The sequence below is a fragment of the Oceanobacillus luteolus genome, from assembly GCF_042678205.1.
In the GTDB taxonomy this organism is placed as follows: Bacteria; Bacillota; Bacilli; order Bacillales; family Amphibacillaceae; genus Oceanobacillus; species Oceanobacillus luteolus.
Map to the genome: position 1 here is coordinate 1 of NZ_JBHUDE010000044.1, position 41,522 is coordinate 41,522.

Here is a 41,522-nt window from a genome sequence, read left to right on the forward strand (position 1 = left end):
TAACTTTACTGGGTTAGTTTAGTGTTGCCTTTTTTAAGGATAATGCACCTTGATAACTGAACAATTATTTATTTACCTCTTGACATATCACCGCAGGTCTTTAATACACTTCCTATACTATTTCTAGATATTCATAGGAAATCCTTTATATTCATCCATGTTGATTAGAAAATAATGCCAAAGCGGCTAAACATTTTCAGGTATATTTAGTATACCGAATCAATGGGCTTTCATGCTTGATTAATGATTATTATTTTTAAAAAGTGTATCAATAAGTAGGGAATCTGTTTGAATTGCCGTTTCCAATTCCGTATGTAGCTGGATTTCTGAAATCTTCTTGAAGGTAGTTTCCGAGGTTCGCTCGAGGATACCTGCTTCGCATAGGAGAAGCAAATATTCAAGAATAGGGTCCATTGGGGATGTAATTAAAGAAAAGTCTTCTGGAGATAGCAGATCATCTTTTGTGACCTTGATGCATTGAGACAAGCTGACAATCCCACCTATTCGTACTCTAGCAAGAACTTGAAATACAATTTGGCTTTGCCATATCCAGCCAGGTACTTTCAGCAAATAAGCACTTAAAATGGGGAGATGGACAATGGACGGCAGCTGTTCCTTATAAACCCCTTTTTCATATAACCAGTTCAACCATCCTTTCTCTCTCCCATAAACTCTGTACTTTCTTGATAGTCGGAACCGCTTCTTTTCCCGTTTCCAAATTGAATTTAAAACTCCTTTTGACACATACGCTTTGGATAACAGTTCACGAAGATTAGTTTGTCTCAAAGGGGAAATGGTAAGTTTGCCAACTGCGTGGTGTGTGTTGATGAAGGTTAAGTCTTGAAATTTAATGAATTTACTTGTAAGTGGACAAAAGTAGAAAATACTTAATGGATATTCCGGGGAATATTGATGGATGAGTGCTTTCTTAAATGAATCTAGCCTAAGCATCTGACTGCCTCTGCGTTTCATTAGCTTATCTCCAAGAATCCAAAGGACGTGGATTCCCGCTTGCTGATAACCAGTTGTACGACTAATGATCTCTTCCGTTGCAATTTTAACGCATTGATACTCGATGGCAATTCTCTTATCTTGGACGTGCACTAATAAATCTGGACGTTGTCTAATTTCAGGTACATAGCTTTCCAGTTTAACTTTCAAGCCTTGATTGCGGAGCCACTGGTAAAGCCGGAGTTTACCTTGTTCATGATACGCCCCTTCCCCTCCACCAATAGTAGGACAATCCGCATCCTTAGCATGAGCAAAATGGGCAATCACCTTCTCACCTGCCCGTAAGATTACTCTTTCTCCGCAGACTGGACAAAAATAAACATGCTTTCCAGATTTTAATTCTAAAACCTTTTGTCTCGGAAACATAGCTGGAGTAATCAGTTTGCCATTATTTAGTTTTGCCTGAAGCATCGAATCACCTCCGTATTAGTTTATTCGACAGAGTGATTCGAAATCCTGCAATAAAACACAAAAAATAGACATCTCATCAAGATGTCTATTTTTCTGCTGGGAAATGCTTACTGATTTCTCCAAATGTATTATTTTCGATAATTTTCTTTCCATATTCTTCAAGCACGTGCAATGAAACATTCGAAGCTGTTGCAAATTCAAGAATCTTACTCTCCAGATTTTCTTGTATAGCCTCATCGTCCAATACTTCAATACCAAACTGAACATAGAGGTAATACTTACCCTCGTAATGATATAACGTCTGCTCTTGAATTTCATAGTCATGCTTCATGACATGGCTAAGCTGAATGACGTCTTCAAAATCATTGAATTGTACAGCAATCCATAACTTTTCTTCGTGGAAACCTAGATCATCCTCTTCTTTGTCGTCGATACTTTTACCAAACGTATCCTCAAGAATTCCCTCAATATCTTCTTCCCCATGCAAATCCATTGACTCATCATCTTCATCATCAAATTCGTACTCATCTTGTTTGGAAATCTTAGCTTTCGTTACGATGATCTCCAAACCTTTTTCCATCGCTTGAACTTGGATCCAGAGAGGCCCCTCCGGATTGAAGTCTTCTTTTTGATTGACTTCATCCATCATATGCCAAAATAACTGCTCACTGCGCTCCCGGTTATACCAAATCTCTTCCCTCTCATAACCGAGATTTTCAATATCTAAATATGAAATATAAAACTTGATTGTATTTTCATTGATTCTTTCTATTTCCATCGTTCTTCTCTCCCTTCAAACGAAAGATTATATATATAAATCAGTTTACAACTTCTTCCCAGGTTGCTCACTTTATTCTCTAACTACAGCATATGGTCACCTTTCATTGCTTATAGCCATTGTATGATAAAATATGGTGTTTTGGAAATGAATATGCCTATAATTAAATAGTTATTTTAAACCAGATTGAAGGATTTGTCACGTCTTTTTTTGAGCAGCAAGAAGTTGTGGGGTCATTATCGGGGTAGTAAATAAATAAAAGCACAAGACCCTGCGCAAACCGTCCTGTGCTTTATAATGTTAAGTACTTCGACTAGTTGACCATCCGCTGTGCTTCACGTAATTGGAATGTCCGAACTGTTCTAGGTAGGAAACGTCTGATTTCGTCTTCGTTATAACCAACTTGAAGTCGTTTCTCATCAAGGATAATCGGTCTTCTTAGTAAGCCTGGATTTTTTTGAATAAGATCAAATAAATCTTGCATCGGCAACTGCTCAATATTTACATCCAATTTCTGAAATACTTTTGAGCGCGTGGAAATGATTTCGTCAGTTCCATCCTCCGTCATCCGTAAAATCTCTTTAATTTCTTCAATTGATAGCGGTTCCGAAAAAATGTTACGTTCTTTATACGGAATCTCATTGTTTTCCAACCAAGCTTTAGCTTTTCTGCAGGATGTGCAACTTGGTGAGGTATAAAGTGTTACCATGTACTTCACTCCTCAATATTTATTTCTAATGCTATGCAAGCTATCATTAAACCCATTTCATTCTTATATTAAAATAAGTTTAAATAATCCCTTCATCAGTATACTACATTCATCTATAAAAAAGTAGGGGGTAAACGACGATTATTAGCTTATTTTTCAAATAGCCTGCTTAAAATATTATCTACTCGGTATTGTACCCTATCCATTTTCAATTAAACCCCTTAATTGAAAAAAATGACTATCAATTTTCAATAGAGAACATCCATAGAAAAGGGACTTGGGGCAAAAACCCCTTGTCCCATATTTATTTCCCTATCAAATAATCCACATTTTCAGTATAGACATTTCCAGCATTCCACAGTAAAAACTCGTTGATGCCATTTTCATAGAGCGCTTGGATTTGTGCTTCCACCTCAGCTTTTCCGTACTGTTTCGTCTTTCCATCATAAAGCCAAGGAGCTTCGAAATCTTGCAGCCAAGGGCGGGAAACTGGAGGATCTTCAAGTGCACCCAATACTTCATTCTCTACTTTCGCGTACTCGCTCACCAGACGATACGGTTCAGTATCTGGTTTCTCAATTCCGAAATAGCTTGACCAGTGGCTCGGATAAATCATCGAAGAGATAACATCTACGTTATCTGAAATCCGTGAGAAGTTTTGACCGATACCAGGCGTCTCTTCCAATGTCGCTGCATAGCCAAAAATGTCGACCGAGACATCGACCCCGTATTGCGACAACTCTTCACGTGCATAGGCAACAAAATCCGTTACAGCTTCTACACGCTTTTTAACATTATTCATCTCAAAATCTTCATAATCTCCTAATGTGTAAGACAATGATTCATCTTTTTTCTCAAATCCTTCTGGAAAACGCACATAATCAAATTGGATTTCCTGGAATCCAAGTTCTACAGCCATTTTCGCGATTTCTACATTATATTCCCAGACCTCTTTTTCAAACGGATTAACAAATGCTTCTCCGCGGTTATTTACCCAAACCTCACCATTCTCAGTAAATGATAAATCTGGTCGTTTTTTCGCCAATACAGAATCTTTGAAAACGACAATTCTTGCGATCGGGTAAATCTCTTTTTCTTCCAACATTTTCATCATACCCTCAGGATCGGAAATATAGTTTTTCGCAATATCTGCATAGGGAGAATCTTCATCTGGCACAAAAGTCAAATTACCGTGGTCTTCTTTAATATCTATAACCATAGCATTTAACGCGGTGGAATCTACTAGATTAAGGAGATCATTGAAACGGCTGCCACCAGCGGAATTACCGGTTACATAAATCCCTCTTACAGCATCCGGATATTCAAAGTTAAGCCCCGAATCAAAGGAAAATCGCTTCATTTTTTGACTCGGATCGAATAACTCAATGTTCGTTTCTCTTTCAGCATGCTTCGAAATCGTTATCGCCTCTTCCCCATGAACGACCCAAGGAAAGACTAGGCTTAACAGGAGAATTCCCATGACTGTCCTCACCCAAAGTTGTGCTCTACCCATTACCTATCAATCTCCTAATTTCAAGTTAAATCTAGTATAAAGGAAACTTTAGGTTAAATGAATGGTAAAAACCTATTATTTTCTGTCATATTATCGAAACATGTCTATTTTCGTCGATTAGGGTGTTTCTCTGAGAACCGAGCGAATAATGTGGATGGAGTCCCATTCTCCGAAAGAAATATATGAAATGGAATACCTTCCATCGAACAATTGTTTTTGAATTTCTTTCTCACTATAGCCCTTTCTACTCAGTTCACGTATTTTCTCCTGAAGCTCCAGAAGATAATCCAATTTACTTTGCAAAACACTTCGGCCGCTTTTCACATGTCCAGCATGGCAGCAATACAACTCCCCAAAATCATACCCTAACACCCGACGGATCGAAGAGATGATTGTAGGAATGCTTTCATCCTTCAATATGATCTTCGTTTGCGGCTGGACAAAGAGATCTCCAGTAAATAGCTGCCCAGTCTTTCGATTGAGGAGAGAGACATGATCTGGCGCATGACCTGGTGTCTGAATGACATCCCAAGTTGCATTTCTTGATTCAATTGTTTTTTCAAGAGGAAGCGCTTGAAAAGGTTCTCTTTTCCCCCAGAAGACTTTACGATAAAATGGGTAGTTCGCTTTTTTCATAGAATCCTCTATACCGATTTTATCCATATAAATTGGTAGATTATATTTACGCTTTATGTATGCCACTCCACCAACATGATCTTCATGAGAATGGGTCAACACTACTTTATCTGCACGAACTTTATCAAAAAATGATTTGAATTCGCTCAGTAATCTAGGAGCACCAGTATCGATTAACATACCATCTACTTCATAACAATACACATTTAATTTCACTCTATTTAAGGCAACAACACCTTCCATATATCTAACGTTACCTATCGTCCCCTCATTGGCCTCGGTTTTAATCAACATGATAATCGCTCCTCGCATCTTATTATCATTAATTTACCACAAATTGAATGGTTATTCATTTTTAAATTGAGTATTAAATAACGGAATAGTGCAACTTATGATATTATTGATGTGATATCTAAATTATAGGAGAGGAAGTGAATGATGGAAGTAATCACAAAACTGCAGCCATCGCCAAAACTATTGCTTTTTGAATCGTTAAGTAGACGCATGCATCTTTCCAACAAGGACAAGCTCACCTATCTCAATCTAAAAAAAGGTTATGAAGGAGAGCTGTTGTTTTCCAAGTTAACGGAAAATATCACCGGTGAAGGCTTGATCTTAAATGATTTGCTTTTCGAATATAATCAAACTGCCTTCCAGATAGATTGTTTGATTATTAACCAAGCGAAAATCTTTTTATATGAAGTGAAAAATTTTGAAGGTGATTTTTATCTTGAAAATGAAAAGCTTTTTAAAAAACCACGGCAAGAAATCCTTAACCCCCTGCACCAATTAAGTAGAGCAGAATCTCTTCTGCGCCAAGTTCTCCTCAGTCTCGGATATAACACTCCAATTGATGCTTCTGTAATTTTTGTAAATCCCGCATTCACTCTCTATCAGGCACCACTTGATATTCCCGTTATTTTTCCAAATCAGATCCACCGACACCTGGAATTTGTAAGCAACCAGTCTACGAGCATAACATCAAATATGAGAAGGCTTGCTGCTAAGTTATTGGACCTAAGAAAAACAGAATACCCATTTGATAAACCACATTATGCATACGAAGAATTAAAAAAGGGAATCGTCTGTCCAACTTGTGGAAGGGGCGCAGTTAATTCAGTTAAAAGAAGCTGTATCTGCGAATCCTGTGGCCATAAGGAGTCTCCTACAAATGCCGTGCTGCGCTCCGTGAAGGAATTCCGGTTGCTGTTTCCGGAGAGGAGAGTGACTACAGGGGAGATTTATGATTGGTGTGGAGGAGTTTTTTCAAAAAGAACAGTACACCGAATTTTGTCAAAGCACTTTAAAGCTGTTGGAGTAAATAGGTGGACGTACTTTGAGTAAATACTAGATATCCAGCATTTATTCATTAGCCCTAGCGCGCATTACGCAGGGCTATTTTTAAATGTAATGGTTTATGACGAGAGAAGTGACTTACTATAAGTTTTCTTATCAAGACACATAGCATTCCGTACAAGAGAATGGCTATATCGTCAGTCCTTCTTAAAAACTGAACTCTTTCATGACATGAGAGCGGCTCTATTGTCGGTTCTTCATGAAAACTGAATTCATTCCTGACAATAGAGCGGCTCTATTGTCTATTCTTCACGAAAACTAACCCCATTCGTGACATGAGAGCGGCTCTATTGTCGGTTCTTCACATTAACAGACGCCCTTCATGACAAGAGAGCAGCTCTATTGTCGGTTCTTCACATTAACAGACGCCCTTCATGACAAGAGAGCAGCTCTATTGTCGGTTCTTCACATTAACAGACGCCCTTCATGACAAGAGAGCAGCTCTATTGTCGGTTCTTCACATTAACAGACGTCCTTCATGACAAGAGAACAGGTCTATTGTCGGTTCTACACATAAATAGATCTTCTTCGTGACAAGAGAGACCTATTCTCTTGTCAATTCAATACAGGCCCCCATCCCCTTGCATTCCCCCCAAAAACTCTATATAATAAACTCAACAAAATAACTCGAGCAATGACGAAGATAGAGTACAATTGCCCGCTGATTTGGTAGAGAGCTTGTGGTTGGTGGAAACAAGCATCAAGGTGGATTGGAATTGGGCTTCTGAGCTTATTGGAGATTAAAGTGATTCTGTGTGCAAACACAGAGTAATAAGGGTGGCACCGCGGTTCATTCGTCCCTTCAGATTAGGGAATGAGTGGGCTTTTTTTAATGGGAAAAATTAAAGGAGTGTACAGTATGCAAACAATCTTTTCAGGGATTCAACCTAGTGGTACGTTGACACTAGGAAATTATCTAGGCGCGATCAGACAATTCGTGGAGCTGCAAGAGGAATATCAATGTTATTTTTGTATCGTTGATGAGCATGCGATCACCGTTCCTCAAGATCGACTGGAATTAAGAAAAAATATCCGTTCTTTGGCAGCTCTCTATCTAGCTTCCGGCCTTGACCCAAATAAAGCGACATTGTTTATTCAATCGGAGGTTCCTGCTCACACGCAATTAGGATGGATGCTTCAATCACTCAGTTATGTTGGGGAATTGGAGCGCATGACCCAATATAAAGATAAATCAGAAGGTAAAGAAGCGGTATCATCTGCATTGTTCACTTACCCTGCTTTAATGGCGGCGGATATTCTGCTTTATCAAGCGAATCTTGTACCAGTAGGTGATGATCAGAAACAGCATTTGGAACTTACCCGTGATTTGGCACAACGCTTCAATAATCGCTTCAACGATATTTTTACGGTTCCTGATATTCGGATACCTGAAGTTGGAGCACGTATCATGTCACTTCAAGAACCAACGAAAAAAATGAGTAAATCCGATAAAAATGAAAAAGGGTTCATCTCTATGCTTGATGAACCGAAAAAAATCATTAAAAAAATCAAGAGTGCAGTGACTGACTCTGAAGGTATTGTTAAGTACGATAAAGAAAACAAACCTGGAATTTCAAACTTATTAACGATTTACTCCAGCTGTACTGGGGAGTCTATTGAAGAGTTGGAGAAAAAATACGAAGGTAAAGGCTATGGCGACTTTAAACAGGGCGTAGCGGATGCAGTAGTTAATCTGCTACAGCCAATTCAAGAAAGATATAATGAATTAATCGATTCACCAGAGCTGGATACGATTCTCGATGAAGGTGCTGAGAATGCATCCAAAGTCGCTAATAAAACTGTTGCAAAAGCGAAAAAAGCAATGGGATTAGGCCGGGTCAGAAAATAATATAAAAACCAGTTCATCCCTTGAACTGCCCCCTGTCAAGTAGACAGGTAAATAAACAAAGTATTTTGTGCCATGTATGATTTTCATGCATGGCTTTTCTTATGATGGAATATGTAAACCCATCTTTAACGTTATACGTTTTGTGTTATAGAATTCAATAAACGTCTTAATATCTTTCTCTAATTCTTCAAATGTGTTATACGTAGTTAATCGATACATTTCTTCTTTGATGATTCCCCAAAAATTCTCCATTGGACCGTTATCAATACATTTACCAACACGTGACATACTTTGATTAATTTTGTGCTCTTTCACAAAGTTTCTAAATCCATGTGACGTGTATTGAAAACCACGATCACTATGGAATAATGTATTTGTTGGAATAATAGTATTTTTAATCTGAGTGACTGTATCACGAACTAATGCATTGTTATTATGTCGGGATAATTTGTAGGCTACAATTTTATTTTCACCGTAATCTAAGACGGCACTTAAATAAGCCTTTGAATGACCTCCGAACTTAAATTCAGTGATATCTGATAATAGGACTTCCATTGCGTTATAGTCTGCTTGGAATTCTCTATTTAGGACATTTTCAGCTACATGTTGCGGTTTATGTGATTTATAGTTATAACGTTTCCGGCGGATAACGGCTTTTAACTCTAATAATCTCATCAAACGGTAAACACATTAATGGTTCACTTGTGCGTGAAGATAATGATTGAGATAAATCGTGATGCGACGATAACCATAAATTCCTTTATGTTCGTCATATACTTTTTGAATGCAGCTAATCAAGTATTTTAAGCGCTTCTCTGTTTTCGTTGGTTTTCGTTTGACCCATTTATAATAACCCGAGCGACTCACACCTAATGCTTTGCATAGTATGGTTATTTTGAATCCCTTTTTTTCGAGCTTTTTGATCGTTTGGTACTCGGCCTCATACCGCGTTTGCGTAATATCAACTCTCTTTCCACTTCTTCTAATTTTTTTAACGCAGCATTCTCTGTTTCAAGGTACTCATTTCGAGCTTTTAATGCCGCAATTTCTGTTCGTAACTTTTCTTCATCGGTTTGGATCTCGTTTGGCTTTCCGCGACCTCGTCCATCTACCAGTCCGTCAGGACCATGCGTTTTGTACTTTTGAACCCATGAGTAAACATTGTTATAAGAAACTTGATATTTTTCAGCTGTGTCTTTATACGATAAGTTATTGGCTAAACAGGCTTTGACAATCTCAACTTTTTCCTCAAGCGTTGTTTTTCTACTTTCCATCATATACACCTCGGGTTTTGGAGAATAAGTTTTTAATCCTTCCCCCTTAGTATACTTGATGATCCATTTCTTCACAGTTTGATGAGCTGGTATGTTATATTTACGAGCTAATTGAACGAAGGGAGTACCTTCTTCCATGTACTCTCTAACGACTGAGTTCTTAAACTCTTTACTATAATGATTATTTCTCCTCTTCGTTTGAATACCTGTCAGACCATGTTCTTGGTATCTTAGTACTTTGTCATGAAAGGTCGATTCGCTTAACAAAAGGCCTTTCACTTCACTTAACACCCGATAACTCAGACCTTCATCAAGATACATTTGAATATATCTTTCAAGTTCATCTACAGTATGCTTACTATTAGAACGCATAGAAAAACCCCCTAAAGTAGTTTTGTTTTTTTAAGTGTCTACTTTAGGGGGGAGCATATCACCTCTGATGAACTGGTTTTTTTATTTCATTTACGATTGAGTTGTATCTTTTGCATAATCCTTTTCAGCATCCCATAACTTTTCTAAAAAGGGTTGTCCACGGACTATTTTTGCACAAAATTCTTCGTGATTTTCATTGAAGCCTAATCGGATGCCTTCATATAATTTTTCCCACACTTGGTCTGCATCCAAATACTTGATAGCCGGATAAAGTTTCGGGTCCCATTCAGTCAACCAGTACCGCAATTCTTCCAAGTTACCGGAAGTCTTCAGTTGATCCAAAGCAATCATAAGAATATGTTTGATTTCTCGCTCGCGCCTTGTAAGCCCAAATACTTGCTCCGGAGACATTGATAAAATATGATACTCCTTCTTGTAATGCTTCGCTTTAAATCCAAAGTTTTGCGGTTTCGCAGATTTGATCATGTCATAAATCAGCTGCTCCTGCCTTGGGATCAGGCGGCTTTTTCGTACTGGTATTGTGTAACCGATTGTATCAAATGCCAACGCTTCAATACCGTTTGTCACCACACAAGCATATTCAATGACATTGCGATTTTGTCCTTTTCGACTATAAGAACGTTTGTAGATCGTATCTAACAAGCTCTCTGGTATTTCCTGCAAATCATTCTCAATGTACTCAAATAGACCTTCATTTATGTATAACAACGGTGTTTGATCTAATAGTTCAATATGGTCTTCTTTGCGCCATTCGTGGTAGCGGGCGACTTGATAGCCATTCTCTTCACTTTCAAACCAATTTACCCAAACATCATGTAAATATAGCATTCCACCCTCACCTCTTTGGAAAATTAATCTAGAATCATTATGACCAATAAAGAATGAAATTATTCTTATTCGATGTGAATGGCTTACGAGTTATTTGGGTAGCAGTATAATACAACCAACATAATCAATATTCCGATGAAGAAAAAATAACATTCTATCCTGGTGGATATGAAACTGAAATATTCAACCCAAGTAATACCGGCAGGAAGAAAATTCATATATGCGATTATCGTTACTCCACCTGTTACGGTCAAACCGAACCCTATCAAAAACCAGAATATATAAAACATCACTCACACCTGCCACTACTCTAGTAATTGTCTACTTATTGTTACATCCTATGCTTGTCCAAGTAGTTTCATGCAGGTACAAAGATGGAAGCAGTCATTCATGCCTATTTATCTTATACGGAAATTTTTATTGAATTCCTTATATCAAAAAAAGAAGCCAACTCATTACGAGTCAGCTTCTAATACTTTTAACCATTATATTTTTTAAATACAAGTGACACATTATGACCACCAAAACCTAATGAATTACTTACCACAACATTCACATCTTGTTGGCGTGCTTCGTTAGGAATATAATCAAGATCACAATCTTCGTCTGGTGTTTCATAGTTGATGGTCGGTGGAACAATGCCTTCCTCAATTGCTTTCAATGAAATGACGGATTCCACTCCACCTGCAGCTCCAAGCAAATGACCTGTCATTGATTTCGTGGAAGATACAGATAGTTTATATGCATGGTCACCAAATACCGATTTAATTGCTGCCGTTTCATATTTATCATTTAAATCAGTGCTTGTTCCATGGGCATTAATATAATCGACATCATTTGGTGAAATTCCAGCATCATCAAGCGCAGCTTTCATTGCTCGCGCTGCACCTTCTCCATTTTCAGCTGGAGCGGTAATATGATACGCATCTCCAGTTGCACCATAACCAACAATTTCTCCATAGATTTTAGCACCACGTTCCAGTGCTGATTCAAGTGTTTCCATAATGATGATACCTGAACCTTCACCCATGACGAATCCATCACGGTTTTTATCAAATGGGCGACTAGCGGTTTTCGGATCAGGATTAGTGGATAATGCTTTAGCGGAAGAGAAACCAGCAAACGCCATATTGGAAATAGGTGCTTCTGTTCCACCTGCAATAATATAATCCACGTCCCCGCGCTGAACGGACTTGAACGCATCACCAATTGAACTTGCTCCTGAAGCACAGGCTGTAACTGTACATGAATTGATTCCTTTAGCGCCTAATTGAATCGAAACTTGTCCAGCAGCCATATCCGGAATCATCATCGGAACAAAAAATGGACTGACACGACGAGGACCTTTTTCTAGTAACTTACGATGCTGATCCTCCCAAGTTTGCATGCCGCCGATTCCTGAACCGATCCAAACTCCAACACGGGTCGCATTGCTATCATCAATGACAAGCTTCGCGTCCTCCACAGCCATTTTCGCCGCAGCTACCGCATATTGGGTAAATAAATCCATGCGACGGATATCTTTTTTATCAATATACTTTTCAGCTTCAAAACCTTTAACTTCTGCTGCAACTTTTGCAGGATATTGTTCTACATCTACTCTAGTAGCGATGTCGATACCAGATTTTCCATTTAATATATTTTCCCACATTGATGCTACATCATTTCCGACTGGCGTCACCGTACCTAAGCCGGTTATAACAACTCTTCTTTCAGCCATCATTCTGACTCCTTTCTGAAATATGTCAGACTCCCCAACGGATAGCCGTAGATCCCCAAGCTAACCCGCCGCCAAATCCAACTAATACGACTAAATCATTATCTTTGATTTTACCATTCTTAACTGACTCGGATAAAGCCATAGGTATAGATGCAGAGGAATTATTACCATATTTCGTAATTGTTGTCGCCATTTTCTCTGGAGAAATGCCGAGACGTTCTCTCGCTGCATCCATAATCCGAATATTTGCTTGGTGTGGTACAAGATAATCCACATCTTGTTTATCCAAACCGATTTTTTCTACTACATTCACAGTGGATTCAGGCATTTGTCGAACCGCGAATTTAAATACTTCACGTCCGTTCATTTCCATGTATCCTTCTTTATTTTGGAAAAGGTCTTTTCCGCCAGCTCCTTTGGAACCTAATTCAAAGGAGAGCATCCCTTTGCCTTCTCCTACTTCACCTACGACTACTGCACCGGCACCATCACCTAAAAGAACACAAGTAGAACGGTCTTCCCAATTAATGATTTTTGAAAGTTTATCCGCTCCTACTACAAGAACTTTTTTGTATGCGCCAGCTTTTACGAATTGTTCCGCAGTCACTAACCCATAAATAAATCCAGCACAAGCAGCACCCACGTCTAATGCAGCTGCATTAGTCGCACCTAATCGATCTTGGATTTTACATGCAACCGATGGAAAAGGTGTATCAGGTGTGACAGTCGCTACAAGAATTAAGTCAATCTCTTCCGGAGAAACATTTGCTTCTTCAAGAGCGCCTAATGCTGCATGGTAGGACATATCGGAAGTATCAATATCATCCTCGGCAAATCTGCGTTCCTCGATCCCTGTACGCGTGCGGATCCATTCATCTGTCGTATCAACCAATTTTTCCATATCTTTGTTTGTGACTAATTTTGTTGGTACGTAATGGCCGGTGCCTAAGATACCCACATTCATCTTAACATCTCCTTCATCTTTCCTTCGAGGTTTAACTCTGCTTTTATATTAAACTAGAATCAAAGTATATGACTAATCATTATGACTTGGTACTAATTTTATAGCAAAAATCTCCTTCTGACAAGAGGAGAATATTTTCCCCTCACTTTTCATTCGGAAGAAGATTCGATTCTTTATATATTTCAACACCTTTAAGTAGTTCGTCTACAAAGCTCTCGGGAATAGCTTCATTGAGATCACCTAACGTAATATAATCATTATGGAAATCATAGTAGCGGATACCGCCAACTAATTCCTCATCATTAAAATCTCGGGCTGCTTTTACATATACCTTATCTACGTGCTGAATCAGACTAGTCAACACAAAATCAGGAGCAATGTCATTCTGGTCGTTAATGTATCCTAAAGAATATATACCATCTTCAGCAGCAGCTTGAATCACTGCCTCATTATACGCATTACCTATCGGAAAGATAATATCGATGCCTGCTTGTTCAAACTCTTCGTAAATGGATAAAGCCCGCTCTTTATCATCCCAATCATTAACAAAATCAATATAAATATCTGCATTTGGATTTTCATACTTCACACCTTCATAAAAACCTTCCAGTTCCGGTTGCCAAGAGTAGACAGCTATTACACCTATCTGATCTGTCTCGGACATTTCACCAGCAATCATACCACCGAAGAAGCCCATCGCATGGGAATTAAAATTTAAACTCGTAACATTCGAATTATAAATCTCGCCATTCATATAAATAAAATGGATTTCTGGATATGTTTTTGTCAGCTCGACAAAATGACTGCCATAGATATTTCCATGGCCAATGACAAGATTGACACCCTTTTTTACGAATTCGTCTACTGTCCGGGCGACTTCGTTTTCACTGCGGATATTTTCCTTATAGAAGACATCTGTCTTAAACTCTTTTTCTATTTCCAGCAGCCCTTGATAACCCTTTTCGTTCCAAGAATTGTCGTCAATTGAGGATTCAAAGATCATACCGACATTTTGCAGATTGCTCCCCTCAAAGTAGCTGCAGCCAGGCAGTATTATAAGAATCATAATTAATGAATATATTCCATACTTTTTCAATACTGCCCCTCCTATCCAACGTTTATTATGATGATTGATATAAATCTTTAAACTGTTGATAATGTGAAATGACTTGCTTCAAATTTTCTTCTATAGGAACATTTTCATCGACGAGGAAAGTTTTTTCAAGTTTTTTACCTGTATTTTCTCCATTTCTTTTAGATTTCACATAAATTTCTGAGTTAGGAGGCCCTTTTTCTACCCATTCCATAAAAACTTCGAGAAAATCAGCAATATACAGGCCTTCTTTCTCATATTCAGAAGCAGAAAATGTAATTTGATTTTCATTCTGGAGTAAATCATCATCTGACAGCGGCATCCATTCTCCAAATAAGTAAGGAGCCTGAATAGAAATTGCGTGATCTAAATTTATAGAATCACTATTGATCAGAAAAATCCTTTTACATTCCAGCTTTTTTGCAAACTGTGGTAGAGGGCCGACACAAATAACTAAAGGATAAGATGTTTGCAACGGCTCTTCCACTAATTCAAAATTACTGTTACGGGGAAAAAAGTCAACAAGATGTTCATTATTATTATTACTTTTCACTGCATTCACTTCATAACCTTCACTTAATAACCGATCGGCAATATGGTAGCTGATCCAATCTGTAATATTCAACACTAGGGCTTGCATAGTCATCTCCTCCCTACTTTAATATATGTTCAAATTAAAGCTTTTATTTTTATTCCTTATTTGTTAAACTGTATAAGGACATAATTTTTATAAAGATAACTAATACATATGAAATTCATAGAAATGTGAGGTGCCAAATATGCGATACATTATGACAATCATTTGGTCACTGCTTATTAGCGCAGCGGTTTCGTACGTACTGACTAGTATGGCTGGAGAACCATTCGTAATTTCAGAGGTAGTTATTTTAGCGGCATTCTTTATGGTAATCGTATTTTTACTAGGTGAAGTCGCTCTCAAACAAAAAGAAAACTAACCATTTAACAAACCCTTGCCTTCAAGGAATTGGCAAGGGTTTGTTATTTCGTGTTAATACCAGGGTAATAAAGTCAGGGCCGTTAAGGCAGCAAGAGGTAGAATCAGTCTGCGGAACCTAGGTACCCCGAATGGTCCGTACCCATAGAAGCCTGGCCCATAGCCAAAAGGACCGTAGAATGGGCAACCGAACTGTCTATCATAATGGCTCATGCCTTGCATCGAATTCATATCACCCGGGTAAGCATCATTTGGGACGGCCATGTATACATATTCATCGTCTAAACCGGTTAATATCCCGTCTACACTCAGCCCATCTACCGTTTCAACAAGAACATAAGAATGCATATGTTTTTTACATTGTTCATACATTTTCATAGTATCACTATTCATCGTCACACAAATCACCCCTCCTCATCAACTAGACTATTCACCTAGTTGAAAATTGGAACTTGTCTAGAGGGGGTTGACTGCGTGAAAAAAGGAGCGAAAAACAATGGATTATATTCAAGATCTTATCTTAATCATTCAATATTTTATCCTTGGACTAGTTCAAGGAGTCACTGAACCTATTCCGATATCTTCTAGTGGACATCTGGTCATATTCAGAGAATTATTCGGGATTAAAGCAAAAGGACTTTCCTTTGAAATTTTTGTGAACTTTGCATCACTATTGGCTGTACTTTTAATCTATAAGGAAGATATTATACGTTTAATTAAAAATACATTGCTTTTTCTCTTCAAAAAGGATGAAGCGGCACGAAGCGACTTTCAATTTGTCATTTATCTAATTATCGCAACGATTCCAGTAGGGGTCGTTGGAGTTCTGTTTGGTGACTATCTTGGGGATTTACTAAGCCGAACGGAAGTCATCGGTATTACGCTCTTAATAACAGCTGCAGCCATTTGGATGATTCGTAACTTGCGGGGGAGAAAGCAAGACGGTGATTTAACAATGAAAGACGCCGTTATTGTTGGACTAGCACAAGCTGTCGCAGTCACTCCTGGTATCAGCCGTTCTGGAGCTAGTATTGTCGCCGCCATGATGGTTGGAATGAAACAGGATACCGCATTACGTTTTGCATTTCTATTATATATTCCTGTCAGTCTAGGTACGACAATTCTCGAGGTACCAGATCTCGTAACAAGTCCAGATTTCCAAGCACTATGGATTCCAAACACCATTGCATTTATTACCGCATTTGTTGCGACCTACTTCGCACTAAAATGGTTTATGGGCATCATGGCACGCGGAAACTTGAAGTATTTCTCTTATTATTGTGTCGTTGTCGGTTTACTGGTTATCATTTTCTTATAAAAAATAAAAAGCAGCAGCTGCGAATTTCTCGTTAGCTGTTGCTTTTATTTTATGACTATATGTGTTTGAATCAATCAGGAATTCCCAATGCAATTTTCGCATAGCGGGACATTTTGTCTTTATCCCAAGGTGGGTTCCATACGATATTTGTTACGGTTTCCTTTACTTCTGGAAGGTCACCAAGTGCATATTTAATATCTTGTTCAATATGCCCTGCCAATGGACAACCCATTGCAGTCAATGTCATTGTAACCGTACATACACCATTCTCATCAAGATCTACATCATATACTAAGCCGAGGTTGACGATATCTATGCCTAATTCAGGGTCAATTACGTTCTCGAGTGCACCCATCAGATACTCTTTTGTTGCTTCATCCATGTTTCCTACCTCCTTTATCCTTCTTGTATTAATTAAACCATATTTGCATGAAAAATTTAAGTAATTAAATTGTCCACTCTGTTACAAATATTTTTCGAACCATTTTACAAGTTCCAAAACAGCATTTCTGCTTACTTTATGTCCGGCATTTTGTTCTTTGATAAACTGGATAGCTTCCGGATTCGAATAATCCTGCTTCACTTCATCATAAAACGTATAAGAGTGGTCGAATGGAACGACGGCATCTTGTTGTCCATGCCAGAATAAAAGCGGCCTCTCGTTCAATTTTTCCGGCTGTAACGATAAATCACAGGTCTCCAGCTGGTTATACAGAGCGGCGATTTGCTCATCCGTAATCGGCAAGTCCCCTTCTTTCTTAAAGCTTTCAACAAGTGTCTTGGCAAAAGTTGTAATTCTTGGTGAACCCATTAAAATAACAGCCGATTTGATCCACTCATATTGTGAGAGTGCCGCGGAGGTAGTGATTCCGCCCATACTCGTCCCCGCTACACCAATTCTTCCATCTAAGATTAAATTTTCATCATCTAAGATTTGTTTTATTATCTCGAGTTCCTTTACATTATTCAGCACAATATCCCAGAAGGAAATTTGCCTCTTAAGTTCCGTTGTTTCCTGCTCCCTATCTCCATGAAGCTCACTATCTGGAAGCACAACACGATATCCTTTTTCCGCTAATAAAAAGGCTATAGTTAGATTATGCTCTTTCGCACTTGTAAATCCATGGAAAAAGATGACGGTTGGCAGTGCTTCTCTCTGTTTATTGCTATCTACTACAACTAAACTCGGTATATTTTCAAACTTCTCTTTAATAATTCCAATCATCCACTTCACCTCTCATTCTAATGTTACCTGTATTTCTAACCACCTTCCAGTATAAACGTCAATGCTCATTTTAATTTTAATTTACTTTACATTCGCCTCAATCCCTTATAGACTAGTTATTACAAATGAGGTGAATGAAAAAAGATGAAAAAACATATGATTGCATTAGACCTAGATGGGACATTACTTACAGATGATAAAAAGATCAGTGAGCACACGAAACAAGTACTTTTTCGGGCAAAAGAAGAAGGACATCTTTTGGTTATTTCAACCGGAAGACCACACCGGGCCAGCATCAATTACTACAATGAGCTCGAATTGGATACTCCGATGGTCAACTTCAATGGAGCATTGATCCACCATCCTCAAGACAGCAAATGGGATGCATTACATAGTCCAATGCCAATTCGAACTGCCCATAAAATTATTGATGCATGTTATGACCTCGGTGTTAATAATATTCTCGCTGAAGTGATGGATGACGTCTATCTCGATTCCTATGACAGTAAACTCCTGAGTTTCTTCGATGAATTGGAAAATGAGCCTGCTTATGTGATCGGGAACCTAAAGCAGAAGCTTGAAGTAGACCCGACCTCGGTCCTCGTCTATCCAGAAGAGAATCAAGTCGATAAACTCCGTAACCACCTCGATGAGTATCATGCTGAAGTAATTGAGCATCGTAAATGGGGTGCTCCTTGGAACGTGATTGAGATCATCAAAAAAGGAATGAACAAAGCAGTAGGACTTCAAAAAATCGCCCACTACTTCGACATTCCACAAGACCGCATCATCGCATTCGGAGATGAAGATAATGATCTGGAAATGATCGAGTACGCTGGAGTCGGCGTAGCGATGGGCAACGCTATTGAGGAACTGAAATCCGTCGCCAAACATGTGACAAAAACAAATGAACAAGACGGTATCGGCGTCTTTTTAGAAGAATACCTGAAAATAAAAACGAACACACCAAGCTGATATATTCATGCATAGCAAGGTTAGAAGTGTTCATACTAAAAGGGAGCGTGTGGAACGTTCCCTTTTTGTGTTTTCAATATTTGATGATAAGGAGGCTGACTTACCTGAACAAAAAGAAGAAAAAGGGAAACAGTGAATTAGTAAAAGAAAATGCTGTAGCATCCAACAAAGCCTTTACTGATAAGGCTCGTAAGAAAGCAGAAGTTGATGAACATACTCGAGGAGGATTTTAAATGGACCAACAACAATCACTTTTTCAACAAGCAAGACAACGTGTAATGGAAATGATGAACATGGGACAGCAAGCATCAGATACAGACCGTGAAGCTGTACAGCATGCCATTCAAGCAGCTTATCAAGAAGCGACGCCAGAGGAAAAACAAGAACTTGAACAACTTGAGAGTAAATTAAAAAATAATCAGCAGCTTTAATACGTAACGGATTCACTCGATAAAGGTGAATCCGTTTGTTTTTACTGCTGAATCAATAGTTTCATTGCTTACATTTTCAAGCGTTTCATCCCCCTTAAGCAGGCCCGACTTGACTTCATTCGCTTTACTTTTTAATTTCCTATATATCTGCTACTATATTAGTAAGTATGATTCAAAAAGGAGTGTGTGAAATGGCAATTCGTATGGAAGGGACCCCAAACCCAAACGCAATGAAATTTACATCGGATAAGCTGATTTTTGAAGGTACGAAAAGCTTCTCCCTTATGCCAGGAGATACGAGTGAACATGAAATTTTAAATGAATTGATGAAACTTGAAGGAGTCGATAACGTTTTCGGCTATCAAAATTTTGTAACAGTAAATAAAAAGTTCGACGTCGAGTGGGAGCAACTATCACCTAACGTAATTGAACTATTGGAAAAGAAAGGCTACTAATACATATCCACAAGAACTGCTTCACGAGTTCGGAGTGGGAATAAAAAAAGAATCATCCTGATTTGTGGATGATTCTTTTTGTTTTCTAATTTTCCATATCAATTGGAATATAATTCGGATGAATCGTCTCCCCATCCTCTGCCTTGCCATAAAGAGTCAAAATTGGACTAGCTTCTGCTTCAGATGCGGAAGCTGGAATTTCTCCAGTTATTTCAAAACTTTCCCACGTTCCTGCTGCTTCAGCTTCGAGTTCGTAAACAGCCTCTTCCTGAAGCTCCTCTTCACCTTGCTCTAAACGATAATAAAACACTTGCTCGTCTGAAGTGACCTCACCAGATAACACAAACGTGTTTTCCTCCTGTTGTAAATCTAAATTACGGAACAACAATGAGCTTGTTTCTTCTGTGTCCGATTCTTCCGCAGGCTCGGGATCACTCCCGCATCCTGCGAGGAAAATAATGAGTAAAATAGCTAATAAATAACTCTTCTTCATTCCATCTAATCCTTTCTAAATTGTCCATATACCGCAGTCGTTTCAACGACATTTGTGAACGCTTGTTCGTCTACTTCATGGATAATTTTCTCAAGATCGTATAGTTCATAACGGGTAAGTACAAGATATAACATTTTCTTCTCTGTTTTCGTATATGCACCCTGGGCTGGAAGAATCGTGATGCCGCGAATAAATTTACTGTGGATCGCTTGCTGCATCTCTTCAGCTTTCTGGGTTATGATCATCGCTGTCAGTTTCACATGACGAGTATGGATTGCATCAATGATTCTTGTCGTGACATAGAGAGCAACAAGTGTATAAAGAGAGTTTTCAGGTTCGTAAAGAACACCTGCCAATACAATGATCACCGCATTAAGAGATAAGAAATATCTGCCAACCGGTTTATCATTCAAACGGGAAAGGACCATAGCAACAATGTCCATTCCCCCTGTTGAAGCACCGATTTTCAGAGAAATACCGACACCGATTCCTCCAATTACCCCACCGAATACCGCATTCAGGATAATATCATTCGATAAAGCAATTACTGGCATAATCTCAAGAAAAATCGTAGCACAAACAACAGAAATAGCACTGTAAATGGTAAATCCCTTGCCAACTTTAAACCATCCCAGAATAAATACAGGTATATTCAGTAAGAGTAGAAACAGACCTGTTCCGATATTGACTCCAATAAAATCTTGGAAAACACTTGCTAATAACTGAGCCGCACCTGCAAAACCACTAGCATAAACGTTAGCAGCAATGAGGAAGAAGTTTAGCGATACTGCAGTTAAGAAAGCACCGATGATTACTATAATAATCCTTTTTGCTTCCATCATAAACATATTTGGTCCTCCTGATAACAAATTCATAACTTTTCAAATACTTTTTGACTAAATGACAATCAAGCTTTAAACTATAATAAGTAAGCAAATTAGAATGGAAGTGAAATCATGAACGTAAAAATCCTAGCAGATTCAGCATCTGACTTGTCAAAAGACCATTATAACGAATATGGCATTGAAATGATACCATTAAATGTTCATCTAGATGATCGTGCTTATGCAGATGTAAATGAAATTGATCCAAAAACGATTTACGATGCGATGCGTAATGGGAAAGCACCAAAAACATCCCAACCTGCTCCAGAGGCTTTTAAAAAGCATTTCATGGCTTGTGCAGAAAAAAACGAACCACTCGTTTATGTATCTTTTTCCTCGGAACTTTCTGGAACCTACCAAAGCGCTAAAATTATGGAGGATATGGTAAAGTCAGACTATCCAGATGCCCCTCTTTATATTGTCGATTCCAAATGTGCTTCCATCGGTTATGGTCTCGTTGTCTTGCATGTTGCTAAAATGGCAAAAGCAGGTGCTAGCGTAGAACAAATTATAGAAGCTGCCGAGTATCAAGCAAAACATATGGAGCATCTCTTCACTGTAGATGATTTAGAATACTTATACCGCGGTGGCCGAGTCAGTAAAACATCAGCCTTCGTCGGTGGCTTGCTGAAGATCAAACCACTACTTAACGTGGAAGATGGACGACTCGTTCCAATCGAAAAAATTCGCGGTTCTAAGAAAGTGCTTGGTCGTATGATTGAACTGATGGAAGAACGCGGAAAAGACTTCCAACACCAAGTCATCGGAATCAGCCACGGAGATGACTTAGAGAGAGCAGAACAATTATCAAGCATGATTCAAGATAAATTTGGCGTAGCTAAAGAAAATATTGTCATTGAAATGGTCGGAGCCGTAATCGGTGCACACGTTGGTCCAGGCACCCTTTCCCTATTCTTCTCCAACCAACCAAATAAATAATAAATTTGAAGACGTTTTGTTCTAAAATCAGACAAGACGTCTTTTTAATTGTTTTATAACACTTTTACACAAGAATGGCCATTTCAAACATACGAAGCCCTCACTTCGAGAAAATTTACAAGTTTATTCTCCCAAACTACAACTACCCACGTGCTTCGGGATGATAAACAATAGATATTTTCTTGAATAAGAGTTGCTTGCCAACATTCGAGAAAACAAACGCATTATATCTTCCCGAACAGAATTGCCTTCTCAACATTCGGGAAAACAAACACATCATATCTTCCCGAATTTGATTCCCTTCTCGACATTCAGGAAAATTAACCACTGCTATCCCTAACTAAGTGCCATTCAACCAACACGTCTTACTGGACATAAAAACGCTTGGCGGATTTCGCACCAAGCGCTTTAAATTATTTGGTTTGTTCGCTTGCTTCTCGTCTCTTCTGCTTCAAGGTCAGATAGATGATTCCAGTAACAAAAACAATCATCACTCCACCGACGAGTGAAATCAGAAGCCAGTTGAAGCCCTCATAGTCGACTACTTCATAAACTTCTACGGATTCACGAGGTATTCCGATCCGGTGGTTTCCTTCTTCATTTTCACGGGCGATATTATCTCCAAGATAACCTCTTAACATCTTATCAGAATCCACATCCGTTATATCTATATAGCTCGATTCACTGCCGTTATTGATAGCAACATACAATGTTTCATCCTCATATGTCCTCTTAAATACAGCAAACGAATCTCTTGAATCTACTAACTCAAAATCACCGTGGCGTAATGCAGGGAATTCATCGTGCAAAGAAGAGATTCGATCATGGAATTCTTTCAACTCTGGTTCTCCACTATGGTGTGGGACGAGCCGCTGAGAATCCTCGGCAGTTTCACCGTACATACTTACCTCAGAACCTTGTATTATCATCGGAGTTCCAGGTGTGGTGTACATATAAGTTAAGGCCAGCGTCCATGTCGTTACCGAATTTCTGCCGTTCTCGGAAAACTTCTGTGTAAAACGCTCAGAATAGAAATCATCTACAAACAGTATACTTCCCGCTTCAGCATATTCTTTATGGAGCTCTAAAATCTCCTCAGGCGACTGGTCGACCTCGCTGAACACTTCCGCTATTCCTCTACTTAACGCATAATTATCAACAGCATCCAGTTCTGTATTCTCCATAATTTCACTAACATCTGATTCGGGATTTAGAACATCGCCTATCAAATAGTGATCGGGATAACTATTTTTAAGTTCTGATGTAATATTCGATAAAAAATCAACAGAAGATTGGTCAACTGCGTGAAGCACTAATCCATCTACATTCGTTTCTTTTAGCCAAAACGAAGCAGCATCAATCAAGAATTTCTGTACCTCTGGATTATCTTGGTTTAATTGAACCACATTCTCTGTCCAATCCGGACCGTTCACTTCATCAGTCAAGATCCAATCGGCAAACTCTGGCTCCAGTGCTATTTCATGATCGCGCGAAACATAATTCGTGACGAATTCAATGACGACTTTCATACCAAGTTTATGCGCTTCTGCTACAAGCTCATCAAGATCCTCTATTGTACCAAACTGTTCTTCCATTTCCGTAAAATCTTCTACCCAATATCCATGAAAACCATTTTCCGAATTAGCCATTATCGGGGAAAGGGCAATCGTCGTTACTCCAAGGTCTGCTTTTTCATTGAGGCGTTTTTTAATTCCTTCGATATCTCCACCATGATAGGCTTGCGGATCATCCACATCCACTCCTTCATCGATAGAGAAATCACCATTATTATAGCGGTCGATCATGACTTTATAGATGATTTCATCTTCAATCTGTCTGTCCGCAGCTTCTATTGGTAGACCATATATTAATAGTGAAAATAATACCGCAATACTCATTATCATGTTCTTCTTCATCACTGTTCCCCCATCATTTCTATTACGTGTCCTGTACTATTATTAACGAAATTATTTATTAGTCAATTGAAATACAAAAATTGTTAAAAAACCTTCATAACTTCATGGTGATACTGAAAATGATAGCTGCTTGCGGGACTTTTTAAGTGGCAGCCGAACTTGCTGGGCTCTTACGTTTGATTCACCAATGAATTCAATGCGACAATCACACGTGAGGGACCCTTGCGTGCGATTCGACCACGATTTCTATGCAACAATCGCACGTGAGGGACCCTTGCGTTCGATTCACCCACGATTTCTATGCAACAATCGCACGTGAGGGACCCTTGCGTTCGATTCACCCACGATTTCTATGCAACAATCACACGTGAGAGAACCTTGCGTTCGATTCACCCACGATTCTAATGCGACAATCGCACGTGAGAGAACCTTGCGTTCGATTCACCCACGATTCCAAAGCAACAATTGCACGCGAGGGACTCTTGCGTGCGATGCAATCTCGATTTTCCGGAGACAGTCCATCGTGAGCATTCCAATACTTAAACTCATATGTAAACCAATAAAAAAGCCGCCCCACAATAAAGAGACAGCTTTTTCAAACTTAGAATGATAAAGGTAAACGAATATATCCAAGTACAAGTACGAGAATAAAAGCAATTGCAAATTGAACCCATGCGGACGTTGCTGGTTTGCCTTTTTTCGTTTTTGTAAGTACCATTTCCATCGCACCAATGAGCCAGATTCCAGCTAATCCTTTTGTAATCGCTTCTGCTCCTAATGGCATTTGGAAGTTCGCAAGATAAACATCGAACAGCAGATAACCACCAGTGAAGATGATAAATAAGTACATTAAACGTAAAATCATATGGACGATTTTTGCGCCTTTTTCATTTCCTTGTTTATAAAGGAAAAACGCCACTAATAGTAAAATTATTCCTAAAATCCAGGATGTAACATGCATGTGCAGCATAATGTAGGTTTCCTCCTTAATTTCATTAAAGATTGTCAACACCAATCATACCATGTTCCAAAAAAGAATTCATTTTATAACTAAGACTAGGAGCTGGATTTCACATTACCTATGTCAAACTACAGACACAATTTCCGAGCCTATAATTCTGCCACTTCCGTTATAGCTTTTTGTCCCCAAGGAGCGACCTTTAAAGTGATGAGCCATCTTCTATGCTTATCTTTGCCAGGATCGACTTGAGAAATCTTTTCTATCCCGTAGTCTACCCGATATTCATCCTTTATAGAATCAACATAAGAATAGGTTGCTGGCAGTGATACTTCTTCCGCACGAAGCTCTGGTCTCTCTTTTGTCACTCGGACAGCCCGATGAACTCCTGTATCATCGGGAGCCAATACAACAAAGACTTTCTCCTGATAATCGAGTTCCTCATCGATTTCCCAAATTTCTGCTGGAAGATAATTGATTTCATATTCTACGTAAACATCATTGTTAGCATGATACGTAGTTATTGGAGTTTTAGTTTCTAAAAAAATAGGTTTACCGTTATCTTTTATCCATTCATACTGGAAAGCAACGAGTAGAATAATAGCAGCTTGAACGATTAGCAGGAAAATAAAAATCAATCGTTTCATTTCAAGTCACTTCCCTCTTTTTTCAGCCTTCTCCGTTGTCTTTCAAAGATAAAACTAATCAGGAACAAAAGCACTCCGCCGATAAAGAAAAACAACGACTTATTGAGTGCATCCCAGGCATACTGGATATAGACATTGAAAGTGCTGAATAGGAAAGCAACCGTCCCAAGCATTATTCGCTGTGGGAGCTGTATTCTGTAGCCGATAAATATCCAACCAACGAGAAAACAAATAACACGATGATACTGAATAAATGAGCTTGCGGTAATAAAACGATCGGTAAAAACAGCACAAAATCAACCATTTCCTCCTTGCGCTCAGTACGCCATTTAACATAAAGCGCGAAAATAAAGACAAACAGCCAAACAATAAAAAAGCTAGTATCGAAACTTGGGATTTGTGGAGAGTACCAATCATCTTGCAACAGCAACGTCTGATACATGCCGTAGAGAAAGATGGAAATGAGGGCGACATAAGATATCACAACAGCATTTTCTTCCTTCCTTAATGCATCCCCCACTAGATAAAGTATAAGAATCGGAATCAGATACCAATAATAATGTTCAGAAACAGTCATGGTAAGTACGATACTCTGCAAAGCAAAGCTCGCAGCAAGTAAATAATAATACAAACCCAACTCTTCACGGAAAGCAAAATATCCAGCTCCAAGAAACATCACTACAAATAAAATCCAATTAAAGTCAGAAAATGACAATCCATTATACAATTGACCAATTGTTCCGATGACAACCAGAACGAAATATAGGAGTGGGTGTTGATAAAGATAGAAAAGCACGAGACCAACAGCAGTCCAAATGATGAACGGCCAAGCGGAAAAGAGCGTCACTTGATATATATCAATAACGAGCAATAATCCGGAACCGAAAACAATATATCCTAGCACGATAAAACTTATCCCGTAGAGTGTGTTGTTCTTCCGGTGAAGGATATCGCCAAGTATATAGAAGAACAACGTGACAAGAAGTAAAATAACGACACGAGATAGATGGGCTTGCCGTGCCCATTCCGACATAATGAAAGTTAAAAATCCTAGACCTGTCAGTAATACTGCGAAAAGGATAATAATATAATTCGGTCCAGTTTCCTTCTTGCGTGCTAAAATGCGATTCAATTGTTCCTCGGAAATAATCCCTTCTTTTACCCACTCTTTTCCTTCCCGTTCAAGTTCCTGCCTTTTCATATACGCCTCTCCTTTCCATCACTTCCGTAATGCTTGACGTTGCTTATAATTCAGACTGCGCCATACCCATTCCAATGGACCGAACCGAAAACGAAGCAGCCACCATTTACTTAATATGATTTGCAGTCCAAAGATAATCAGTGCAATTAATACAGAAACAGCTGGAGTAACCGAATGATATAACCCTAAACCTACACCATAAAAAAGCAGAAAACAAACAACGGATTGCAATATATAATTGCTCAACGCCATTCTCCCTACATATTGAAGCGGACGGAAAATTTTCATTCCGATATCAGTCTGTGCTCCCAATGTAATGAGAGTCATGTAGAAAAGGGCTGAAGCTGCGCCACCGAAGTTATCCTGCACATACGTAAGCCATAAAGGATTACCAAATAGATAAGGTCCGAATTTCAAAATGACACTTAATATGAATGTAATCACCAACAAACGTGATAAAACCTTCTGAAATTCTTCTGGTTTATGAAACCAGCGCTTTCTTGCCAAATACATTCCGAATAGGAATAAAGGCAATAGAATAAAGCAAAGTAAAATAAAAGTAATCCCTGAATTCGCCATCAACCAATCTTGTAAATTCTGTTGCCAGATCAACGGAAATGAACCACTGGAATAGTTATGAATTGCCACACGAATTCCTTCTTGATCGGTCCAATTCATCAAATGCCTTACAGGATATAGAAGTAACGTGATGATTCCAACACTGCCTCCAAAGAGGATTGCAGCCCAAATTAAAAGTGTCCGGTCCTTAACTTCAAGGAAAAGCAATAACAATAATCCAATCAAGCCATAAGAAAATAAAATATCTCCATGCCAAATGAGGATAGCGTGCACGAGACCAAATCCAATTAATACAACCTGTCTGCGAAACAGAAAACTGGAATATTTCATCCCTTTGAGCTGCAGTCTGTCTTTCATCAGCTGCCAACTAAAACCAAATAAAATGGAAAACAACGTATAAAAGCTGCCTTGGAAGAAGATATCAATAAATGCTAATGTAAATTGGTCTAATGGTGAATTCCAAGCCTCCTCCGCACCTCCACGAAGAAAATAAGGTGCAGAGAAAGCACCGATATTCACCATAAAGATGCCTAGAATTGCAAAACCTCTGATCATATCAATATGGTTTATACGATTTTGATCAGACGTTGGTTTGAGTTGACCGTGCATACTTAATAATCACCCTTTTTAAATTTACTTTCAAAAAAGGTGGCTCTTCACAATCGTTATATGAATGAGCCACCTTCTATTATGAAGAATTAATATTATTTGTCTTTATTGTACACCTCAGGTACTTCAATGAAAAGTTGTTTGTCAAAGAAATATAAATAAGCTTCTTTAACTGGCTGTTTCCATATCCGCTCGACAGCAGAACGATACAACGTAAGCTGCGTTTCATATCTTTTTCTCAGCTTTTCAATCAAAGCATCACTGACCGGTTCGTTGATCATATCCGTCTTATAGTCCAAAATGATCCAGCCATCATCTTTAGGAATCAGACAGTCAATTACCCCTTGAATCAACACCTTTTCATTTTTCTCCGGATCAAACGACGGATAAACTTCTGTTGCATCCAACATCAGACTGAAAGGAGCTTCCCGGTAGACTTCTTTGACTGTCATGATATATTCAGCAAGAGGTGTTTGATAGAAATGCTGTATTGCTTCGATATTGATTTCTTCTGCTTCTTCAGCAATAAGAATTTCCCTTGCTACAAGCCGGTCGATCTGCTCGACGATTTCATCAGCGTAGAGCGGACGATCGAGCGGCAAATGCTGCATAACCGTGTGCATTGCTGTCCCTTTTTCTGCAGCACTCAATTTTTTCTCTTTTTGCAGGAAGTTCGGCCGCTTCACGATTGGGGGTTTGTAATCTTTTATTAATTGGTCCCCGCTATATTCATCAAACATTTCCCGCTGACGTTTAATTTCCGTTACCGTCTGTTTTGCCCTAGTAACCGTCGCCTCTTCATCCGGGTAGCGGTAATTCAATCTGGCATCGACAACCTCCCGTTGACCCTCTTTTTCATGGGGAACCGGCTCCCAGCTTTCGATATGTTTTTTTAATAGTTCTTTTTCTTCCTCGTCCGTCGATTCCAAATTAGTCAATTCACTAGCATGCAGAATCGTCACTTTCCATTTAGAAGCGTCTTTCCTTATTTCCGTCAATAAATGATCAGAAGGTTCACGGCTTCTTAATGCTTCACTATGCTCATGTCGAATGAGTGCTGGGCCGACCCAGTCGAGATATGACTTTTTATCGATTCGATAATGTTCCGGCAACACCCAATCATGATGGTCAAGCATTTGATCCCAGCTTTCCAGTTTCTTTTCCAGGGAATTGACATAACCGACCATGACGAGCTTCTCCCTCGCACGGGTGAGTGCTACATAGAGCACTCGCATTTCTTCGGCTAACTGTTCACGTAGTTTTTTTCTTTTAACTGCTTCGTAGTAAAGCGTCGTATAAGATAAACGTTTCACTGGATCAATGTATTTCGTCGCAAATCCATAATCTTTATGGAGCAAGTATTTTTGGCTCAAATCCCGCAAATTGAATTGCTTGTCCATGGAACCGACAATGACAATTGGGAACTCCAGCCCTTTACTTTTATGGATGGTCATAATACGGACAACATCTTCCTGCTCACTAAGGGCACGGGCGACACCTAAATCATCCCCACGTTCCTCCATCCGTTCGATAAATCGTAAGAAACGGAATAGGCCTCGGAAACTGGTCGATTCATAACCGCGTGCCCGATCATACAATGCCCGCAAGTTCGCTTGTCGCTGTCTGCCACCAGGCATTCCGCCGACGAAGTCATAATACCCTGTTTCACGGTAGATATCCCAGATCAGTTCCGATAACGCTCCTTCCCTCGAAGCCCGGCGGAATTGCTCCAAGTGGGAAAGGAAGAAATTGATTTTTTCTGTCGTTTCATTGTTATTCGCCTTTTCATATTCTTGGAGTGCTTCATAATACGAAGCTTGGCGATTGGCCATCCGAATATTCGCAAGCTCGTCTTCATTCAACCCGACAATTGGAGAACGTAGGACAGATGCCAATGGAATATCCTGACGTGGATTATCGATCACTTTTAATAAGCTCATCATTATTTTTATTTCAATCGCTTCAAAGTATCCTTGTGATACTTCTGCATATACAGGGATTCCTTGTTTTTTCAACTCGTCGACAATAACAGGTGCCTGTGTCATCGAACGGAGTAAAATAACGATATCACGATATTGTGCAGGTCGTTGTGAACCTGTTTCTTTATCAAACACTAAGAACGGCTTTCCTTCTTTTCCAATCCAGTTCTTAATTTGATCTGCATAAGAGCGGGCTTCGATCTGAGCTTTTTCCAAGTCACGAAAATCTTCTGACTCCCCGTTCTCATCATTAGTCACAAATCCAGACACTTCTTCCTTCTCTCCATCGATTAAATAAAGTTCTGCTTCAGGCTGATCGATTGGAGCATCATCATAACTTTTATTACCATAGATCAATTCAGCTGCTTGATCATAATTTATTTCACCTAATGCTTCATCAAGAACTTGTCGGAATATATAGTTCGTCCCTGCCAAAACTTCTTCCCGACTGCGGAAATTACTTGCAAGATCAATACGGATTCCGCTATCTTCCTCTGTAGCAAACCGTTTATATTTCTCCAAGAACAATCCTGGTTCCGCATGTCGAAAACGGTACACACTCTGTTTCACGTCACCCACCATAAAGATATTTCCTGGCTCTTCTTGTTTACTGACAAGACGGATGATCGTTTCCTGAACGAGGTTTGTATCCTGATATTCATCAACCAAAACTTCTACAAATTTTTCTTGGAAATGTTTAGCCACACTAGAAGGTTTTATAGCATCTGCTTCCTCGTTATCCGATAACAACTCCAGACAATAATGCTCTAAGTCGGAAAAATCAACGAGCGCCTTCTCCCTTTTAATACTTGTGAATCTATCTTTAAACTCTTTTACGAGTTCTGTAAGCTTCTTCACGACAGGGTAGAGTTCCCGCATATCCGCTATATGTCGATCCAGGGTTCTGCTGAGCCAATTTTCCTTGATTTTATTAAAGTTGTTTTTATAAACTTCACGTAATTTTTTTACCGCATCTTTCTTATCTTCATTACAATCCATTTTCTTCGATGAAAGACGAGCAAATTTATAAGCGCTCATATAAGCTGTCAGGTTATCCCATGAGTCCATATGTTCCTCAGCCTCGGATAATCCTTTCAAGTCAGCCTCAATCGTTTCAATATAAGCGTATGGGCCATCAGTTTCCCTAGCGATTTCCATTGCTTGCTCCATCTGTTCACGGAGAGCAGTGAATTGATTTCTCACTTCATATTTGAGGATATCCAGGAATTCTAAATCCTCTTCCTGCCAATCTTCCGGAATTTGATATGCCTCGGCTAACGAATCGAGCCACTGTTCCGGCTGAGGGTTTTGAACGGAAAAATGATAAAGATCGAGGATAAGCTGTTCCACATCCACATCACTGCGGTCACTTGAGAAACGATCGACGACCGCAAAAAATTCTTCTACTTTTCCTGTTTCGTCGCCATACCATTCTTCAAATAAATCATCAAGGACATCTTGTTTGATTAAATCCATCTCCATACCATCACCGATACGAAAACCTGGATCGATGTCCAATAAATAAGCGTATTGTTTTACTACATCTAGACAGAAGGAGTGCAGTGTCGAAATCGACGCGCGCTGCAGTAAGGAAAGCTGCTTTTTCAAATGAATCGAATGCGGTTCGGATTCCAATGCTTTTTCCAATGCAAGTCCGACCCGATTGCGCATTTCCTGTGCAGCAGCATTCGTGAAAGTTACGACCAATAAAGCATCGATATCTACTGGATTTTCCTTGTTTAATAGCTTTTGGATGATCCGTTCCACAAGGACTGCCGTCTTTCCCGAACCAGCTGCAGCAGCTACGAGGATATTCGTTCCTGATGTATAGATTGCTTGCTCTTGTTCTTTTGTCCACTGTACCATTATTGCTCCTCCTCTCCACTGATTCTCTTCAGCACTTCTTCTTCCCTCATCTGCTTCAACCGGTGGAAGTTGTTTTCTTCCAATCCTGTATCAAACTGACAGACTGATAGGAAAGGACAATACGTACAGGCTGTTTCTTGTTTATATTGGTAAGGGTTGAGCTTGACTTTTCCGGTCGTGATTTCAATACCTGCTTCTTCAATCAACCCATGGATATACTCTTGCAATTGCTGAAATGTGTCCTCAGATGCAACTTTCGATGTTTTGTAGAAACTACCATTCTTTGAAATCGCCAACGGCAGCATATCACTATAACCTGAGGATAGCGCAGTATCCATATTTCGGACGACGGATTCATCAGCCAGCACTAGACCTTGCATTTTATATTTCTTGAATAGTTCCTTTTCCAATTTAGTTTCTTCCATATCAGGTTCTTCACTGATCATTGGATTGTGTACATGGAAATACAGCACACCTGCTGGGGTTGCTTTCATGCCAAGCCACGACTCAGCTTGAGACAGGACAACATCAAGATACGTCAACATCTGCAAAGCAAGACCATAGTATACCTCGACTAAATTCAAGCCCTTTGAACTAGATTTATAATCTATAATTCTCAAATACAATTGCGAATCGTCCACCGCCTGATCGACACGGTCAATCCGACCGCGCAGAATAAGCTCAAAACCATTCGGCAACTGCATCGACAATGGTTTCAATGGTGCATTTTCACCAAAAGCAACTTCAAGACCTACAGGTGAAAAATTACTTTTCCTTGCTTGTTCACTTAAGATAAATGTCGCCCTCGCAATAACCTGCTGTAACTTCTCCTGAATATATTTATAACGGTTCGAACTATGCAGGATTTGATGCTGTAAAATCGGTGCCAGCTTTCCGACTGCTCGATTTGCAAAGTAATTGGAGTCTTCTTCGGTAAGTTCTTTATAATCTCTGCCTTCAAGCCGGATCCAATCCGTAATCACTTTTAAAGCTTCATGGAATAACTGTCCGATATTCGGTGCATCCAGTTTATACGTCTGCCGCTCCTCCAAGTTCAAACTGTATCTTGCAAAGTGTTGGTAGGAACAACGATAATAGGTTTCCAACCTGCTGACACTCGCTTTAATTTGTTTCGGATACAATTCGTTGATTGTATCTTCCGAAAGGTCCGTTGGTCTGTTTTGGTAATAGAGGCTTTGTAGAATGGTATAAGTCGTTTGATGTTTCGGTTCATTTTCTATATACCAATTAAGTACAGACCACCAAATATCCTCTACCGGATAACCTCTACGGTAACGAGCAAGTTGGGCAGTCAGCGCCGCTCTTGTTTTCACCGGATTCGTAATGAAGCGGTCTGCAGATACGAGCTCATCTGGATCCTGAAGTAACAAACGTTCACTAGTTTCCGGGAAAAGAGCCTCCATCCGCTTAATAAGCTGTGATGGCATCTTCCCCTTCCCTTCCTCATCACTTAGTGTATAGCTGATATGCAACCTGTCCCTCGCCACGGTAAAGGCCAAATACATGTAAAAGTGGTCATCAAGCAACTGGCGGACACTGCTTTCAGCCAGACGAATCCCATGCTGCTCCAGGAGACCCCTTTCCGTTTCATTAATAAGACCATCACCTCCAGGTTTCATTGGCCATGTACCTTCATTCACACCAAGTAGAAACGCGACTTTCACTCCACCAACCCGCGAGCGGTCAATCGTCCCCACAATGACATGATCCAAGCTGGGTGGTACATGAGCAAATTCAAGTGTTTCCAATCCAGCTTCCAACGTATTTCGGAAGACATCGACACTTAAATGTTCGTCACCGGCTATTTCCACCAGTTCGTCCAGTATTTGGATTACACCTTCCCACACTTGCTCCTGTTCACGTGCCTTTTCAATTTCTCCAGCCGCATCATCGCTATCCCGTAATTTTTCCAGCTTTTCCGGTGCTCTCACTTTTTCAAACAATGCATACAAAATTTCACAGCGTTCCCGGACAGTGGTTGCCGCTCTTACTGCTTCATCAAATTCTTGCAAAGCAGCGACAATTTGTCTGCGGTAGCGATTGATCCGCTTTTGTTTTTCTAGTTCTTTATCCGTTTGCCGAGCTTCATCAAATCCACGGAAACGCTGGAAGATCCACTCTTCCTCTGAAAACCACCGTTCTCGCGTACGGATTCCATATTCGAGGATATAATTTTCCAGCTCATCTATCGCATCCGCTGTCAGTGGGTATTCCTCGTCAGACGCTGGAACGAATCCTGTCTTCAATACGCGAAACAGCGCATCATAACGCCAATTCCCTTCTACCACGTCGAAAATGGAACGGATAAATTCAATAAATGGATGATTCAACATTGACCTTTTCTCATCAAGGAAGACGGGGATGCCGTGATCCTCAAAAATTGTGGCGATCAAATCATGGTACACAGGTGCTTCCCGCATAAATAGAGCAAAATCACGGAAACGATAATTTTCCTCGCGCACTAAACGAAGTATTTCTTGAGCAGCTCCCTCCACTTCCGCACGTGGATGCACTGCTTCAGCAATTGTTATTGGAACACTACCTTCATAAGCAGGTGCTGGTCTCGTATCGAAATATTTTTCCATATGGACAAAATAAGGCCTGTCTCTAAATCTCCCATGTTCCGGACTAAACTCAATACGTTCCTCTAATGGGATATCATTTGCCTCCGCTGTTTGTAACAGTTGATGGTAAGTTTCCTTCGTTTGATAGAACAAATCAAGCTCCGTAGTCTCTTCATAAGGGTCGTCCAACGTCAGGACAACCGTCACCATCTTACATTTTTTAAGTAACGCTTCAACGACTGCCATTTCATTTGGCGTAAATTGATGAAAACCATCCAAGTAAATCTCTGCCCCTTCCAACAGACGGGACGCATTGATTTTCTCAGCAAGCAACTGAAGCTGGTCTTCACTATCAATATAATGAGGTGCCAGTTTTTCAGTAAGACGTTCGTAAATGTACAAAAGATCTCGAAGTTTCTTTTCTAAAGTCACCTCAGTCGGTTCTTTATGTACAAACTTCTCCATTTGAGCAATCTCCTGATGCAGCAATTCGGGAGTCACTTGATACCTCTTAAATTCAGTGATCATCCGTTCCATATCCTGCAGGAAGCCTTGTTTTTCGACCGCTTTCTGGAAGGTGTGCCACTCCCCATCCTTTTCCTCTATGATTTTCCTCAGCATCATTTGAATACCGATGGAGCTGATAAATTGTCTTTTTCCGCCACCAACTTCCTGCAAAATCCGCCAAGCAAGTCGTGAAAAACTGGACACTTGAGCACGGATGCTTCCCTCAATTCCTCCCGCTGTAAATAAAGCACGCTCCTGCTGAAACGTCATTTGGTCAGGAACAATATAATAGATCGGTGCACCATGCGGGTTGGACAACAATTTTTCTCTTATTTCTTCAATTACGACATCACTTTTATCCGTACCGGAACGACCAGTGATAAAACGAATCCCCATATGGTTACCTCCTCTGCTGTATAGTTTTTAATGTCTCAATTGACATGATTATAGATGACTTTTGTTTGTTCGTGTCGTTAGAACCTTTCTATGTGCACGAACAAAAATCCTTTCTGCGCTTTCGTGTCGTTAGAACACTTCTAAGTGCATGAACGAAGGTGCTTTCCACGCTTTCGTGTCATTAGATCACTTCTAAGTGCATGAACGATGGTGCTTTTCACGCTTTCGTGTCATTAGAACACTTCTAAGTGCATGAACGAGGATGCTTTCTATGCTTTCGTGTCCTTAGAACACTTCTATGCACTCGAACGAAGGCGCTTTCTACGCTTTCGTGTCCTTAGAACCTTTCTATGTGCACGAACGAAGATGATTTTTTCGCTTTCGTGTCGTTAAAAACCTCACCAGTAACCAATAAAAAGGCTTATATCTCTATTTTACCAGAGATATAAGCCTCATCCTACCGTTTTTAATTGTCTGTTTTTGGAGATGCTTTCTTTATATCTTTCTGTTGCAATCTTCCTTCGACATATTTCCCTAAAAACCAAAATAAACACATTCCTATTAAAACGACAATCGTTTTCATTGGGTTTTGGGCAAATTCCATTATGCTTGATCCCACATACGCTATGGAAAAAATCATCACTGTCTTTCCTAATAGTACAGCCAATATGAATTGTTGCGTACTTACCTTGGAAAAACCTGCAACAACGTTGATGATGGCAGATGGCGAAAACGGAAAACATAATAGCAAGAACAATGGACCGAAACCATGTCGTTCGACCCATTTCGTCACTCGGGAAACTTGCTTGTTTTTCATTATTTTACGTTCTACCCATCCTACACTTGATAGCCTTCTCATTAGAAAAAATACAAGGATGGCGCCAATACATGCACCAATCCACGAATAGAAGAATCCTTTCAACAACCCATAAGCGGCAGCATTACCCAACACAAATACCATCAAAGGCAGAAACGGTAAAAATGCTTCTATAAATGGCAATAAAATTCCAGGTAAGGGGCCGAGCCCTTCATATTGATTTAAAAGCTGCTGAATAAAATCATCTAGTTCTTCGTTCTTTAATACGGTTCTCCAATTATGAAATGTTATAGTGTCAAGTACATACATTTATTTATATTCTCCTCAGTCAGATCAAACACGTTTCCTTTATTTTAAATTATCACAGAAATAATTCCTAGTTATATACCGAAAATTTGCCACTTTCTTTTCCATAATATTATTTTGTAGTATTTTTTTCAGTTATAGCGTATAATAAAAACACAAACATATGTTCTAAAAGGAGAATGACTCATGCGTTTTCTAACTGAGGAAGAATATTCCATTGCCTCTCGTTTTCTTTTCCTTTCTATGGCAATTGCTGTAATTAGGTTAGACATCCGAAATGTTGAGCAAGGGGCGTTTAAAATAAAGGCACCTTATCTGGAAATGTTAAAAAAAATGGAGTCTCTTGCGTTGGAAGAGCGGAGGGAGTTAAGAATCAGAATGAAAAAACAATCGATAGAGGTTGTTACATTAAATAAGAACGATTCCTTCTCCTCCTTCCTTTTTCTATGCCAAGGCAGGGAAGAAAAACGTAATTTTTTTAATCCAACAATACGTAAAAAAGTGGAAACAATCATCCAGGAACTTCTCGTTCATGCTCTTTCAGCACTCGAGCAAAACGTTCAGCTTTCCACCTCATCTAACTCATAATTTTTAGATGGGGAGCGTTCAGCTACAAATCCCTTTTTAATATTCCTCATCCGATTATCAAGAAGGAATCTGAACTGTGCCGTACGACGGATTTGATTAAGCATGGAACCATAAGAAACATCTAAAACAATGGTCTTACCATTTCTGAAAATGATTTCCGTCCGTCCTTCTGGCAATTCTTGTACTCGATCAACATGTGAATGGGCGATCCATGAGCATTTTGGACTCATTGGGGAGTATGTAGGGAAGAAATACATCCCACTTGCAGGATCAATGGAAATCGGAACCTTATGGGTAAGCCCACTAATATTCTTGGTACCTTCTTGCCTTCCTTTCAGACTGCTTCCAAAAAACATACAAGCGGCATCGATGAGTTTACTCGGGGGTTTCGTGCTGACGTACTCTGCAGTTTCCTCTAAAATGTAACTGATTGGCCTACCTCCTTCATCTCGACTGGCGATTACCGCCATCGTCAAAGGACTAATTTCATGATAAGCTGTGAAAATTTGTTTTTCCATAGTGAACTTCCTTTCCTATGGAAAAGAAAGCGGCTTGCTAATATAATAACAAATACCTAGGTAAAAAGAAAGCTAAAAAAGCTAAATTTATCAAAAAATCTAACAAATCGTAAAAAAGTAACTGCAAAATATGCTATTAAAACGACAAAAGCATCTATAGACTTTTCTATAGATGCTTTTATTATGAGCAAAACAGATTCACGCATATGGGTCTTTAAACCCAAATCAATACAATAAATTAATAAAATCTTCTTTTGAGATTTTTCCTAAATAATGAGAAACTGGGAAATCTTCCAATGCTGCTTCAATCGTTTTACGATCGTGACGAAGACCGATTAATTTTTGTTCTAATTCTTTGATATCACCAATTCCAAAGAAGTCACCAAAAATCGTGCAATCTTCAATCATTCCTTTTTTTACATTTAAACGGACATCGACAAGACCGGCTGGAAATTTATATTCTTCTTGAATATTAAATTCAGGTGATTTTCCATAGTTCCACTCCCACTTTTGGTAACGATTGCGAGAGATCTCATGGATTTTTTCCCAATCTTCTTCGGTCAACACATATTGCGGAACATCCTTTACATCTTCCACCTCAAATACGTGCTTTAAAATCATTTCCTTAAACTCATCGATTGTCAGTTTTTCCTCAAGGAATTCGTTTATATTCGCAACACGGCTTCTTACAGACTTGATTCCTTTTGATTCAATTTTTATCTTCTTCACTTTTAATGCCTTTGTCAGCTCTTCAATTTTAGAATTAAGCATTAATGTCCCATGGCTGAACATACGACCTTTTGTAGAAAACATCGCATTTCCGGATATCTTGCGTCCTTCAACAGCAATATCATTTCGACCTTGTAGTTCTGCAGGGACTCCTCTTTCATTAAGTGCATCAACGATAGGCTGAGTGAACTTCTGGAAGTTTTGGAAACTCTCCCCATCATCCTTCGTGATAAAGCTGAAATTCAAGTTTTCTTCATCATGGTATACCGCACCGCCACCAGAAAGCCTGCGAACAACTTTGATATTATGTTTTTCCACATATTCCGTATTGATTTCTTCAATCGTGTTTTGATTCCGTCCAATGATGATAGACGGTCCGTTCACGTAAAAGAGCAAGTATGTATCTTTTTCACCAAAATTCTCTAGAATGTATTCTTCAATTGCAAGATTAATCATTGGATCTGTAATTCCTTTGTTGTCTATAAACTTCATCTATTGCTCCTCCTCTAATGAATGAAATATCTAACATTAGTTTAATGTAAACAAAAAAGTAAAGCAATTAACTAAGCCAACTGACGATTGTAGTATAACAGCACAAAATTCCTCTGAAGATTTATATATGTACAAAACCAACTCTTACATTTTATAATTAATCTTCTAAACTCCTAAATATGCTGAAAAGCCGCTCAATACATGCATCTTTAAATAAATCTGAAAATATTTTAAAAAATGTAGTAACACAGTATTGACAAACCAAATACTGTTATATTACAATACATCTAACATGAACTTATCATATAACAGATGAGGAGGAGCCCACATGCAAGGTTTAATTGAGTTTTTCAAAAGTTTACCGAAGAAAAAATGCCAGAAATGCGGTCATGATATCTTCGAAAAAGCTGATTGTTACGGTAATGTATGTGATGAATGTGATCATCCGGCTAGGTAGTCACGAAACTTCTGTTTGTTTGATAAGAAAAAATTCACTTTAATTATTTGTTTCTATCTGTAATAAATCACCATATTTCTCCTTTTTGGCGGCTATCTTGTATAGCTGTTTTTTTTTGCATTTATTTATTTCTGAAAAGTAATATCATTCTATCAATCTTTGTATTATAATTATTTAGTGTACCGAAATATTCGAAAGGAGTAATACCATGACGATTCATACAAACGTACGAAATAGTCGTTCTGACGTACCTGAGGAGCAAAAATGGAACTTGGAAGATTTATTCGCAACTTATGAAGAATGGAAAGAACAACTGGATACACTTGGAAAAGATGTCGAGCAGGTTACTGCATTTAAAGGAAAGCTCATTGAGAGCCCTTCAACTCTATTGCAAGCTATTCAAGCTATGGAGAACTTCCAGAAAAAAGTGGTGCGTGTGGCCACCTACTCGAACTTAAAAGTGAACGCCGATGGAGCTGATCCAGCAAACCAACAAGATTCCGCGCTTGTTGCCAGTGCGTTAGCTAAAATCAGTGCAAAAATCTCCTTCTTTAATTCCGAGTTACTGGAATTGACCGAAGAAAAAGTCGAGGAATATTTGGAAAAGGAACCAGAATTGAAGATTTATAAAAAATTATTTTACGATACGTTAGAAGAAAAACCACACCAGCTCTCACCAGAGATTGAAGAAACACTTGCAGCTCTTGGAGATATCCATGGTGCCCCCCATCGCATTTATCAACGGGCAAAAACTGCAGATATGGAATTCGATCCGATTAAAAATGCTGAAGGTGTCGAACTGCCAATGTCTGAAGCTTTATATGAAGACCGTTATGAATTTACATCAGACACAACGGCAAGAAGAAATGCATACCAGTCATTCACCAAAACGTTGAACCAATATAAAAATACATTTGCTGCAGTATATGCAACAGAGGTTTCCAAGCAAGTCACGTTATCCAAACTCCGAAACTACCCATCGGTAACAGACATGCTGCTTGCACCACAACAAGTGACACAGGAAATGTACCATAATCAACTTGATATAATCGGAAAAGAATTGGCTCCACATATGCAGCGGTATGCTAAGTTAAAGAAAGAAAAACTAGGACTGGATGAGCTGCATTATTGTGATTTAAAAGCACCACTAGACCCAGAATTCAACCCACAAACGACTTACGAGGATGCAACAAAAACGATTTTAGAATCCCTATCTGTAATGGGGCCGGAATATCAAGAGATCATGAGAAAGTCAATTCATGATGGCTGGATTGATCGAGCAGACAATATCGGCAAGGCCAACGGGGCATTTTGTTCAAGTCCGTATGGGGTTCACCCATACATACTAATTACATGGACAGATACAATGCGAGGCGCTTTCGTCTTAACGCATGAAATGGGACATGCCGGGCATTTTTATTTGGCTGGGAAAAACCAGACATTATTGAATACACGTCCTTCTACATATTTTGTAGAGGCACCATCCACTTTAAATGAATTACTACTAGCTGAGCATCTCATGAACCAAACCGATGATGTACGAATGAAGCGTTGGGTAATCACCCAATTGCTCGGAACATATCATCATAATTTCATCACCCATTTATTGGAAGGTGAACTACAACGCCGTGTCTATCAGCTTGCAGAAGATGGTGTACCACTAACAGCAAATGTCCTGACTGAACAGAAGCTGGATGTAATTAAAAACTTCTGGGGAGACAGCATTACGGTGGATGATGGGGTTGGTTTGACTTGGATGAGGCAGCAGCATTATTATATGGGACTCTATCCATATACTTACTCTGCAGGACTTACCGTTTCCACTGCAGTAGCACAGATGATAAAAGAGGAAGGTCAGCCTGCTGTAGATCGCTGGCTTCAAGTGCTCAAAGCTGGAGGTACAGCGAAGCCGCTTGAGTTAATTAAATTAGCCGGTGTTGATATGTCCACAGCAGACCCTATTAAGATTGCAGTTGATTATGTCGGTTCGTTGATAGACGAATTGATTAAGAGTTATGAAGTCGAATAAAAATTAAAGCCTGGAATTCATGATGAATTGGTGGCGACCCCTAAAAGTTAGAGTTTTTATTATGCAGCTGATTGGCTGGATTGAGTTCGGTATTCTATCGGACTTAATCCAGCCAATTTTGCTTTGGTTCGTA

The 41,522-nt window shown here is 39.3% G+C and carries 41 protein-coding genes and 1 other annotated feature; of the genes, 12 read left to right on the plus strand and 29 right to left on the minus strand.

The features are described from left to right. Positions 1–240 precede the first annotated feature (240 nt). The 5 genes from ACFSBH_RS09610 to ACFSBH_RS09630 all read right to left on the minus strand — a co-directional run bounded on the left by ACFSBH_RS09610 (position 241) and on the right by ACFSBH_RS09630 (position 5,352). Positions 241–1,422: a competence protein CoiA gene (locus ACFSBH_RS09610; protein ID WP_379597252.1), complete on the minus strand. Its 1,182-nt coding sequence runs from the start codon at positions 1,420–1,422 to the stop codon at positions 241–243. Positions 1,423–1,507: 85 nt separating this feature from the next. After that, positions 1,508–2,200: an adaptor protein MecA gene (mecA, locus tag ACFSBH_RS09615; protein WP_251514880.1), complete on the minus strand. Its 693-nt coding sequence runs from the start codon at positions 2,198–2,200 to the stop codon at positions 1,508–1,510. A gap of 313 nt (positions 2,201–2,513) precedes the next feature. Continuing rightward, positions 2,514–2,909: a transcriptional regulator SpxA gene (gene spxA / locus ACFSBH_RS09620; protein ID WP_251514878.1), complete on the minus strand. Its 396-nt coding sequence runs from the start codon at positions 2,907–2,909 to the stop codon at positions 2,514–2,516. A 304-nt stretch (positions 2,910–3,213) separates the two neighbouring features. Further along, entirely contained in the window at positions 3,214–4,422 is a 1,209-nt protein-coding gene (locus tag ACFSBH_RS09625; RefSeq protein ID WP_379597255.1) for a putative glycoside hydrolase, read from the minus strand. 117 nt (positions 4,423–4,539) lie between these two features. After that, on the minus strand, positions 4,540–5,352 hold the full coding sequence (locus ACFSBH_RS09630; protein WP_379597257.1) for an MBL fold metallo-hydrolase: 813 nt from the start codon (positions 5,350–5,352) through the stop codon (positions 4,540–4,542). Positions 5,353–5,493: 141 nt separating this feature from the next. On the opposite strand from ACFSBH_RS09630, the gene ACFSBH_RS09635 reads away from it, so the two are divergent. Both ACFSBH_RS09635 and trpS read left to right on the plus strand, forming a co-directional pair. Continuing rightward, positions 5,494–6,402: a nuclease-related domain-containing protein gene (locus tag ACFSBH_RS09635; protein WP_251514872.1), complete on the plus strand. Its 909-nt coding sequence runs from the start codon at positions 5,494–5,496 to the stop codon at positions 6,400–6,402. A 637-nt stretch (positions 6,403–7,039) separates the two neighbouring features. Next, positions 7,040–7,219, plus strand: a binding site (T-box leader). A gap of 54 nt (positions 7,220–7,273) precedes the next feature. Then, complete coding sequence (gene trpS, locus ACFSBH_RS09640) at positions 7,274–8,263, plus strand: tryptophan--tRNA ligase (RefSeq protein WP_251514870.1); 990 nt, start codon at positions 7,274–7,276, stop codon at positions 8,261–8,263. Positions 8,264–8,362: 99 nt separating this feature from the next. On the opposite strand, the gene ACFSBH_RS09645 is transcribed toward trpS, so the two are convergent. From ACFSBH_RS09645 to ACFSBH_RS09680, 9 genes are all read right to left on the minus strand, one after another. Beyond that, positions 8,363–8,938: an IS3 family transposase gene (locus ACFSBH_RS09645; RefSeq protein WP_379597260.1), complete on the minus strand. Its 576-nt coding sequence runs from the start codon at positions 8,936–8,938 to the stop codon at positions 8,363–8,365. Positions 8,939–8,953: 15 nt separating this feature from the next. Beyond that, positions 8,954–9,130: an IS3 family transposase gene (locus tag ACFSBH_RS09650; protein ID WP_379597262.1), complete on the minus strand. Its 177-nt coding sequence runs from the start codon at positions 9,128–9,130 to the stop codon at positions 8,954–8,956. 23 nt (positions 9,131–9,153) lie between these two features. After that, positions 9,154–9,909, minus strand: a complete 756-nt coding sequence (locus tag ACFSBH_RS09655) for a helix-turn-helix domain-containing protein (protein WP_251514868.1) — start codon at positions 9,907–9,909, stop codon at positions 9,154–9,156. 90 nt (positions 9,910–9,999) lie between these two features. Next, positions 10,000–10,758 (minus strand): DUF3603 family protein, encoded by a 759-nt coding sequence (locus tag ACFSBH_RS09660; protein WP_379597264.1) that lies wholly within the window; start codon positions 10,756–10,758, stop codon positions 10,000–10,002. An 83-nt stretch (positions 10,759–10,841) separates the two neighbouring features. Continuing rightward, positions 10,842–11,048 (minus strand): hypothetical protein, encoded by a 207-nt coding sequence (locus ACFSBH_RS21390; RefSeq protein WP_251514863.1) that lies wholly within the window; start codon positions 11,046–11,048, stop codon positions 10,842–10,844. A gap of 188 nt (positions 11,049–11,236) precedes the next feature. Continuing rightward, on the minus strand, positions 11,237–12,478 hold the full coding sequence (gene fabF / locus ACFSBH_RS09665; RefSeq protein ID WP_379597266.1) for a beta-ketoacyl-ACP synthase II: 1,242 nt from the start codon (positions 12,476–12,478) through the stop codon (positions 11,237–11,239). A 25-nt stretch (positions 12,479–12,503) separates the two neighbouring features. After that, positions 12,504–13,442 carry a beta-ketoacyl-ACP synthase III gene (locus ACFSBH_RS09670; protein ID WP_251514859.1) on the minus strand — a complete coding sequence of 313 codons (939 nt, stop codon included), beginning with the start codon at positions 13,440–13,442 and terminating at the stop codon, positions 12,504–12,506. Between the two features lie 142 nt (positions 13,443–13,584). Further along, entirely contained in the window at positions 13,585–14,538 is a 954-nt protein-coding gene (locus ACFSBH_RS09675) for a BMP family ABC transporter substrate-binding protein (RefSeq protein WP_379597269.1), read from the minus strand. Between the two features lie 25 nt (positions 14,539–14,563). Then, positions 14,564–15,175, minus strand: coding sequence for a hypothetical protein (locus ACFSBH_RS09680; RefSeq protein ID WP_379597271.1), 612 nt, complete (start codon positions 15,173–15,175; stop codon positions 14,564–14,566). A gap of 139 nt (positions 15,176–15,314) precedes the next feature. Between ACFSBH_RS09680 and ACFSBH_RS09685 the strand changes: the two genes are divergently transcribed. Further along, positions 15,315–15,491, plus strand: coding sequence for a DUF2929 family protein (locus tag ACFSBH_RS09685; protein ID WP_251514852.1), 177 nt, complete (start codon positions 15,315–15,317; stop codon positions 15,489–15,491). 53 nt (positions 15,492–15,544) lie between these two features. Here the strand turns inward: ACFSBH_RS09685 and ACFSBH_RS09690 are convergent, their stop codons facing one another. Continuing rightward, the gene (locus ACFSBH_RS09690; RefSeq protein WP_379597273.1) at positions 15,545–15,883 is read right to left on the minus strand and encodes a hypothetical protein; all 339 of its coding nucleotides are present in this window, start codon (positions 15,881–15,883) and stop codon (positions 15,545–15,547) included. 112 nt (positions 15,884–15,995) lie between these two features. Between ACFSBH_RS09690 and ACFSBH_RS09695 the strand changes: the two genes are divergently transcribed. Then, the gene (locus ACFSBH_RS09695) at positions 15,996–16,808 is read left to right on the plus strand and encodes an undecaprenyl-diphosphate phosphatase (RefSeq protein ID WP_379597295.1); all 813 of its coding nucleotides are present in this window, start codon (positions 15,996–15,998) and stop codon (positions 16,806–16,808) included. 70 nt (positions 16,809–16,878) lie between these two features. Here the strand turns inward: ACFSBH_RS09695 and ACFSBH_RS09700 are convergent, their stop codons facing one another. Together ACFSBH_RS09700 and ACFSBH_RS09705 are read right to left on the minus strand one after the other, a co-directional pair. Further along, positions 16,879–17,190, minus strand: coding sequence for a metal-sulfur cluster assembly factor (locus ACFSBH_RS09700; protein WP_251514848.1), 312 nt, complete (start codon positions 17,188–17,190; stop codon positions 16,879–16,881). An 81-nt stretch (positions 17,191–17,271) separates the two neighbouring features. Further along, on the minus strand, positions 17,272–18,033 hold the full coding sequence (locus tag ACFSBH_RS09705) for an alpha/beta fold hydrolase (RefSeq protein ID WP_251514846.1): 762 nt from the start codon (positions 18,031–18,033) through the stop codon (positions 17,272–17,274). A gap of 144 nt (positions 18,034–18,177) precedes the next feature. Here ACFSBH_RS09705 and ACFSBH_RS09710 point away from each other — a divergent pair, with 144 nt between their 5' ends. From ACFSBH_RS09710 to ACFSBH_RS09725, 4 genes are all read left to right on the plus strand, one after another. Next, the gene (locus ACFSBH_RS09710) at positions 18,178–19,008 is read left to right on the plus strand and encodes a Cof-type HAD-IIB family hydrolase (protein WP_251514844.1); all 831 of its coding nucleotides are present in this window, start codon (positions 18,178–18,180) and stop codon (positions 19,006–19,008) included. Between the two features lie 83 nt (positions 19,009–19,091). After that, positions 19,092–19,241, plus strand: a complete 150-nt coding sequence (locus tag ACFSBH_RS09715; RefSeq protein WP_379597276.1) for a hypothetical protein — start codon at positions 19,092–19,094, stop codon at positions 19,239–19,241. Beyond that, positions 19,242–19,439, plus strand: coding sequence for a DUF3813 family protein (locus tag ACFSBH_RS09720; RefSeq protein WP_251514841.1), 198 nt, complete (start codon positions 19,242–19,244; stop codon positions 19,437–19,439). A 191-nt stretch (positions 19,440–19,630) separates the two neighbouring features. Beyond that, the gene (locus ACFSBH_RS09725) at positions 19,631–19,894 is read left to right on the plus strand and encodes a NifU N-terminal domain-containing protein (RefSeq protein WP_251514839.1); all 264 of its coding nucleotides are present in this window, start codon (positions 19,631–19,633) and stop codon (positions 19,892–19,894) included. An 85-nt stretch (positions 19,895–19,979) separates the two neighbouring features. Here ACFSBH_RS09725 and ACFSBH_RS09730 read toward each other — a convergent pair whose 3' ends face one another. Both ACFSBH_RS09730 and ACFSBH_RS09735 read right to left on the minus strand, forming a co-directional pair. Continuing rightward, a complete protein-coding gene (locus tag ACFSBH_RS09730) occupies positions 19,980–20,387 on the minus strand; it encodes a hypothetical protein (protein WP_251514831.1) in 408 nt (135 codons plus the stop codon). A 5-nt stretch (positions 20,388–20,392) separates the two neighbouring features. Continuing rightward, the gene (locus ACFSBH_RS09735) at positions 20,393–21,235 is read right to left on the minus strand and encodes a YitT family protein (RefSeq protein WP_251514829.1); all 843 of its coding nucleotides are present in this window, start codon (positions 21,233–21,235) and stop codon (positions 20,393–20,395) included. Positions 21,236–21,343: 108 nt separating this feature from the next. On the opposite strand from ACFSBH_RS09735, the gene ACFSBH_RS09740 reads away from it, so the two are divergent. Next, positions 21,344–22,210: a DegV family protein gene (locus ACFSBH_RS09740; RefSeq protein ID WP_251514827.1), complete on the plus strand. Its 867-nt coding sequence runs from the start codon at positions 21,344–21,346 to the stop codon at positions 22,208–22,210. 413 nt (positions 22,211–22,623) lie between these two features. Here the strand turns inward: ACFSBH_RS09740 and ACFSBH_RS09745 are convergent, their stop codons facing one another. The 8 genes from ACFSBH_RS09745 to ACFSBH_RS09780 form a co-directional block, all read right to left on the minus strand. After that, positions 22,624–24,126: an alpha-amylase family glycosyl hydrolase gene (locus ACFSBH_RS09745; protein ID WP_251514824.1), complete on the minus strand. Its 1,503-nt coding sequence runs from the start codon at positions 24,124–24,126 to the stop codon at positions 22,624–22,626. Positions 24,127–24,727: 601 nt separating this feature from the next. Further along, complete coding sequence (locus ACFSBH_RS09750; RefSeq protein ID WP_251514822.1) at positions 24,728–25,096, minus strand: YisL family protein; 369 nt, start codon at positions 25,094–25,096, stop codon at positions 24,728–24,730. A 140-nt stretch (positions 25,097–25,236) separates the two neighbouring features. Continuing rightward, on the minus strand, positions 25,237–25,731 hold the full coding sequence (locus ACFSBH_RS09755; protein WP_379597280.1) for a GDYXXLXY domain-containing protein: 495 nt from the start codon (positions 25,729–25,731) through the stop codon (positions 25,237–25,239). 172 nt (positions 25,732–25,903) lie between these two features. After that, a complete protein-coding gene (locus ACFSBH_RS09760; RefSeq protein ID WP_379597282.1) occupies positions 25,904–26,932 on the minus strand; it encodes a DUF2157 domain-containing protein in 1,029 nt (342 codons plus the stop codon). An 18-nt stretch (positions 26,933–26,950) separates the two neighbouring features. Then, positions 26,951–28,120, minus strand: a complete 1,170-nt coding sequence (locus ACFSBH_RS09765; RefSeq protein WP_251514802.1) for a DUF418 domain-containing protein — start codon at positions 28,118–28,120, stop codon at positions 26,951–26,953. A gap of 95 nt (positions 28,121–28,215) precedes the next feature. Next, positions 28,216–31,965 (minus strand): helicase-exonuclease AddAB subunit AddA, encoded by a 3,750-nt coding sequence (gene addA, locus ACFSBH_RS09770; RefSeq protein ID WP_379597285.1) that lies wholly within the window; start codon positions 31,963–31,965, stop codon positions 28,216–28,218. Further along, positions 31,965–35,453: a helicase-exonuclease AddAB subunit AddB gene (addB, locus tag ACFSBH_RS09775; protein WP_379597287.1), complete on the minus strand. Its 3,489-nt coding sequence runs from the start codon at positions 35,451–35,453 to the stop codon at positions 31,965–31,967. The genes addA and addB overlap by 1 nt, the downstream gene beginning before the upstream one ends. 466 nt (positions 35,454–35,919) lie before the next feature. Then, positions 35,920–36,579: a TVP38/TMEM64 family protein gene (locus tag ACFSBH_RS09780; RefSeq protein ID WP_251517892.1), complete on the minus strand. Its 660-nt coding sequence runs from the start codon at positions 36,577–36,579 to the stop codon at positions 35,920–35,922. 183 nt (positions 36,580–36,762) lie between these two features. On the opposite strand from ACFSBH_RS09780, the gene ACFSBH_RS09785 reads away from it, so the two are divergent. Beyond that, on the plus strand, positions 36,763–37,164 hold the full coding sequence (locus ACFSBH_RS09785) for a YhjD family protein (protein WP_251517889.1): 402 nt from the start codon (positions 36,763–36,765) through the stop codon (positions 37,162–37,164). Here the strand turns inward: ACFSBH_RS09785 and ACFSBH_RS09790 are convergent. Together ACFSBH_RS09790 and ACFSBH_RS09795 are read right to left on the minus strand one after the other, a co-directional pair. Then, on the minus strand, positions 37,137–37,682 hold the full coding sequence (locus ACFSBH_RS09790) for a competence protein ComK (protein WP_379597290.1): 546 nt from the start codon (positions 37,680–37,682) through the stop codon (positions 37,137–37,139). The genes ACFSBH_RS09785 and ACFSBH_RS09790 overlap by 28 nt on opposite strands. A 225-nt stretch (positions 37,683–37,907) precedes the next feature. Beyond that, a complete protein-coding gene (locus ACFSBH_RS09795) occupies positions 37,908–38,903 on the minus strand; it encodes a lipoate--protein ligase (protein ID WP_251517885.1) in 996 nt (331 codons plus the stop codon). A 328-nt stretch (positions 38,904–39,231) separates the two neighbouring features. Here ACFSBH_RS09795 and yhfH point away from each other — a divergent pair, with 328 nt between their 5' ends. Together yhfH and pepF are read left to right on the plus strand one after the other, a co-directional pair. Then, positions 39,232–39,360 (plus strand): protein YhfH, encoded by a 129-nt coding sequence (yhfH, locus tag ACFSBH_RS09800; RefSeq protein WP_251517934.1) that lies wholly within the window; start codon positions 39,232–39,234, stop codon positions 39,358–39,360. A gap of 208 nt (positions 39,361–39,568) precedes the next feature. Further along, positions 39,569–41,389: an oligoendopeptidase F gene (gene pepF, locus ACFSBH_RS09805; RefSeq protein WP_379597293.1), complete on the plus strand. Its 1,821-nt coding sequence runs from the start codon at positions 39,569–39,571 to the stop codon at positions 41,387–41,389. The last annotated feature ends 133 nt before the right edge of the window (positions 41,390–41,522 follow it).

Excerpts from the sequence above, each read along its gene's own strand:
- yhfH (WP_251517934.1), top strand. The coding sequence starts at position 39,232 with ATGCAAGGTTTAATTGAGTTTTTCAAAAGTTTACCGAAGAAAAAATGC.
- ACFSBH_RS09735 (WP_251514829.1), bottom strand. The coding sequence starts at position 21,235 with ATGTTTATGATGGAAGCAAAAAGGATTATTATAGTAATCATCGGTGCT.
- ACFSBH_RS09795 (WP_251517885.1), bottom strand. The coding sequence starts at position 38,903 with ATGAAGTTTATAGACAACAAAGGAATTACAGATCCAATGATTAATCTT.
- fabF (WP_379597266.1), bottom strand. The coding sequence starts at position 12,478 with ATGGCTGAAAGAAGAGTTGTTATAACCGGCTTAGGTACGGTGACGCCA.
- ACFSBH_RS09780 (WP_251517892.1), bottom strand. The coding sequence starts at position 36,579 with ATGTATGTACTTGACACTATAACATTTCATAATTGGAGAACCGTATTA.
- ACFSBH_RS09740 (WP_251514827.1), top strand. The coding sequence starts at position 21,344 with ATGAACGTAAAAATCCTAGCAGATTCAGCATCTGACTTGTCAAAAGAC.
- ACFSBH_RS09700 (WP_251514848.1), bottom strand. The coding sequence starts at position 17,190 with ATGGATGAAGCAACAAAAGAGTATCTGATGGGTGCACTCGAGAACGTA.
- addA (WP_379597285.1), bottom strand. The coding sequence starts at position 31,965 with ATGGTACAGTGGACAAAAGAACAAGAGCAAGCAATCTATACATCAGGA.
- spxA (WP_251514878.1), bottom strand. The coding sequence starts at position 2,909 with ATGGTAACACTTTATACCTCACCAAGTTGCACATCCTGCAGAAAAGCT.
- ACFSBH_RS09710 (WP_251514844.1), top strand. The coding sequence starts at position 18,178 with ATGAAAAAACATATGATTGCATTAGACCTAGATGGGACATTACTTACA.
- ACFSBH_RS09690 (WP_379597273.1), bottom strand. The coding sequence starts at position 15,883 with ATGAATAGTGATACTATGAAAATGTATGAACAATGTAAAAAACATATG.
- ACFSBH_RS09785 (WP_251517889.1), top strand. The coding sequence starts at position 36,763 with ATGCGTTTTCTAACTGAGGAAGAATATTCCATTGCCTCTCGTTTTCTT.
- addB (WP_379597287.1), bottom strand. The coding sequence starts at position 35,453 with ATGGGGATTCGTTTTATCACTGGTCGTTCCGGTACGGATAAAAGTGAT.
- ACFSBH_RS09765 (WP_251514802.1), bottom strand. The coding sequence starts at position 28,120 with ATGCACGGTCAACTCAAACCAACGTCTGATCAAAATCGTATAAACCAT.
- pepF (WP_379597293.1), top strand. The coding sequence starts at position 39,569 with ATGACGATTCATACAAACGTACGAAATAGTCGTTCTGACGTACCTGAG.
- ACFSBH_RS09760 (WP_379597282.1), bottom strand. The coding sequence starts at position 26,932 with ATGAAAAGGCAGGAACTTGAACGGGAAGGAAAAGAGTGGGTAAAAGAA.
- ACFSBH_RS09610 (WP_379597252.1), bottom strand. The coding sequence starts at position 1,422 with ATGCTTCAGGCAAAACTAAATAATGGCAAACTGATTACTCCAGCTATG.
- ACFSBH_RS09670 (WP_251514859.1), bottom strand. The coding sequence starts at position 13,442 with ATGAATGTGGGTATCTTAGGCACCGGCCATTACGTACCAACAAAATTA.
- ACFSBH_RS09705 (WP_251514846.1), bottom strand. The coding sequence starts at position 18,033 with ATGATTGGAATTATTAAAGAGAAGTTTGAAAATATACCGAGTTTAGTT.
- ACFSBH_RS09635 (WP_251514872.1), top strand. The coding sequence starts at position 5,494 with ATGATGGAAGTAATCACAAAACTGCAGCCATCGCCAAAACTATTGCTT.
- trpS (WP_251514870.1), top strand. The coding sequence starts at position 7,274 with ATGCAAACAATCTTTTCAGGGATTCAACCTAGTGGTACGTTGACACTA.
- ACFSBH_RS09660 (WP_379597264.1), bottom strand. The coding sequence starts at position 10,758 with ATGCTATATTTACATGATGTTTGGGTAAATTGGTTTGAAAGTGAAGAG.
- ACFSBH_RS09685 (WP_251514852.1), top strand. The coding sequence starts at position 15,315 with ATGCGATACATTATGACAATCATTTGGTCACTGCTTATTAGCGCAGCG.
- ACFSBH_RS09750 (WP_251514822.1), bottom strand. The coding sequence starts at position 25,096 with ATGCTGCACATGCATGTTACATCCTGGATTTTAGGAATAATTTTACTA.
- ACFSBH_RS21390 (WP_251514863.1), bottom strand. The coding sequence starts at position 11,048 with ATGTTTTATATATTCTGGTTTTTGATAGGGTTCGGTTTGACCGTAACA.
- ACFSBH_RS09755 (WP_379597280.1), bottom strand. The coding sequence starts at position 25,731 with ATGAAACGATTGATTTTTATTTTCCTGCTAATCGTTCAAGCTGCTATT.
- ACFSBH_RS09655 (WP_251514868.1), bottom strand. The coding sequence starts at position 9,909 with ATGCGTTCTAATAGTAAGCATACTGTAGATGAACTTGAAAGATATATT.
- mecA (WP_251514880.1), bottom strand. The coding sequence starts at position 2,200 with ATGGAAATAGAAAGAATCAATGAAAATACAATCAAGTTTTATATTTCA.
- ACFSBH_RS09715 (WP_379597276.1), top strand. The coding sequence starts at position 19,092 with ATGATAAGGAGGCTGACTTACCTGAACAAAAAGAAGAAAAAGGGAAAC.
- ACFSBH_RS09645 (WP_379597260.1), bottom strand. The coding sequence starts at position 8,938 with ATGAGATTATTAGAGTTAAAAGCCGTTATCCGCCGGAAACGTTATAAC.
- ACFSBH_RS09630 (WP_379597257.1), bottom strand. The coding sequence starts at position 5,352 with ATGTTGATTAAAACCGAGGCCAATGAGGGGACGATAGGTAACGTTAGA.
- ACFSBH_RS09680 (WP_379597271.1), bottom strand. The coding sequence starts at position 15,175 with ATGCAAGCCCTAGTGTTGAATATTACAGATTGGATCAGCTACCATATT.
- ACFSBH_RS09745 (WP_251514824.1), bottom strand. The coding sequence starts at position 24,126 with ATGAAGAAGAACATGATAATGAGTATTGCGGTATTATTTTCACTATTA.
- ACFSBH_RS09730 (WP_251514831.1), bottom strand. The coding sequence starts at position 20,387 with ATGAAGAAGAGTTATTTATTAGCTATTTTACTCATTATTTTCCTCGCA.
- ACFSBH_RS09790 (WP_379597290.1), bottom strand. The coding sequence starts at position 37,682 with ATGGAAAAACAAATTTTCACAGCTTATCATGAAATTAGTCCTTTGACG.
- ACFSBH_RS09625 (WP_379597255.1), bottom strand. The coding sequence starts at position 4,422 with ATGGGTAGAGCACAACTTTGGGTGAGGACAGTCATGGGAATTCTCCTG.
- ACFSBH_RS09720 (WP_251514841.1), top strand. The coding sequence starts at position 19,242 with ATGGACCAACAACAATCACTTTTTCAACAAGCAAGACAACGTGTAATG.
- ACFSBH_RS09725 (WP_251514839.1), top strand. The coding sequence starts at position 19,631 with ATGGCAATTCGTATGGAAGGGACCCCAAACCCAAACGCAATGAAATTT.